This is a genomic window from Streptomyces sp. NPDC088553, assembly GCF_044752965.1.
Classification (GTDB): domain Bacteria; phylum Actinomycetota; class Actinomycetes; order Streptomycetales; family Streptomycetaceae; genus Streptomyces.
In genome coordinates this window covers 514,108-555,752 of record NZ_JBIVMG010000007.1, presented here as the reverse complement: position 1 = coordinate 555,752, position 41,645 = coordinate 514,108, and the positions used below count along the sequence as shown (strand labels likewise).

34 protein-coding genes and 1 riboswitch (1 of these 35 running past the window's edge) are annotated in these 41,645 nt (G+C 72.2%); of the genes, 9 read left to right on the top strand and 25 right to left on the bottom strand.

Translation table 11 applies throughout. The annotated features are described in order from the left end of the window. Positions 1-165 precede the first annotated feature (165 nt). On the bottom strand, positions 166-2,265 hold the full coding sequence (locus ACIP8Z_RS26310; protein ID WP_402087480.1) for a phosphocholine-specific phospholipase C: 2,100 nt from the start codon (positions 2,263-2,265) through the stop codon (positions 166-168). Positions 2,266-2,504: 239 nt separating this feature from the next. On the opposite strand from ACIP8Z_RS26310, the gene ACIP8Z_RS26305 reads away from it, so the two are divergent. Next, a complete protein-coding gene (locus tag ACIP8Z_RS26305) occupies positions 2,505-4,289 on the top strand; it encodes a protein kinase (protein WP_402087478.1) in 1,785 nt (594 codons plus the stop codon). Positions 4,290-4,369: 80 nt separating this feature from the next. Here ACIP8Z_RS26305 and gatB read toward each other — a convergent pair whose 3' ends face one another. The 9 genes from gatB to ACIP8Z_RS26260 form a co-directional block, all read right to left on the bottom strand. After that, positions 4,370-5,881 carry an Asp-tRNA(Asn)/Glu-tRNA(Gln) amidotransferase subunit GatB gene (gene gatB, locus ACIP8Z_RS26300; RefSeq protein WP_402087475.1) on the bottom strand — a complete coding sequence of 504 codons (1,512 nt, stop codon included), beginning with the start codon at positions 5,879-5,881 and terminating at the stop codon, positions 4,370-4,372. A gap of 16 nt (positions 5,882-5,897) precedes the next feature. Beyond that, complete coding sequence (locus ACIP8Z_RS26295; protein WP_209499219.1) at positions 5,898-6,131, bottom strand: hypothetical protein; 234 nt, start codon at positions 6,129-6,131, stop codon at positions 5,898-5,900. 5 nt (positions 6,132-6,136) lie between these two features. Next, positions 6,137-7,633 carry an Asp-tRNA(Asn)/Glu-tRNA(Gln) amidotransferase subunit GatA gene (gene gatA, locus ACIP8Z_RS26290; RefSeq protein ID WP_402087472.1) on the bottom strand — a complete coding sequence of 499 codons (1,497 nt, stop codon included), beginning with the start codon at positions 7,631-7,633 and terminating at the stop codon, positions 6,137-6,139. A 5-nt stretch (positions 7,634-7,638) separates the two neighbouring features. Further along, on the bottom strand, positions 7,639-7,935 hold the full coding sequence (gene gatC / locus ACIP8Z_RS26285; protein ID WP_015036350.1) for an Asp-tRNA(Asn)/Glu-tRNA(Gln) amidotransferase subunit GatC: 297 nt from the start codon (positions 7,933-7,935) through the stop codon (positions 7,639-7,641). Positions 7,936-8,040: 105 nt separating this feature from the next. Further along, entirely contained in the window at positions 8,041-10,155 is a 2,115-nt protein-coding gene (locus ACIP8Z_RS26280) for a putative bifunctional diguanylate cyclase/phosphodiesterase (RefSeq protein WP_402087469.1), read from the bottom strand. 342 nt (positions 10,156-10,497) lie between these two features. Next, complete coding sequence (ligA, locus tag ACIP8Z_RS26275; protein ID WP_402087466.1) at positions 10,498-12,678, bottom strand: NAD-dependent DNA ligase LigA; 2,181 nt, start codon at positions 12,676-12,678, stop codon at positions 10,498-10,500. A 32-nt stretch (positions 12,679-12,710) separates the two neighbouring features. Beyond that, positions 12,711-13,727 carry a methionine synthase gene (locus tag ACIP8Z_RS26270; RefSeq protein ID WP_402087464.1) on the bottom strand — a complete coding sequence of 339 codons (1,017 nt, stop codon included), beginning with the start codon at positions 13,725-13,727 and terminating at the stop codon, positions 12,711-12,713. Next, positions 13,724-14,428, bottom strand: a complete 705-nt coding sequence (locus ACIP8Z_RS26265) for an SDR family oxidoreductase (RefSeq protein WP_402087461.1) — start codon at positions 14,426-14,428, stop codon at positions 13,724-13,726. The genes ACIP8Z_RS26270 and ACIP8Z_RS26265 overlap by 4 nt, the downstream gene beginning before the upstream one ends. Before the next feature lie 7 nt (positions 14,429-14,435). Continuing rightward, positions 14,436-14,975: a TIGR00730 family Rossman fold protein gene (locus ACIP8Z_RS26260; RefSeq protein ID WP_402087458.1), complete on the bottom strand. Its 540-nt coding sequence runs from the start codon at positions 14,973-14,975 to the stop codon at positions 14,436-14,438. 98 nt (positions 14,976-15,073) lie between these two features. Here ACIP8Z_RS26260 and ACIP8Z_RS26255 point away from each other — a divergent pair, with 98 nt between their 5' ends. Then, the gene (locus tag ACIP8Z_RS26255; protein ID WP_402087455.1) at positions 15,074-15,862 is read left to right on the top strand and encodes an alpha/beta fold hydrolase; all 789 of its coding nucleotides are present in this window, start codon (positions 15,074-15,076) and stop codon (positions 15,860-15,862) included. Between the two features lie 56 nt (positions 15,863-15,918). On the opposite strand, the gene mnmA is transcribed toward ACIP8Z_RS26255, so the two are convergent. Continuing rightward, a complete protein-coding gene (gene mnmA, locus ACIP8Z_RS26250; RefSeq protein ID WP_402087453.1) occupies positions 15,919-17,079 on the bottom strand; it encodes a tRNA 2-thiouridine(34) synthase MnmA in 1,161 nt (386 codons plus the stop codon). A 61-nt stretch (positions 17,080-17,140) separates the two neighbouring features. Between mnmA and ACIP8Z_RS26245 the strand changes: the two genes are divergently transcribed. Further along, positions 17,141-17,836, top strand: a complete 696-nt coding sequence (locus ACIP8Z_RS26245) for an N-acetylmuramoyl-L-alanine amidase (protein ID WP_402087450.1) — start codon at positions 17,141-17,143, stop codon at positions 17,834-17,836. 87 nt (positions 17,837-17,923) lie between these two features. On the opposite strand, the gene ACIP8Z_RS26240 is transcribed toward ACIP8Z_RS26245, so the two are convergent. From ACIP8Z_RS26240 to ACIP8Z_RS26190, 11 genes are all read right to left on the bottom strand, one after another. Further along, positions 17,924-19,087: a cysteine desulfurase family protein gene (locus ACIP8Z_RS26240; RefSeq protein WP_402087447.1), complete on the bottom strand. Its 1,164-nt coding sequence runs from the start codon at positions 19,085-19,087 to the stop codon at positions 17,924-17,926. Between the two features lie 418 nt (positions 19,088-19,505). Next, the gene (locus ACIP8Z_RS26235; RefSeq protein ID WP_402087444.1) at positions 19,506-20,396 is read right to left on the bottom strand and encodes a thioesterase family protein; all 891 of its coding nucleotides are present in this window, start codon (positions 20,394-20,396) and stop codon (positions 19,506-19,508) included. A gap of 23 nt (positions 20,397-20,419) precedes the next feature. Then, complete coding sequence (locus tag ACIP8Z_RS26230; RefSeq protein WP_319322706.1) at positions 20,420-21,097, bottom strand: trimeric intracellular cation channel family protein; 678 nt, start codon at positions 21,095-21,097, stop codon at positions 20,420-20,422. 573 nt (positions 21,098-21,670) lie between these two features. Beyond that, positions 21,671-22,810, bottom strand: coding sequence for an ABC transporter ATP-binding protein (locus ACIP8Z_RS26225; protein WP_402087521.1), 1,140 nt, complete (start codon positions 22,808-22,810; stop codon positions 21,671-21,673). 8 nt (positions 22,811-22,818) lie between these two features. Then, positions 22,819-23,922: an ABC transporter ATP-binding protein gene (locus tag ACIP8Z_RS26220; protein WP_389036486.1), complete on the bottom strand. Its 1,104-nt coding sequence runs from the start codon at positions 23,920-23,922 to the stop codon at positions 22,819-22,821. Beyond that, a complete protein-coding gene (locus tag ACIP8Z_RS26215) occupies positions 23,919-24,917 on the bottom strand; it encodes an ABC transporter permease (RefSeq protein WP_402087441.1) in 999 nt (332 codons plus the stop codon). Before ACIP8Z_RS26215 ends, ACIP8Z_RS26220 begins: the two co-directional genes overlap by 4 nt. Before the next feature lie 114 nt (positions 24,918-25,031). Continuing rightward, positions 25,032-26,795 carry an ABC transporter substrate-binding protein gene (locus ACIP8Z_RS26210; protein WP_402087438.1) on the bottom strand — a complete coding sequence of 588 codons (1,764 nt, stop codon included), beginning with the start codon at positions 26,793-26,795 and terminating at the stop codon, positions 25,032-25,034. 109 nt (positions 26,796-26,904) lie between these two features. Next, on the bottom strand, positions 26,905-27,927 hold the full coding sequence (locus ACIP8Z_RS26205) for an ABC transporter permease (RefSeq protein WP_319323182.1): 1,023 nt from the start codon (positions 27,925-27,927) through the stop codon (positions 26,905-26,907). Positions 27,928-28,289: 362 nt separating this feature from the next. Next, the gene (locus ACIP8Z_RS26200; protein ID WP_187623135.1) at positions 28,290-29,081 is read right to left on the bottom strand and encodes an enhanced serine sensitivity protein SseB C-terminal domain-containing protein; all 792 of its coding nucleotides are present in this window, start codon (positions 29,079-29,081) and stop codon (positions 28,290-28,292) included. A 112-nt stretch (positions 29,082-29,193) separates the two neighbouring features. Then, positions 29,194-29,934: an enhanced serine sensitivity protein SseB gene (locus tag ACIP8Z_RS26195; protein WP_319309726.1), complete on the bottom strand. Its 741-nt coding sequence runs from the start codon at positions 29,932-29,934 to the stop codon at positions 29,194-29,196. A gap of 194 nt (positions 29,935-30,128) precedes the next feature. Continuing rightward, on the bottom strand, positions 30,129-30,791 hold the full coding sequence (locus ACIP8Z_RS26190; protein ID WP_402087434.1) for an AAA family ATPase: 663 nt from the start codon (positions 30,789-30,791) through the stop codon (positions 30,129-30,131). A 151-nt stretch (positions 30,792-30,942) separates the two neighbouring features. After that, positions 30,943-31,041: riboswitch (glycine riboswitch) on the top strand. Positions 31,042-31,227: 186 nt separating this feature from the next. Here ACIP8Z_RS26190 and gcvT point away from each other — a divergent pair. From gcvT to ACIP8Z_RS26170, 4 genes are all read left to right on the top strand, one after another. Then, positions 31,228-32,352, top strand: a complete 1,125-nt coding sequence (gene gcvT / locus ACIP8Z_RS26185) for a glycine cleavage system aminomethyltransferase GcvT (RefSeq protein ID WP_402087431.1) — start codon at positions 31,228-31,230, stop codon at positions 32,350-32,352. A 77-nt stretch (positions 32,353-32,429) separates the two neighbouring features. Continuing rightward, a complete protein-coding gene (gene gcvH, locus ACIP8Z_RS26180; protein ID WP_319309729.1) occupies positions 32,430-32,810 on the top strand; it encodes a glycine cleavage system protein GcvH in 381 nt (126 codons plus the stop codon). Between the two features lie 32 nt (positions 32,811-32,842). Then, the gene (gene glyA / locus ACIP8Z_RS26175) at positions 32,843-34,111 is read left to right on the top strand and encodes a serine hydroxymethyltransferase (protein WP_402087428.1); all 1,269 of its coding nucleotides are present in this window, start codon (positions 32,843-32,845) and stop codon (positions 34,109-34,111) included. Between the two features lie 166 nt (positions 34,112-34,277). Continuing rightward, positions 34,278-35,648, top strand: a complete 1,371-nt coding sequence (locus ACIP8Z_RS26170; protein ID WP_402087425.1) for an L-serine ammonia-lyase — start codon at positions 34,278-34,280, stop codon at positions 35,646-35,648. A gap of 271 nt (positions 35,649-35,919) precedes the next feature. On the opposite strand, the gene ACIP8Z_RS26165 is transcribed toward ACIP8Z_RS26170, so the two are convergent. Continuing rightward, the gene (locus ACIP8Z_RS26165) at positions 35,920-37,242 is read right to left on the bottom strand and encodes an FAD-dependent monooxygenase (protein WP_402087423.1); all 1,323 of its coding nucleotides are present in this window, start codon (positions 37,240-37,242) and stop codon (positions 35,920-35,922) included. A gap of 220 nt (positions 37,243-37,462) precedes the next feature. On the opposite strand from ACIP8Z_RS26165, the gene ACIP8Z_RS26160 reads away from it, so the two are divergent. After that, positions 37,463-38,452: an ABC transporter ATP-binding protein gene (locus ACIP8Z_RS26160; RefSeq protein ID WP_055601179.1), complete on the top strand. Its 990-nt coding sequence runs from the start codon at positions 37,463-37,465 to the stop codon at positions 38,450-38,452. Then, positions 38,449-39,282: an ABC transporter permease gene (locus tag ACIP8Z_RS26155; RefSeq protein WP_355969979.1), complete on the top strand. Its 834-nt coding sequence runs from the start codon at positions 38,449-38,451 to the stop codon at positions 39,280-39,282. Before ACIP8Z_RS26160 ends, ACIP8Z_RS26155 begins: the two co-directional genes overlap by 4 nt. Positions 39,283-39,361: 79 nt before the next feature. Here ACIP8Z_RS26155 and ACIP8Z_RS26150 read toward each other — a convergent pair whose 3' ends face one another. Both ACIP8Z_RS26150 and ACIP8Z_RS26145 read right to left on the bottom strand, forming a co-directional pair. Further along, entirely contained in the window at positions 39,362-40,336 is a 975-nt protein-coding gene (locus tag ACIP8Z_RS26150; RefSeq protein WP_402087419.1) for a thiopeptide-type bacteriocin biosynthesis protein, read from the bottom strand. A gap of 12 nt (positions 40,337-40,348) precedes the next feature. Continuing rightward, positions 40,349-41,645, bottom strand: the 3' portion of a protein-coding gene (locus tag ACIP8Z_RS26145) for a hypothetical protein (protein ID WP_402087416.1). The gene runs 272 nt beyond the window's last position; 1,297 of the gene's 1,569 nt are visible here — the last part of the coding sequence; the start codon falls outside the window, past its right edge; the stop codon is at positions 40,349-40,351.

Below are 41,645 nucleotides of genomic sequence, written 5' to 3'. Positions count from 1 at the left end.
AACCCCCCAAAAATAAACGGTTTAACTTGGGGGCCCCCAGGGGCCCCCAAATTTTTTTTTTTTGGCGTTTTTTTTTTTCTTCCACCGTGGGGGCGGGGGGGGGGGGGGGGGGGCGCCCCGCCCCCCCCCCCCGACCCTCCGGGCACAACGGCTCACCGTGGGTGGTCAGCCGGAGACGCTGGCGCGGCCGTTCTCGATGTGGCCCATGAGCCGGCGGCGGAAACCACCGGGCGCGGTCACCTCGATGTCGTACCAGCCGTGCGCGTCGGCGGCCGAGTGCACGACGGTACGGGTCTTCCCGGGCTTCACGGTGACGGTACGCGTCCAGTCCCCGCGGTCGGCAGAGTCTTCGGGGTCCACGTACCCCAGCGGCCGCACCGTGAAGGAGACGGGCGCCGAGCCCGTGTTCCGTACGGTCAGATGCAGGTCACGGTCATGATGGTCGATCCGGGAGGCGAGCTCGGCGCCGCCGGTCGCGGGTCCCTCGAACTCGCGGCGGAAGCCGTTCGGGCCGGTGATCGTGAAGCGGTAATGATCACCCGGAACGGGGACGGTCCACTCCCCCGTCCCCCTGACGTCCTTGTGCTGCGGGACGGCGAACTCACCCGCGTACGGGTAGAGCGCGAAGTGCGCGCTCGCCTTACCCCTGTTGGCGAGCGCGACCCTCACGGTGCCGGCGCGGAGGGTCGCCTCGGCGTCCGGCTGGTACGGCAGCGGGCGGGCGCGCCGGACGCCGGGCTCCTGGACGGGCATCCGCTGCACGGCCGGGGGCTGCGGCCGCCAGCGGCCGCTGAAGGGCGGGATCGGGCCCGGCTGGTCGACGTCGGGCTGCCGGCGGCCCCGCTGGAAGTCGAAGGCGGAGGTGAGGTCGCCGGTGACGGCCCGGCGCCAGGGGGTGATGTTGGGCTCCCCGATGCCCGTGAGCCGCTCCAGGAAACGGATCACCGAGGTGTGGTCGAAGGTCTCGGAGCAGACGTAGCCGCCGACCGACCAGGGGGAGACGACGAGCAGCGGAACGCGGATGCCGAGGCCGGTGGGCTGTCCCTTCCAGCGCTCGTCCGTGTTCTCGGCCGGCGGGACCGGCGGCGGCACGTGGTCGAAGAAGCCGTCGTTCTCGTCGTAGTTGATCAGGACGACGGTGTGGCGCCAGACGTCCGGGTGCGCGCCGAGGGCGTCGAGCACCTTGTAGACGAGGGTGGCGGAGGCGATCGGCGAGGAGGAGCCGGGGTGCTCGGAGTCGATCGCGGACGGCACGAGGTAGGAGACCTCGGGGAGGGTGCCGGCGGCGACGTCGGCGCGGAAGGCGTCGGCGAGGGTGCCGCTCTCGACGCGGCGCAGTCCGCGCTCGAAGAGGGAGCGCTCGGCCTCGGTGAGCGTCGCCACGCCCTCCTCCAGGAGGCCGAGGAGGCGGGCGCGCTCGGTGGTGTCGTCGGTGTCGCGGACGGCGGCGTAGAAGGACTCCATGAAGGTGTGCCCGCCGGTTCCGGCGAGCGCCTTGCGGGCGATCTTCTTGAAGCTGGTGAAGAACTCGATGTTGTTGTCGGTGAAGTTCTCCCACTCGGTGTACGTCTTCCAGCTGCGCCCGGCGGCTTCGAGGCGCTCGGCGTAGGTGGGCCAGCCGTAGCCGGGGTGGGTGCCCTCGGCGTACGCGGCGTTGGTGACGGCGCGGCTGCCGTCGGCCTCGAAGCCGGTCCAGCCGGACCAGAGGTGGTTGCGGTTGGGGCTCGTCGAGGTGTGGATGGACGAGTGGTAGGCGTCGCAGATGGTGAAGGTGTCGGCGAGCTCGTAGTGCAGGGGGATGTCCTGCCGGTCGTAGTACGCCATGGTCGCGGCGGTCTTGGCCGAGACCCAGCCGTCCATCCAGCCGTCGCGCCAGGCCTTGGCGCCGCCGCCCCAGGAGTGGTCGAGGTCCCCGATGTACTGGAGGTCCTTCCGCTGCGTCTCGGCGGCGCCGCGGATCGGGAAGGGGAGCACGGTCCGGCCGAGCGCGGCGGGCTGCTCGAAGACGGGCTTGCCGGAGGGCAGCTCGACGGCGTTGCGGTCGGAGAAGCCGCGGACGCCGCGGAGGGTGCCGAAGTAGTGATCGAAGGAACGGTTCTCCTGCATCAGGATCACCACGTGCCGAACCGCCGACATCCCGCCGGCCGGAGGCTCCGCGGCCATCGCGGCCTGCAACGACGGCGGCAGCAACGAGCCGGCTGCGGCAGCACCGAGGGCGCCTCCGCCCAGTGCGAGGAGCCTTCTGCGGGACATCTCGGATGACAAGACCGACCTCCAGTCGACGGCCAATGGTTCGCCTTCGAGCCATTGGGTGGTACGCCGGGGACGGTAGTGAGACGGAATGACGGAAAGAAGACCCGGCGGGGGCGCGGTGGTGAACGTCCAAGAGCACGTGACGGGAGTCCAAGCGGCCTCCCCCACCGCTCCGGCCCCCTCCGCGTTGACCGCGGACCCATCGGAGCGGCAAGCTGACTTTCCGTCAACCACTGTGCCCTGGGGGAGATTTGAGCAGCACGGCACACCACATAGGGCCCGACTCCGCACCTGACCGGTACCGGCTGCTGCGGTCCATCGGGCGGGGCGGCGAGGCCGTTCTCTACCTCGCCGAGATCGAGCTGGCCGGCGGCACCGAGCCCGTCGTCGTGAAGATCCTCGACGCGAAGACCACCCTCACGCCCGAGGTCTTCGAGCGCGTCAGCCAGAAGTGGAACGAGCAGGCCGAGCTGCTGCGCTTCGTCCACCGGCCCGGTGTCGTCGGCGTACGGGAGCACTTCCAGGGGCCGCCGATCCACCGGCCCGGCGAGTCCGGGACCATCAGCGGCCGGGCCCTGGCCCTCGTCATGAACCACGTCGAGGGCCTCGACCTGCGCGACTGGCGGGCCGAACGGACCCTGGCCACGGCCGCCGAGCGGCGCGAGGTGATGCGGACGCTGGAACAGCTCGCCGACGTCCTCGACTGGCTGCACTCCGGCAAGGCCACGCCGTCCGGGCGGACCGTGGTCCACGGCGACCTGTCCCCGGGCAACGTCATGGTCGACGAGCACGGGCAGGCGACCCTCGTCGACTTCGGCCTGAGCAAGCTGACCGCCGACCACCAGACGGCCGAGGTGTGGTTCACCCCCGGCTACGCGGCTCCCGAGATCTTCGAGGGCAAGCGCACCCCGGGCACGGACCGCTACGCCTTCGGCGCCATCGCGTACTTCCTCCTCAGCGGCCAGTCCCCGCCGACCGCCCCCGAGCAGCTGGTGGCCGTGCTCGGCGCGCTGCCGCAGGTCGCGGGGCTGCCGGCCGAGCAGCGGGACCGGGTGCTGAGCATCGCGTCGGCCGACCCGGGCCGGCGGCCGCTGTCCCTGTCGGCCTGGGTGAAGGACGTACGGCACGGAGTCGTGTCGACGACGACCTCGCGCCCCGCGACGGTGGCGGACGCGGTCCCCGCCGCGCCGCCCCGGAAGCCGTCGACGCCGCCCCTGCCGGTGACACCCCCGCCGCCCGCGGCCGCGCCGGTGGCGGCACCGACACCCGCGCCGCCGCCGGAGCCGCCCGTCGCGACACCCCCGGCGACGGCGCCGTCCTCCGTCACCTCGCGGCCCGGCGCACCGGAGACGTCCGCCACCACGCCTCACCGCGGGCGGAAGCCGCGCAACGCGGTGGTGGCCGCGGTCGTCGCCGTCGTTCTGCTGGCCACCGGTGCGGTCATCGGGGCGCGGTACCTGGGGGACGAGGGCTCGGGCGGAAGGGCCGCCGGCGCCACACAGGGCGGGGGCACCACCACCGCCACCACCCCGTCCGGCACACCTGGTGGCGGCACCGCCTCCGGGCAGGCGCCCACCTCCACGACTCCGTCGGCCGGCACGTCGACCACCGGAAACACACCGGGCCCCGGCCCGAGCTCGGTGTCCCTCACCACGCTCGACAAGGTGGCCAGGGGCGACTACGCCTGGCTCACGGTCGGCAACGGGACCCTGAAGGCCACCTACTACGAGACGGCGCTCGTGCCCGAGGGAGGCGACGCGGAGTGCTCGGGGGCCGCCGAGTACAACCTGGGCACCCACTGGAAGACGCTCACCCTGCTCGCCGGCATCGACGACGCCTCCGCCAACACCTCCGCCCGACTCACCGTCAAGGTCGACGGCAACGCCGTCCACACCGGCGTGGTCAACCTGGGGAAGCCGGAGAAACTGACACTCGACCTGGACCACGGACTGCGCCTGCGCATCGAGTACGAGGACCCCAGCGACGCCTGCGACATGGGACGGCTGATCCTCGCCGAACCGAAACTCAGCAAGTAGCGACACCCGGTACGCATGCGGAACGGCCCCGCACCGGAGTTCCGGTGCGGGGCCGCTCACGTGTCCTTACGAGAAGGGGATCAGCCCTCGCTGACGCCCAGCTTCTCCAGGATCAGGTCCTTCACGCGCGCCGCGTCCGCCTGGCCGCGGGTGGCCTTCATGACCGCGCCGACCAGGGCGCCGACCGCCGCGACCTTGCCGCCGCGGATCTTGTCGGCGATGGCCGCGTTGGCCGCGATGGCCTCCTCGACCGCCGTGCTGAGCGCACCCTCGTCGGAGACGACCTTCAGACCGCGCTTCTCGACGACCTCGTCCGGGGTGCCCTCGCCGGCGAGAACGCCCTCGATGACCTGACGGGCCAGCTTGTCGTTCAGATCGCCGGCGGCGACCAGGGCCGAGACCCGGGCCACGTCCGCCGGGGTGATCGCCAGCTCGTCGAGGGACACGCCCTGCTCGTTGGCGCTGCGGGCGAGCTCGCCCATCCACCACTTGCGGGCCGAGGCCGCGTCCGCACCGGCCTCGATCGTCGCGACGATCGGGTCGACCGCGCCGGCGTTGAGGATGGACTGCATGTCGTGCTCCGACACACCCCACTCCTCGCGCAGCCGGTTGCGGCGCACCCGGGGCAGCTCGGGCAGCGTGCCCCGCAGCTCCTCCACCCAGGCACGGGCCGGGGCGACGGGGACGAGGTCGGGCTCCGGGAAGTACCGGTAGTCCTCGGCGTTGTCCTTGATGCGGCCGGAGGTGGTGGAGCCGTCGTCCTCGTGGAAGTGACGGGTCTCCTGCACGATCGTGCCGCCGGAGGACAGCACCGCGGCGTGGCGCTGGATCTCGAAGCGGGCAGCGCGCTCCACCGAACGGAGCGAGTTGACGTTCTTCGTCTCCGAGCGGGTGCCGAAGGTCTTGGTGCCGTGGCGGCGCAGCGACAGGTTCACGTCGCAGCGCATCTGGCCCTTGTCCATGCGCGCCTCGGACACGTCGAGCGCGCGGATCAGCTCGCGCAGCTCGGCGACGTACGCCTTGGCGACCTCGGGGGCCCGCTCGCCCGCGCCCTCGATCGGCTTGGTGACGATCTCGATGAGCGGGATGCCGGCCCGGTTGTAGTCGAGCAGCGAGTGGGACGCGCCGTGGATACGGCCGGTGGCGCCGCCGACGTGCAGCGACTTGCCGGTGTCCTCCTCCATGTGGGCGCGCTCGATCTCCACGCGGAAGACCTCGCCGTCCTCCAGCTGGACGTCCAGGTAGCCGTTGAAGGCGATCGGCTCGTCGTACTGGGAGGTCTGGAAGTTCTTCGGCATGTCCGGATAGAAGTAGTTCTTCCGGGCGAAGCGGCACCACTCGGCGATCTCGCAGTGCAGCGCGAGGCCGATCTTGATGGCGGACTCGACGCCGATCGCGTTGACGACGGGCAGCGAGCCCGGCAGACCGAGGCAGGTCGGGCAGGTCTGCGAGTTCGGCTCGGCGCCCAGCTCGGTCGAGCAGCCGCAGAACATCTTCGTCTTGGTGCCGAGCTCGACATGGACCTCCAGGCCCATGACGGGGTCGTACTCGGCGAGCGCCGCTTCGTACGACAGCAGTTCAGTGACAGTCACGGTGAGACTTTCCCTCTCAGCCCAGCAGGACGTCGTCGTCGCCCAGGCGCTTGAGCTCCCGGTAGAGGATCGCCAGGCCGGTAACGATGGCGGCGGCGGACACGGCGGAGTCGATCAGCCGCAGCATGTCGTTGTCGCTGCGGGCCAGCTTGGCCTGCTTCGCGACACTGATCGCACCGAACGCGGTGGTCGCGAGCGAGACGTAGACGCCGGTCTTGGACTTCTTGAAGTTCTTGGCCTTCTTTGCCATGGCACTCACAGCGACGGAGCCTCCTCAAGCAGCGGGTGCCCCCACTTTTCCACGAAGGCGGCCTCGACGGCGGCTCCGACCTTGTACAGCCGGTCGTCCTTCATGGCGGGAGCGATGATCTGCAGGCCGACCGGCAGACCGTCCTCGGGCGCCAGGCCGCAGGGCAGCGACATGGCGGCGTTGCCGGCCAGGTTGGTCGGGATGGTGCACAGGTCCGCGAGGTACATCGCCATCGGGTCGTCGGCGCGCTCGCCGATCGGGAAGGCGGTGGTGGGGGTCGTCGGGGAGACGATCACGTCCACCTCCTCGAAGGCCTTCTCGAACTCGCGGGTGATCAGGGTCCGGACTTTCTGGGCCGAGCCGTAGTACGCGTCGTAGTAGCCGGAGCTCAGCGCGTACGTACCGAGGATGATGCGGCGCTTGACCTCGTCGCCGAAGCCGGCCTCACGGGTGAGGGCGGTGACGTCCTCGGCGGACCGCGTGCCGTCGTCGCCGACCCGGAGGCCGTAGCGCATGGCGTCGAAGCGGGCCAGGTTGGAGGAGCACTCCGACGGCGCGATCAGGTAGTACGCCGAGAGGGCGAGGTCGAAGGTCGGGCAGTCCAGCTCGACGATCTCGGCGCCCAGCGACTTGAGCAGCTCGACGGACTCGTCGAAGCGCTGCACGACACCGGCCTGGTAGCCCTCGCCGCGGAACTGCTTGACGACACCGACGCGCATGCCGGCGACCGAGCCGTTGCGCGCGGCCTCGACGACCGGCGGGACCGGGGCGTCGATGGAGGTCGAGTCGAGCGGGTCGTGCCCGGCGATCGCCTCGTGCAGGAGGGCCGCGTCCAGGACCGTACGGGCGCAGGGGCCGCCCTGGTCGAGGGAGGACGAGAAGGCCACCATGCCGTAGCGGGAGACGCCGCCGTAGGTCGGCTTGACGCCGACCGTGCCGGTGACGGCGGCGGGCTGGCGGATCGAGCCGCCGGTGTCCGTGCCGATGGCGAGGGGCGCCTCGTACGCGGCGAGGGCGGCGGACGAGCCACCACCGGAGCCGCCGGGGATCCGGGTCAGGTCCCAGGGGTTACCGGTCGGACCGTACGCGCTGTTCTCGGTGGAGGACCCCATGGCGAACTCGTCCATGTTGGTCTTGCCGAGGATGACGACGTCGGCGGCCTTCAGGTTCTTGACCAGGGTCGCGTCGTACGGCGGGATCCAGCCCTCGAGCATCTTCGAGCCCACGGTCGTCGGCATGCCGGCGGTGGTGAAGATGTCCTTGAGCGCGAGCGGCACACCGGCGAGCGGGCCGAGCCTCTCGCCGCGGGCGCGCTTCTCGTCGACGGCACGGGCCTGGGCGAGCGCGCCCTCACGGTCGACGTGCAGGAAGGCGTGGACCTTCTCGTCGACGGCCTCGATGCGGGCGAGGTGCGCCTCGGTGACCTCGACGGCGGTCAGCTCGCCGGCGGCGATCTTCCCGGCGATCTCGGCCGCGGTGAGCTTGATGATGTTGTCCGTCATGACTGTTAGTCCTCCCCCAGGATCTGCGGCACCTTGAAACGCTGCTGCTCCTGGGCCGGGGCGCCGGAGAGCGCCTGCTCGGGGGTGAGCGACGGACGGACCTCGTCCGCGCGCATGACATTGGTCAGCGGCAGCGGGTGGGAGGTCGGCGGTACGTCTTGGTCGGCGACCTCGGAGACGCGGGCGACCGCGCCGATGATGTCGTCGAGCTGGCCGGCGAAGTGATCGAGTTCTTCGCCCTTCAGCTCCAGACGCGCCAGCCGTGCGAGGTGGGCGACCTCCTCGCGCGTGATGCCAGGCATGCGGATCCTCACGGGGTGAGCTTGATGTGTGGGCCCATCCTATGGGGCCGGTGCCGCTGCCCGTGAAACGGTTTGCCCGGGGTCGCCTCCCGGGGTGGACACGGCCTACTGAACGACCTGGCCGGAGGGGTGGTCCACGTCGAGTTCGGCGGCGATGTCGGCGGGTCGGCGCCAGCCGTGCTCGCCGCGGGCGAGCAGCCAGGCGGTGGCCTCGCCGGGCGGCATCGCGGCGGCCACGAGCCAGCCCTGGACGGCGTCGCAGCCCAGGTCGCGCAGGCGCTCCCAGGTCTCGTCGTCCTCGACGCCCTCGGCGACGACGAGCAGGCCGAGGGAGTGGGCGAGGTCGACGGTGCAGCGGACGATCTCGGCGTCCTCGGTGTCGACGGCGAGCCGGGCGACGAAGGAACGGTCGATCTTCAGTTCGCTGACGGGGAGCCGGCGCAGATGGACGAGGGAGGAGTAGCCGGTGCCGAAGTCGTCGAGGGACATCTTGACGCCGTGGCCGGTGAGGCCGTTGAGGGTGTCGGCGGCGCGCTGGGGGTCCTCCAGGAGGACGTGCTCCGTTATCTCCAGCTGGAGCGCGCCGGCCGGGACGCCGTGGCGGGCGAGCCGGGCGGCGACGGCGCCGGCGAAGCCGGGGGTGTGCACGTCGCGGGGCGAGACGTTGACGGCGACCGGGACGTTGAGGCCCTGGGCGCGCCACCGGGCGACCTGTGCGAGGGCGGTCTCCAGGACGTACTCGGTGAGGTGCGGCATCAGGCCGGAGGACTCGGCGATGGCGATGAACTCGTCCGGCGGGACCTTGCCGCGCTCGGGGTGGACCCAGCGGACGAGGGCTTCGAGTCCGGCGACCTGGCCGTCGAAGCGGACCTTGGGCTGGTAGTGGAGTTCGACCTCTCCGGCGTCGAGCGCGCGGCGCAGGTCGCCGAGGAGGCCGAGCCGGTCGGGGGTGTTGGAGTCGCGCTTGGACTCGTAGACCTCGACGCCGGTGCGGTCCCGCTTGGCCTGGTACATGGCGACGTCGGCGCGGCGCAGCAGGCCCTCGGCATCGAGGGCGTGGTCGGGGAAGACGGCGACGCCGGCGCTGGCCTCCAGGACGAGGGTGAGTCCGTCGAGGTCGAGCGGGGAGGAGAGTTCGGCGACGAGGTGGCGGGCGACGCGCTGGGCGCTGGTGGTGGAGTCGGCGGTGGGCAGCAGGACGGCGAACTCGTCGCCGCCGAGCCGGGCGGCCTCGGCGCCGCGGGGCAGGGCGAGGCGGAGCCGGTCGGCGATCTGGAGGAGCAGCCGGTCTCCCGCGAGGTGTCCGAGGGTGTCGTTGACCGACCGGAAGCGGTCGAGGTCGATCAGGACGAGGGCGGCGCGGGCCCCTTCGCCCTCGGCCTCCTCCAGGGCGGTCCAGGCCCGTTCGAGGAGCCACTGGCGGTTGGGGAGCCCGGTCAGCGGGTCCCGCAGCTGTTCCTCGGCGCGGGCGCGGGCGATCCACAGGGTGGAGTCGAGGGCGATGAGGGGGACGGCGAACAGCGGCAGCAGGACGGGCCGGGTGGCGGCGACGACGCAGATCAGCGGGGCGATGCCGAGCAGGGCGACGGCGACGAGGCCCTGTCTGAGGAGCGCGGTGCGGGCGACGGTCGGCAGCCCGCGGGTCGGCGGGGCGAGCGTGTACCACAGGAGGAGCCGGGTCACCATGAGGTAGGTGGCGGCGGCGAGGACGACTTCCGGGAGGTCCCCGATCGTCCAGTCGAGGGGCTGCCAGGGCCGTTCGACGGTGGGGACGTCGCCGAAGAGGGCGAGGACGAGGGCGGCGGTGCCGACCCCGAGGACGTCGGCGGCGCCGTGCAGCAGGCCCTGTCGCCAGCGGTGCCGGCGGGCGGCTCCGACCAGGATGACGACGGTCATCGAGACGAGTCCGGCCGGCACCCAGCCGTAGAGCAGGAGGACGGCGAGGGTGAGGGCGGCGCCCGAACCGGTGCCGCCCCACCAGCGGTCGCGGCCGAGGGCGACCAGATGGCCGACGATGAGGCCGGTGAGGACCGCGAGGGACCAGCCGGTGACCCCGCCGGGGAAGAGGCCGCTGCCGGCGCTCAGACCCTGCTGGAGGCCGACGACGAGTACGACGGCGGCGATGCCCACCACGGCTGCGGGCAGCCGGGAGGTGAAACCCAGGGACACCACACGGCCGTGCGGCCGTGGGACCGGGGCGGCGCTCTCGGTCGGTTCCATTCCCGTCCCTCTCACAGGCGGCGGTGCCGTCGGTGTGCGATGGGCCGCGGTCAGGCGGCCGTCCGTCGTCCGGCCGTCCGTCGTGCGTCGGACGACCGAGGACTCTTGCCGGTCGTACGTCGTGCCACGGGGCCGTTGTCCTGACGCCACGACCGGCAGAGCCCTCGCGCGGTCGTGCAGGACTGGGCGCACGGTCACCACACTAGGCCGCCGAGGGCGTCGACGGGCAGCGCTCTCCCTCTCTTGCCCGAATGCGACCAGGCCACCCGTAACGATCTGGTATGCGCCGAACGGGTGACCGTCGCACGGTCCTCGGGAGGGGTGCGGGCGGGCCGCGGGTGACTACTCCGCGACGGGGACCGCGGCCTCCCGAGCGGCGTCGGGCCCTTGTTCGAGCAGGATCGTGAAGCCGTCCTCGTCCAGAACCGGAACCTTCAGCTGCATCGCCTTGTCGTACTTCGAACCAGGGTTTTCACCGACGACGACGAAGGCGGTCTTCTTCGAAACGGAACCGGTCACCTTCGCTCCGAGGCTCTGGAGGGACTCTTTTGCGCCATCCCTGGTGAACTTCTCCAGAGTCCCGGTCACCACGACCGTGAGGCCCTCCAGCGGACGCGGGCCGACATCCTCCCCGGCGCCCTCGTCCTCCAGGGTGACCCCGGCCGCCCGCCACTTGCGCACGATCTCGCGGTGCCACTCCTCGGAGAACCACTGCTTCACCGCGGTCGCGATGATCCCGCCGACCCCGTCGACGGCCGCCAGCTCCTCCTCGCTCGCCTGCTCGATCCGCTCCAGCGAGCGGAACTCGCGGGCCAGCGCCTCGGCCGCGACCGGCCCCACGTGCCGGATGGAGAGCCCGTTGATGAAGCGGGCCAGCGGGCGCGTCTTCGCGGCCGCGATGTTCTCCAGCATCGCCAGGGCGTTCTTCTTCGGCTCGCCCTTCTGGTTGGCGAAGACCGTGACGATCTTCTCGTCGCCGGTCTTCGGGTCCCGCCGGGGCAGTCCGCTGTCCGGGTCGAGGACGTACGCCTTGATCGGCAGCAGCTGCTCGATGGTGAGGTCGAAGAGGTCGCCCTCGTCCACCAGCGGGGGCTCGGCCGGCTCCAGGGGGCGGGTGAGCGCCGCCGCGGCCACCGCGCCGAAGTTCTCGATGTCCAGGCACTGGCGCCCGGCGAGGAAGAAGAGGCGCTCGCGCAGCTGGGCCGGGCAGGTCCGGGCGTTCGGGCAGCGGAGGTCGATGTCACCTTCCTTCATGGGCTTCAGCGGCGTGTCGCACTCCGGACACGTCGCCGGCATCACGAACTCCCGCTCGGTGCCGTCCCGCAGGTCGGCGACCGGCCCGAGGATCTCCGGGATCACGTCGCCGGCCTTGCGCAGCACGACCGTGTCGCCGATCAGCACGCCCTTGGCCTTCACGACCTCCTGGTTGTGGAGGGTCGCGAACTCGACCTCGGAGCCGGCCACGGTCACCGGCTCCACCTGCGCGTACGGGGTGACGCGGCCGGTCCTGCCGACGCCGACCTTGATGTCGATCAGCTTGGTGTTGACCTCCTCCGGCGCGTACTTCCAGGCGATGGCCCAGCGCGGGGCGCGCGCGGTGGAGCCGAGGCGGCCCTGCAGCGGGATCTCGTCGAGCTTGACGACGACGCCGTCGATCTCGTGCTCCACGGAGTGACGGTTCTCCCCGAAGTACGCGATGAACTCCCGCACCTCGCCGAGCGAGCCGACCACCTTGTTGTGCCGGGCGGTGGGCAGGCCCCACTCGTGGAGGAGCTCGTACGTCTCCGAGAGCCGGGAGATCTCGAAGCCCTCGCGGGCGCCGATGCCGTGGACGACCATGTGCAGCGGTCGGGAGGCGGTGACCTTGGGGTCCTTCTGGCGGAGCGAACCCGCCGCCGCGTTCCTCGGGTTGGCGAAGGGCTTGTCGCCGGCCTCCACCAGGCGGGCGTTGAGCCCCTCGAAGGCCTCCATCGGGAAGTAGACCTCGCCGCGGATCTCCACGAGGTCCGGGATCCGGTCCCCGCGCAGCCGCTCCGGGATGTCGGCGATCGTCCGCACGTTGGGCGTGATGTCCTCGCCGGCGCGGCCGTCGCCGCGGGTGGCGGCCCGGGTGAGCCGCCCGTGCTCGTACGTGAGGTTGACCGCGAGGCCGTCGACCTTGAGCTCGCACAGATAGTGGAAGTCGGGGGTGCCGACGTCCCGCGCGACCCGCTCGGCCCAGGTGGCCAGTTCCTCGTCGTCGAAGGCGTTGTCGAGGGAGAGCATCCGCTCGCGGTGCTCTACGGAGGTGAACTCGGTCTCGTACTGCCCGGCGACCTTCTGCGTCGGCGAGTCCGGCGTCCGCAGCTCCGGGTACTCCTCCTCCAGCGCCTCCAGGGCGCGCAGAAGCGTGTCGAAGTCGCCGTCGCTGATGACCGGCTGGTCCTTCACGTAGTACCGGAAGCGGTGCTCCTCGACCTGCTCGGCCAGCTCGGCGTGCTTCTCCCGTGCCTCGGCGGGCAGGGCCCCCTGTTCGACTGCCACCTTCGTCCGTCCTCCCGTGCCTCGAAACCCGGTCACTCTGGGTTGTCCGCGAGCGATCTCGCCGCCCGGGCGCAGTGGGCGAGCGCCGCGCGGGAGTAGGCGGGCGAAGCGCCCGCGAGCCCGCACGTGGGAGTGATGACCACGGACTCGGCGAGAGTCCCCGGATTCAGCCCCAGCCTGCGCCACAGCGTCCTGACACCCATGACGCTACCGCCCGGGTCGGACAATGGGCCGTCGGTGGACGCCACCACACCGGCGAAGAGCTTGGTGCCGGCCTCCACGGCCTCGCCGATCGTGTCCTCGTCACGCTCGGTGAGCAGCGAGAAGTCGAACGAGACGCCCGAGGCGCCGGCCCGCCGCAGGAGCGCGAACGGGACGTCGGGGGCGCAGGAGTGGACGACCACCGGCCCGTCGTGGACGGCGATCACCTGGCGCAGGGCGCTCTCCACGACCTGACGGTCGACGGCCCGGTAGGTGCGGTAGCCGCTGGCGGTGCGGACGTGACCGCGCAGGACGACGGTGAGCGAGGGCTCGTCGAGCTGGAGGACGACCCGGGCGCCCGGGATCCGCTTGCGCAGGTCCGCGAGGTGCTCGTGGAGGCCCTCGGCGAGCGAGCCGACGAGGTCGCGGCAGGCGCCGGCGTCGCCGAGGGCGGCCTCGCCGCCGCGCAGCTCCAGGGCCGCGGCGAGCGTCCAGGGGCCGACGGCCTGCACCTTGAGCGGGCCCTCGTACCCCTGGGTGAACTCCTCCAGGGCGTCCAGGTCCTCGCCCATCCAGGACCGGGCGCGCTTGGTGTCGCGGCCGGGCCGGTCGCTGATCCGCCAGCCGCTCGGCTCCACGTGCGCGTAGAGGTCGACGAGCATCCCGATGGTCCGGCCGATCATGTCGGCGCCGGGACCGCGGGCGGGCAGCTCCGCGAGGAACGGGAAGTCCTCGAAGGACCCGGTGACGGTCCTCGCGGTCTCCCGGGCGTCGCCGCCCGGCATGGAGCCGACGCCGGTGGCGGGTCCCCAGAGCACACGGTCGTCCTCGGCCTGCGTCTCGCTCATGTCTGGCGTCCCGGACGAACGGTGAGGTCGTTGATCTCCGCGTCGCGCGGCAGGTCGATGGCGGTGAGGATCGCCGTCGCGACCGACTCGGGGTCGATCCACCTCGACGGGTCGTACTCCTTGCCCTCCTGGGAGTGGACCTTGGCCTGCATGGGGCTCGCGGTGCGGCCCGGGTAGACCGAGGTCACCCGCACGCCGTTGCCGTGCTCCTCGTGGCGCAGGGAGTCGGCGAGGGCCTTGAGGCCGTGCTTGGAGGCGGCGTACGCGCCCCACTCGGCGTGCGCGGCGAGCCCGGCGCCCGAGTTCACGAAGACGACGTGGCCCTGGGAGACGCGCAGCTGGGGCAGCAGGTGCCGGGTCAGCTCGGCCGGGGAGACGAGGTTGACGTTGAGTTGGTGGTGCCAGGTCTTGGGGGTGAGGTCCCCGATCGGCCCGAGGTCGACGACGCCCGCGATGTGCAGCAGGCTGTCCACCCGCTCCGGCATGGTCTGGTGCGAGAACGCCCAGGAGAGCCGGTCCGGGTCGGCGAGGTCCCCGACGAGCGTCCGGGCGCCGGGGAACCGCGCGGCGAGCTCCTTGGCCCGCCCCGCGTCGCGCGCGTGGAGCACGAGGTCGTCCCCGCGCGCGTGGAGGCGGCGCGCGACGGCCGCGCCGATGCCGGAACCGGCTCCGGTGATCACATGTGTAGCCATGCTCACCATGCTCGCATCAGCGGGCGGCGATGTTCTCCTCCAGGTGGGTGAGGGCCGTCTGGGCGTCGTCGGCGAAGAGGACGAGGTCGGCCAGGGGGAGCGGCAGGAAGCCCTCCTCCTCCATCCGGCGGAGCTGGGCCTTCAGTCCGTCGTAGAAGCCCGCCGTGTTGAGCAGGACGACCGGCTTGCTGTGCTTGCCGTGCTTCTTCAGCTCCAGGATCTCGGTGGCCTCGTCGAGGGTGCCGGCGCCGCCGACCAGGACGACGACGGCGTCGGACTTGGCGAGGAGGAGCGCCTTGCGCTCGGCCAGGTCCTTGGCGACGACCATCTCGTCGGCGTCCGGGCGGGCCTTGTGGGCGAGGAACTCGACGGAGACGCCCACGAGCCGGCCGCCGGCCTCCTGGACGCCGTCGGCGACCACCTTCATCAGACCGGTGTCGGAGCCGCCCCAGACGAGGGTGTGGCCGGCCTTGCCGAGGAGCCGCGCGAAGTCGCGGGCGGGGGCCGTGTAGCGCTCGTCGAGGTCGGCCGCGGAGAGGAAGACACAGATGTTCATGGCTCCCACCGTAGGGCCTGACCAGCGGTTTCCATCTTTTTCCGAGAAATCCCGCCGGGCGGCGATGAGTTCCGGTGACGGGTCCGGTCTCACCTGCCATGGACGAGGTGAGCACCACGCTGAGCAGGGTCCGGGGACGGGTCACGTCACGGGACGGGACGCCGATCGCGTACGAGCGGTACGGCGAGGGGCCGCCGCTCGTCCTGGTGAGCGGCGCGCTGGGGACGGCCGCGGACGAGCGAGTGCTGGGCGGCTTACTGGCCCGGCGCTTCTCGGTCGTGGCGTACGACCGCAGGGGCCGCGGCGGGAGCGGCGACACCGGGCCGTACGCGGTGGAGCGGGAGATCGAGGACCTGGCCGCGGTGGTCGGGGAGGCGGGGCCGGGTGCGGCGCTGCACGGGACGGGCTCGGGGGGCGCGCTGGTCCTCGCCGCGGTGGCCGCGGGGCTGCCGGCCGGGGCGGTGTCGGTGTTCGAGCCGCCGTACTCGGCGGCGGCCGCCGAGCGGCGGCGGCAGGTGGCCGCGCTGCTCGACGGGGGGCGGCGGGCGGAGGCGCTCGACCTGTTCCTGGCGGAGTCGACGGTGCCCGCGGGGCTGCGGCCCGGGATCGCGGAGCTGGCGCACACGCTCGCGTACGACTTCGCCGTCCTCGGCGACGGGACGGTGCCGGAGCGGCTCCTGGCCCGGGTCCGCGCGCGCGTGCTGGTGGTCGACGGGGGCGTGAGCCCGGTCGGCGTCCGGCAGGCGGCCCGCGCCCTGACGGAGGCTCTCCCCCGGGGCCGGCACCGTACGTTGACGGGCCAGACGTACGACGTGGCCCCGCACGTCCTCGCCCCGGTCCTGGAGGAGTTCCTCGCCGACGAGCGGGAGCCCGCGGAGGCGGCCTAGGACGGGTCCGGCCCGGCCGGCCCCGAGAGCGTGGGGCCCGGACGCGGGGGTCGGGCCTACGCCGTCGCCGGTGCCTGCGCCGCCGCCGTCGTCGTGCGGCGGACCGTCGTCGCGATCGTGGCCGAGCCGACCACGCGCGTGCCGTCGTACAGCACGATGGCCTGGCCCGGGGCGACGCCGCGGACCGGTTCGTCGAAGGCGACCGCGAGCTCGCCGTCCGTCAGGGACGCCGTGACCTCGGTCTCGCCGCCGTGGGCGCGGAGCTGGGCCGTGTAGCGGCCCTCGCCCTCCGGGGCGGTGCCGCACCAGCGGGGCTTGATCGCGGTCAGGGCGGTGACGTCGAGCGCCTCGACGGGGCCCACCGTCACCGTGTTGTTCACCGGCGAGATGTCCAGGACGTAGCGCGGCTTGCCGTCGGCGGCCGGGTGGCCGATCCGCAGGCCCTTGCGCTGGCCGATGGTGAAGCCGTACGCGCCCTCGTGGGTGCCGACCTTCGTACCGGCCTCGTCGACGATGTCGCCCTCCGCCTTGCCCAGGCGGGAGGCGAGGAAGCCCTGGGTGTCGCCGTCGGCGATGAAGCAGATGTCGTGGCTGTCGGGCTTCTTCGCGACCGCGAGCCCGCGCCGCTCGGCCTCCGCCCGGATCTCGTCCTTGGTGGTGAGCGTGTCGCCCAGCGGGAACATCGCGTGCGCGAGCTGCTTCTCGTCGAGCACGCCGAGCACGTACGACTGGTCCTTCGCCATGTCGGAGGCGCGGTGCAGCTCGCGGGTGCCGTCCTCGTTCAGGACGACCGTCGCGTAGTGACCGGTGCAGACCGCGTCGAAGCCGAGGGCGAGCGCCTTGTCGAGCAGCGCGGCGAACTTGATCTTCTCGTTGCAGCGCAGGCACGGGTTGGGCGTGCGGCCGGCCTCGTACTCCGCGACGAAGTCGTCCACGACGTCCTCGCGGAAGCGCTCGGCGAGGTCCCACACGTAGAACGGGATGCCGATGACGTCGGCCGCGCGGCGGGCGTCACGGGAGTCCTCGATCGTGCAGCAGCCGCGCGCTCCCGTACGGAAGGACTGCGGGTTCGCGGAGAGGGCGAGGTGCACGCCGGTGACGTCGTGACCGGCCTCGGCGGCGCGGGCGGCGGCGACGGCGGAGTCCACTCCGCCGGACATGGCGGCAAGTACCCGGAGGGGACGGGTCTGGGGGCGCGGGGGCGGAGTCTGAGTCATAGCCCTACCAGGGTACGGGGCGCCGGGAACCACAGTCGCGGGAGTAAGCGTTCTCGGTGGCATGGGGAGCAAGGCGAGTGGTGCGGGCAGGACCGGCGGTTCGGGGAAGGCCGGCGGTTCCGGCAGACGGGTGGGGCGGCGCGCGGTGCTGCTCGGCGGCGGGGTCGCGGTCCTGGGGACGGCGGCGCTGGCCAGGGAGGAGCTGGCGCGTGCCTGGTGGCGGCTGCCGGGGATGGAGAAGAAGCGGGTCGAGGGCGAGCTCGACCACCGGGCCGCCGAGTGGACCTCGGCGTCGCGGGCGAACTGGCGGCGGGCCGACCGGCCGGACGACTACCGGATCGACCGGGTCGTGATCCATGTCGTCCAGGGCAGCTACGCGACCGCCCTGAAGGTCTTCAAGGACCCCGGGCACGGGGCGGCCGCGCACTACGTGGTCCGCAAGGACGGTCATGTGGCGCAGATGATCAGGGAGCTCGACGTCGCGTTCCACGCCGGGAGCCGTGACATGAACGAGCGGAGCATCGGCATCGAGCACGAGGGCTTCGTCGACCGGCCGCAGGACTTCACGGCGGCGATGTACGCGGGGTCGGCGCGGCTGACGGCCGACATATGCGCCCGGTACGGGATACCCGTGGACCGGGAGCACATCATCGGTCACGTCGAGGTCGAGGGCACCGACCACACCGATCCCGGTCCGCACTGGGACTGGGCCCGCTATCTGAAGCTGGTGCGGGAGGCGTCGAAGACGCGCGCCTGAGCGCGTTCGACGCGGGTCGCGTGCGGGCCCCGGGCTCGGGTCGCGTGCGGGCCTGGGGTCGCCTGCGGGGCCCGGGCTCGGCGGGGGTCAGCTGAGGCCCGCGGTCCGGGCCCGTTCCACCGCCGGGCCGATCGCGTCCGCGACCGCCGCGACGTCCTCCTTCGTGGAGGTGTGGCCGAGCGAGAAGCGCAGGGTGCCCCGGGCCAGGTCCGGATCCGTGCCGGTGGCCAGGAGGACGTGGCTCGGCTGCGCGATGCCGGCGGTGCAGGCGGAGCCGGTCGAGCAGGCGATCCCGGCCGCGTCGAGCAGCAGGAGCAGGGAGTCGCCCTCGCAGCCGGGGAAGGTGAAGTGGGCGTTGGCGGGGAGCCGCTCGACGGGGTCGCCGCCGAGGATCACGTCGGGGACGAGCGCCGTGACCTCGGCCACCAGCTCGTCGCGCAGCGCGCCGATCTCCCGGGCGAACTCCTCGCGCCGCCCGGTGGCGAGCCGGGCGGCGACCGCGAAGGCGGCGACGGCCGGCACGTCGAGGGTGCCGGAACGGACGTGCCGCTCCTGGCCGCCGCCGTGCAGGACGGGTACGGGGGTGTGCTCGCGGCCCAGGAGCAGGGCGCCGATGCCGTAGGGGCCGCCGATCTTGTGGCCGGAGACGGTCATCGCGGCGAGTCCCGAGGCGGCGAAGTCGACCTCGATCTGGCCGACGGCCTGGACGGCGTCCGCGTGCAGGGGTACGCCGAACTCGGCGGCGACGTCTGCCAGTTCGCGTACCGGCATGACGGTGCCGATCTCGTTGTTGGCCCACATGACGGTGGCGAGGGCGACGGAGTCGGGGTCGCGGGCGATGGCCTCGCGCAGGGCCTCGGGGTGCACGCGGCCGTACCGGTCGACCGGCAGGTACTCGACGTCGGCGCCCTCGTGGGTACCGAGCCAGTCGACGGCGTCGAGCACGGCGTGGTGCTCCACCGGGCTGGCGAGGACGCGGGTGCGGCGGGGGTCGGCGTCGCGGCGGGCCCAGTAGAGGCCCTTCACGGCGAGGTTGTCGGCCTCGGTTCCGCCGGAGGTGAAGACGACCTCGCTCGGCCGCGCGCCGAGCGCGGCGGCGAGCGTCTCGCGCCCTTCCTCGACGGTCCGCCGGGCCCGCCGTCCGGCGGCGTGCAGGGAGGAGGCGTTGCCCGTGACGGCGAGCTGGGCGGTCATCGCCTCGATCGCCTCGGGCAGCATGGGCGTGGTCGCGGCGTGGTCGAGGTAAGCCATGGTGGGTCGATTCTACGAGCCCGCGCCCCCGGACCTGGCGGGTGGCCGGTTTACGCCGCCGGGCGCGGCGGCCGCCGGGGTCCGGGGCCGGGCCCGCGCCGGGCGGGCGGGGGCTCGGGGCCGGGGCCGGCGGCGCGCTCGCGGACGTCGTCCGCCCGGCCGGACGTCCGGCGCCCTGGGCCGTCTCGGCCCGGGGTTCGAACCCTCGGACCCGTCTTCGAGCGGCGCGCACGCGGGTCCCGGACGTGCCCGATGGGTCACGTCCGGGACCGTCGCGGAGCCGATCGGTCCCCTCCGGGACCGCAACCGGCCCGCCGCGCTCCGGGCCGTACGCGCTCCGGGGTGTGCGGCCCCGGGGCGTACGGACCTGCCGGCGCCTGTCGTCGCGTTCCGGCTCGGGGTCGGAGCCGGAAGCGCCTCAGGCGCGCGGTGCGCGGGCCAGCTGGCGGGACTGCGCCACCAGTCGGTCGGCGCTGTCCCAGACCTCCGCGTCCTCCTCGAGGAAGCCGCCGGCGAGGTTGCGGGTGGTGATGGAGACCCGCAGCGGGCCCGGGGCCGGGCGGCAGCGGATGTGGGTGGTGAGCTCGACGGTCGGGGTCCAGCCCTTCAGGCCCAGCTCGAAGGAGGTCGGCGGCAGGGCGTCGACCGTCAGGAGCAGCGACAGCGCGTCCGGCTCGCGGCCGTCCGCGAGACCGAACCACGCGCGCATCTCGCCCTTGCCGGACGGCGCGCCGATCGCCCAGCCGACGCAGGCCGGGTCGAGGCGGAGGTCGAGCCGGTCGGCGATCGCCGAGGAGCCGGGGATGGCCGGGGTCGGGCCGTCGGAGGCGGCGAAGCAGTTCTCGACGGCGGCCATCGCCGGGGGCGTCGCGGTGGTGCGGACGTCGTCGGGGAGCGTGTCGAGGTCGCCGTACGAGGCGAGGACCCGGATGCGCTCGACCTCGGTGCCGTCCTCCGCGTACTGGAAGAGGGAGGCCTGGCCGGTGGAGAGCGTACGGCCGGTGCGGACGGTCTCCGTCCTGATCACCGCGGGGCCGGGCACGGACGGCGTGAGGTAGTGCGCCGAGATCGTGAACGGGTCGGGGTGCGGGAGGTGGTCGCCGAGGGCGCGGCCGAGCAGAGCGAGGAGGTAGCCGCCGTTGACCGCGTGGATGATCGTCCAGCCCGCGGAGAGGTCCGCGTCGTAGACGCCGGGCTCCCGGAGGGTGACGGCGGTGTCGCGGTCGAACTCGTAGGCGCGCTCGTCGTCGCGCTCGCCCTCGCGTCCGCGCTCGCTCGCCGCGACGGGGGTCTCGATGCTCGTGCTCATGTTTCCGACGGTACCCCAGGAAGCTACTGAGCGGTAGCTTTTTCCGGCTGCTCGCGTGCGGAGGAGCGGCGGTTCCAGGCGCGGGGGGCGCGCCAGTGGTAGCGCATCGCGAGCAGGCGGAGCAGGAAGGCGGTGAGGACGGCGGCGCCGCTGGTCCAGGCGTTGAGCATGTCGAAACGGATGCAGAGCACGACCATCGCGGCCCCGACGATCGCGGGGACGGCGTACAGGTCCCGGTCCCAGCGCAGCAGCGACGGCACCTCGTTGGCGAGCACGTCGCGCAGGACGCCGCCGCCGACGGCCGTCGCGAGACCCAGCACGGCGGAGGAGGTGAGGCCGAGGCCGTAGTCGTACGCCTTCGTCGTGCCGGTCACGCAGAAGAGCCCCAGGCCGGCGGCGTCGAAGACGTTGACGGCGGTCTGGGTGCGCTCGACCTCCGGGTGGAGGAAGAAGACGAGGCCCGCGGCGACCAGGGGCATGAGGAAGTAGCCGAGATCGGCGAAGGCGGCGGGCGGTACGGCGCCGATGATCAGGTCGCGGAAGAGACCGCCGCCGAGGGCGGTGACCTCGGCGAGCACGGCGATGCCGAAGACGTCGAAGTTCTTGCGGACGGCGAGGAGGGCGCCGGAGATGGCGAAGACGAAGATGCCGACGAGGTCGAGGGCGTGTTGGACGGAGGGGGTGAACAGGTCGTGGAGCACCGCCCAATTGTGCCGGTAGTTCCCGAGGGGGCCACGGGGGCTCCCCGTCCCGGGGGCCGGGCCCCCGGGCCCCCGGTTCTCGCGTGGGTGGCGCGGCGCCCGGGGCTCGGCCCCGGGGCCCGGCTCCCGCGCGGGTGGCGCGGCGCGCGGCGGGGGGACTCCCCCGCCCCACCCCTTCCCGAAACCCTGACAGGACCGGTGGCCCCCCGGGCGCCACGGCCCGGCGGGGCGGGCACGCCCGGCGGCCGGGCGGGGAGCCCGCCGGGACCGGCCCCCGGCACCCGAGCCGGGGGCCCGAGGCCCGAAGCCGGCCGGCGCCCGAGGCTGGAGCCGGCGCCCGAGGCCGGAGCCCCGGACAGGCGGCAGGGACCGAGGCCCGGGGCCGGAGCCGCCGCCGGGCCCAAGGCCAGGGCCAGGGCCAGGCCCAAGACCAAGGCCAGGGCCGGGGCCAGGCCGGGCCCGGCCGGAGGCTGGGGCCGGGGGCTGGGGCCGGGGGCCGAGGCCCGGGGCTCCATGGGGACCCGGGCGTGCGGAGGCCCCCGGTACCTTTCGGTGCCGGGGGCCTCCCCTGGGTCACGCCTTCGGTGCGTCGTCCTCGGCGGCTGCCGGGGCCGCCGGCGACTCCGGTGTCTTCGGCTCGGACGGCTTCTCCGGCTCCGGCGGCTCCGGCTGTGCCTCCGGCTTCGGGGTGGTGATCTCCACCGACTCCCTCGCCCCCGGGATCGTCAGGGACTCCGCGTTCTCCGGGTGGTGGCAGGCCACTCGTTGGCCCGGGCGGAGTTCGACCAGCGGGGGTTCCGCCGTGCGGCAGATGTCCGTGGCCTTCCAGCAGCGGGTGTTGAAGCGGCAGCCCGGCGGCGGGGCGATCGGGGACGGGACGTCGCCCGTCAGGAGGATGCGGTCGCTCTTCGCGCCCCGGCGGCGGGGGTCCGGGATCGGGACCGCCGACATGAGGGCGCGGGTGTACGGGTGCATCGGGTTCTCGTAGAGGGACTTGCGGTCCGCGAGTTCCACGATCTTGCCCAGGTACATCACCGCGATGCGGTCCGAGACGTGCCGGATGACCGACAGGTCGTGCGCGATGATCACGTACGTGAGGCCGAGCTCCTGCTGGAGGTCGTCCAGGAGGTTGACCACCTGGGCCTGGATGGAGACGTCCAGGGCCGAGACCGGCTCGTCCGCGACCACGAGCTTCGGCTTCAGGGCCAGCGCGCGGGCGATGCCGATGCGCTGGCGCTGACCGCCGGAGAACTCGTGCGGGTAGCGGTTGTAGTGCTCCGGGTTGAGGCCGACCAGGCCGAGCAGGCGCTGGACCTCCTTCTTCACGCCGCCCTCGGGCTCCACGCCCTGGAGCTTGAAGGGGGCCGAGACGATCGTGCCGACCGTGTGGCGCGGGTTCAGCGAGCCGTACGGGTCCTGGAAGATCATCTGGATGTCCCGGCGGAACGGGCGCATGCCCGAGACGCCGAGGTGCGAGATGTCCTTGCCCTGGAACTCGACCGTGCCGCCGGTCGGTTCGAGGAGCCGCGTGATGAGACGGCCCATCGTGGACTTGCCACAGCCGGACTCGCCGACCACGCCGAGCGTCTCACCGGGCAGGACCTCGAAGTCGATCCCGTCGACCGCCTTGACCGCGCCGGTCTGGCGCTGGAGAAGCCCCTTCTTGATGGGGAAGTGCTTCTTCAGGCCGGTGACCTTGAGGAGGGGTTCCATGGTCTCGCTCACAGTTTCGGCGCAATCTCTTCGGTCCAGATACGGGTCCGCTCCTCCTGCGGCATGTGACAGGCCGAGAAGTGGCGGTCCCCGGCCGACGCCAGCTCCGGTCGCTGGGTGCGCGTGATGCCGCCCTTGGGGACGTCCGCGTACGGGCAGCGGGGGTTGAAGGCGCAGCCGCTCGGGATGTTGATGAGGCTGGGCGGGTTGCCCTTCACCGGGATGAGCCGCTCGGTCTGCTCGCGGTCGATCCTCGGCATCGAGCCGAGCAGGCCCCAGGTGTAGGGGTGCTGCGGCTCGTAGAAGACGGACTCGGCCGGTCCGCGCTCGACGCAGCGCCCGCCGTACATCACGAGGATGTCGTCGGCGAGCTCGGCGACGACGCCGAGGTCGTGGGTGATGATGACGACCGCGGAGCCGAACTCCTTCTGGAGGTCCCGCATCAGGTCGAGGATCTGGGCCTGCACGGTCACGTCGAGCGCGGTGGTCGGCTCGTCGGCGATGAGCAGCGCGGGGTTGTTGACGAGCGCCATGGCGATCATCGCGCGCTGGCGCATGCCGCCGGAGAACTCGTGCGGGTAGTTGTCGAACCGCTTGGCCGGCTCGGGGATGCCGACCCGGTCGAGGAGTTCGACGGCCCGCTTGCGCGCCGTCTTCTTGTCGACGTCGTGGTGGACGCGGTACGCCTCCACGATCTGGTTGCCGACCGTGTAGTACGGGTGCATCGCGGACAGCGGGTCCTGGAAGATCATCGCCATGTCGCGGCCGCGCATCCTGCGGACCTCGTCCGGGTCGGCCGAGAGCAGCTCCCGGCCGTTGAGCCAGATCTCGCCCGAGATCTTCGCCTTCTGCCGGCCGTACTGGCCGACCGTGTGCAGGCCCATGATGCCGAGCGAGGTGACCGACTTGCCGGAGCCGGACTCGCCCACGATGCCGAGGGTCTTGCCCTTCTCCAGCTGGAAGCTGAGACCGTCGACCGACTTGACCAGACCGTCGTCGGTCGGGAAGTGGATCTTCAGGTCGCGCACGTCGAGGAACGCGTCGGAGGGGGCGGACCCGGTGGCGACGGGTTCTCCCACCGCCGCGCCGGTCTTCGTCAGCTTGTCCGTCATGCGAGCCTCACTCGGGGGTCGATCACGGCGTACAGCAGGTCCACGACGAGGTTGGCGATGACGACGCAGGCCGCGGTGATGAGCGTGACGGCCAGGATCAGCGGCAGGTCGCGCTCGCTGACGCCCTTGATGGCGAGTCCGCCGAGGCCGTGGAGGCTGAACGCGGTCTCGGTCAGGATCGCGCCGCCCACGAGGGCGCCGAGGTCCATGCCGAAGATGGTCAGGATGGGGGTCATGGTGGAGCGCATGGCGTGCTTGCCGAGCACGACCGACTCCGGGAGGCCCTTGGCCCGTGCGGTGCGGATGTAGTCCTCGCCGAGGACCTCCAGCATGGTGGCGCGGGTGAGCCGCGCGTACATCGCCGCGTACAGGAAGGCGAGGGTCACCCAGGGCAGCAGCAGGCCGCCGAACCAGCCACCGACGGACTCGGTGATCGGCACGTACGAGGCGTTGAGCCAGCCCAGTTGGGTACGGAAGATCAGCATCGCCAGCATGGCGGTGAAGAAGATGGGCAGCGAGACACCGGCGAGCGCGGTGATCATGGCCGCGCGGTCGATGATCGTGCCCCGCTTGAGCGCGGAGACGACACCCGTGGAGACACCCAGGATCAGCCAGAGCACGGCGGCGCCGATGACCATGGAGAGGGTGACGGGGAAGGCGTCGACCAGCATCGACCAGACGTCCTGCTCGGTGCGGAACGAGTAGCCGAAGCAGGGCGCCGCGCAGTGGATGGTGTCGCCGCCACCGGTGTAGTCGCGACCGACGAAGATGCCGGAGACGAAGTGCCAGAACTGCACCAGGAGCGGCTCGTCCAGGCCCAGTTTCTGCCGGACGGCCTCGATGGATGCCGGATCCGCCTGCTTGCCGACGAACATCGCGGCAGGGTCGCTGCCGGTCAGCTTGGGTATGAGGAAGAAGATGCTGAGCGTCACGAGCGTGACGACGAGCAGCATCACGACGACCGCGAAGAGTCGCCGGACTATGTATGCAAGCATGCGGTCGGCCGGTCGGCGGCCGGGGGACCCGATCGGGTCCCCCGGCCGCCGCCCTCGGCCATCACCTGCCCTTCGGACCTGGCGGCGGGTGGTGCGCCGGTGGAACGGGTCGGATTACTTGACGACGCCGAGCGACGCGTAGTCGTAGCGGCCGTTGTAGGCGTCCGCGGTGTAGACGTTGGTCAGCCGGGAGCTGCGCCAGATGATGTTCTTCTCGTGGGTGAAGGGCAGGTAGACCGCGGCCTCCGACACCTTCGTGTTGATCTGCTTGTAGAGCTCGCCGGCCTTGACCGGGTCGGTCTCCTTCAGCGCCTGGTCGAACAGGCCGTTGACGGCCTTGTCGTTCAGCTCCGAGAAGTTGTTGTTGCCGCTCTGGAGGATGAAGCGACCGTCGACCAGCGGCTGCAGGAAGCCCTGTCCGCTCGGGAAGTCGGCGCCCCAGCCCATGATGATGATGCCGTAGCCCTTCTCCTTCACGACCTTCGGCGAACCGATGATGCCGGACGTCTGGGCGCCGTCGAACTGGTCGATCTCGGCCTCGATGCCGACGGCCTTCAGCGACTGCTGGAGGGACTCGGCGGTCGCGATCTCGATCTTCTTGTTGTTGCGGACCGCGATCGTGGTCTTGAAGCCGTTCGGCTTGCCGCACTTCTTGAGCGCGTCCTTGGCCTTGGCCAGGTCCGGGGCGCCGGCGAGCTTGCCGTACGGGTCGGCCTTCGGGTCGGCACCCTTGATCGCCGGCGGCAGCATGTTGGTGGCGATGTCGCCACCGGCCTGCGGGCCGCCACGGGCGGTCTGGAGGGACTTGGAGTCGGCCGCGTAGATGATGGCCTTGCGGCAGTCGATGTTGGGGATCACCGTCTGCGGGAAGACCGCGTAGCGGATGAAGCCCGTCTGCGGGTTGTCGACGTTGCCCTTGTGCTGCTGGAGCACCTTCTGGCGGGCGGAGGCGCCGACGCCCGTGGCGTTGATGTCGAGGTCGTACTCGCCCTCGACGAGGCGGTTGTCCATGTCGTCGGCGTTCGTGGTGAACGTGACGCTGACGCTGTCCGGGAGGGCCTTGCGGACGGTGTCCGACTTGGCGTCCCACTTGTCGTTGCGGACGAGCTTGATGGACTTGTTGGGCGTGTACGACTGCCACTTGTACGGGCCGGAGGAGAAGGGCTTCAGGCCGTACTTGGCCTTGGTGTCCTTGTCCTGGCGAACCGGGGAGGCGGCGGGCATGGCCAGCATCTGCAGGAAGTCGCCGTTGGCGACCGGCAGCTTGAAGATGATGGTCTTGTCGTCCGGGGTCTCGATGGCCTTCAGGCCGAGCTTGTCCGCGGAGGTGTCCTTGTAGGGACCCTTGTACTCGCCCTTGGGGTCGAGGACCTGCTGGAGGTAGATCGGGCCGCCGGAGATGACGTCCTGGGCCCAGATGCGCTCGATGCCGTACTTGATGTCCTTGGAGGTGATCGGCTTGCCGTCCTCCCAGGTCACCCCGTCCTTCAGCGTGAAGGTGTAGGTGAGGCCGTCGGCCGAGACCTTGCCGGCGTCGGTGGCGAGGTCCGGGACGAGCTCGGTGGAGGCGGCGCCCGGCTCGGCCTTGAAGGTGACCAGCTGACGCGTGTAGTAGCGCGCGAAGTCCCACACGAAGCCGTAGTAGCCGCGCTGCGGGTCCCACGAGTCGGCCTCCTGCGAGCCGATGAACTTCAGCTCGCCGCCCTTCTTGTCGGAGGCGTTGGCGACCTTGTTCACGCCGGCGTTGAAGCCGGGCGCACCGCCCTTGCCCTTGTCGCCGCTACCGCCGGTGTCGCCGCCGCAGGCGGTGGTGACGACCATCGTGGCCGCCGCGAGCAGCGCGCCCGCGGCGATTCTGCGCTGAGAGCTCTTCAGCATGGTTCCAGCAACCTCCGGGATAGTGGCGGCCGTACGGCGGTCCGCCGATTGGGGTTTGGCCTCCTGTCGCCAGCGGCAGGGGCGGGTCGTGCGGGTCGTCGGCGAACGATCAGCGGGAGCCCTTCGGGTCGAGCGCGTCACGCACGCCGTCGCCGAAGAGGTTGAACGCCAGAACGGTGATGAAGATCGCGAAGCCGGGGATCACCATGAACAGCGGGTCCGACTCGTAGGTGGTGATGGCCGTCGACAGCATCTGTCCCCAGGAGGCCGTGGGCGGCTTCACGCCCGCGCCGAGGAAGCTGAGCGCCGCTTCGGTGAGGATGTTGGTGGGGATCATGAGGGTCGCGTAGACCGTGATCGGGGCGATCAGGTTCGGCAGCAGCTCGCGGCGCAGGATGTAGAGCCGGCCCGCGCCGAGGCTCTGGGCGGCCTCGACGTACTCGCGGTTGCGCAGCGAGAGGGTCTGGCCGCGGACGATACGGCCCACGTACGGCCAGCCGAAGAAGCCGATGACGAGCACCAGGGCGGCGATGCGGACGCCGGAGCCGTCGAGGCCGAGGAGCTGGTTCGGCAGGACGGAGACCAGGGCGATCGTGAAGAGCAGCTGCGGGAAGGCGAGCATCACGTCCATGACCCGGCTGAGGGCCGCGTCGATCCAGCCGCCGAAGTAGCCGGCGACGATGCCGAGGATCGTGCCGAGGACGACGGCGAAGACCGCCGCGAGGAAGGCGACGAGCAGCGAGATCCGGGCGCCGTAGACGATGCGGCTGAAGACGTCGCGGCCGTTGACGGGCTCGACCCCGAAAAGGAAGTCGGAGCTGACGCCGCCCCAGGAACCGATCGGGGTGCCGAACAGCGGGTCGATCTGGTCCTCGTGGAACTCGTCCGGCGGGTGGCCCAGGAGGCCCACGATGACCGGCGCGAAGATCGCGACGAGGACGAGGAAGACGACGATGAAGGCGCCCGCGAGGGCCAGTTTGTCGCGCTTGAGGCGGGTCCAGGCGATCTGCCAGGGCGAGCGGCCCTCGATCGCCTTGGCGGGGGTGCCGCCGGGAGTGCCGGGGGCGTCGGGCGCGCCATCGACGGTGGCGGTCGCCTCGCCCGCACTCTTCTCGTGCAGTGGTGCCGTCATCGTGGTGAGGACCCCTCTCGGCCGCCGGTAGCCGGCCCTTGCCCGCCGCGGGTAGCGGCTCGGTGGAACAACCTGCTGGGCACCTGCTCGAAAGGAGCCGAACGCCCGGTGTTCCGGGGAGTCTTCAATGCGCTTGTGATCACCCGCCAGCCCTGACAGGGAATGTTTGCTCAAACGTGATGCGGTGCTGCGACTTCCGTTATCCGGACGTCGCGATCACGTGAGCGGACCATCTCGGGTCCTCTTCCCCCCAATCGGACATGTCCTCTCAACTAGGCGTTCGAGCTCCTCAATTGGGGCGAACGAAAGCCTCCGGAGCAAGCTCCGGAGGCTGGTGGGGCGCGAGGCGAGAAGGGTGCGTCTCAGTATCCGGACGGCGCCGGTGGCGGATATCCGTACCCCGGAACGGGGGCGGATCCGCGTCCGGCGTGCGCCTCGCGGTCGTAGAACGGGCGGCCGTTCGCCCGCAGCCAGAGCGCCACCGGGTCGTACGCGTCGGAGAGGGCGACCGTCGAGACGGGCAGCCCCTCGGGTACGGCTCCGATGGACTGGCGCATCATCGCCCGGACCGTGTCGACGGCCGCCGGCGAGGTGTCGTAGAGGTCGAGACCGATCGCGAGGTACGGGGAGCCGAGCGCGGGCTGCACCCAGCCGCGGCGCAGCGCCCGGACGGCCGGGGTGCGGTGCGCGTTCTGTGTGAGCAGGGCGTAGAACTGCGGGATCTCCAGGGTGGGCTCGGTGACCCGGAGCGGCCCGGCGGGCATCCGGTCGAGGCCGGTGGCGATCCGGCGCAGGTCGGCCCAGGGGATGCCGACACCGCCGCCCGGGGCGTGCGGATTCAGCCAGACGCCCCAGCGGTCGGGGTAGAGGGCGCGGGCGATCTCCCGGCCGGTGACGAGCTCGTGGGCGCGGTGCCAGCCGGAGGCGGCGAGTTCCTGGGCGGAGGTGACGCAGGGCGCGTAGCCGAAGCCGTCGACCTCCATGTTCCCGTACTGGGCGTCGGACGAGCCGGGCGAGCCGTGCCAGAGCAGCATCCAGAGCTCGCCGTCGGCGAGGGCGTGCAGCAGCTGCTCGTACGCGTCGTAGCGTCCGGGTGCCACCTGGCGCAGCATGTGCTCGACCTGTCCGGTCGCAGCGGTGCCTGACGCGCTCACCCTGGGTCCCGCCCCTCTTCCGTCACCACGTCTGTTCCGACGTCCGTCCCTGGCGTCCGTCCTGACGACGTCCGTCCTGCTGTCGAGAAGTTCAGCTTAAACAGGCCGTCCGTCACACGGCGGCGCGCTGGTAGAAGGGGCGCACCCGCTCCAGCATCCAGTCGCCGACCGGGTCCTGTGCCATGTCGAGCAGGATGAGGTTGACCGGCCAGGCGCACTCGACGCGGCCGAGGGCGCGGCCGAGGGCGTCCAGCGGCGCGTTGCGGTCGACGCCGTCCCAGGCGACGAGCTGGACGCCGACGAAGAGGGCGGGTTCGGTGCCCTCGACGCTGGCGAGCGCCCGGCGGGCGGTGGTGACGACGCCGGTGGCCTCGAACTCGGCGGACGCGGCGGCGAGGAAGTCGACCGGGTCGTCCTGCCAGTCGGGCTCGAAGAGCCGGACGCGGCCGCCGGTGGCGGGCCCGTCCAGCGGGGTGCGGCCGACGCGGCAGAGCTCGGCGACGGCCGGCGGGGGCAGCGGGACACCGACGACGCCGCCCGGGTTCACGGCGATGCCGAGCTGCGGGGGCAGACCGCGGGCGAAGTCACGGGCCGGGGCGACGGTGAACGACATGTGGCTGCCGACACAGGCGAGGAACTGCTCCTCGGAGCTGAAGACGGGGACGTACGCCGCGCCGTCGATCTCCATGGTGGCGAGGTCCAGGTTCGGGCTGTCGGGTCCGCCGCCGTTGGGCAGGGGCACCCAGACCGGGCTGCGGCCGAGGACCTCGACCAGGCGGGCGCCCGCCGTGGGGTTGCCGAGGGAGGCGGCAAGGACCTCTTCGAGCTCGTTGCCCGGCCACGTCACGTCCACGGTCCCGTTTCCCCTTCTCGCACGGCCTGCCGTACCGGCCGCCCCGGCAGCACCCTAACGCCGCCCCGGCGCCGCCGTGGCCAAAAGAAGGGGTACGGGCACAGCGGGACAGCGGCGTACGTCACAGCGGCCGCCCCGCGTACCTCTACAGCGGCCCGCCTCGGGCCGCCCCGCATACGTCGCAGCCGCCCGCCTCAGGCCGCGTCGCGGAAGCCGATCTTCCGCAGGGTGTCCGCCGCATCCCGGTCGAGCAGCGTCGCGGAGGCGCAGCCGTGCGGCAGCCGGCCGGACTCCGCCGCCGCGACGAGTCGGGCGACGGCCCGCCGGTGCCGGGCGAAGGCGTACGACGAGACGCCCCGGCCACGGTCCCGCTGGCCCGCACGGGCGGTGCCCGGGTCGACGTCGAGCAGGACCAGGTGGAGCGCCCGGCCGCGACGGCGGGCCTCCCGGGCGAGCCAGCCCCGCACCCAGGACTGGGTGCCGCAGTCGTGCACGATCACCCCCGCGCCGGACCGCAGGGCCCTGCGCAGCCCCGCGTAGTGCGCGATCCGGACCAGCGGGCGGTAGACGGCGTACGGCAGCAGGCGGGGCATCCGGGCCTCCCAGCGCTCCCGGGTGTCCTGCGAGTCGATGCCGGCGCCCTCGGCGGCGCGGCGCATGAGGGTGGACTTGCCGCTGCCGGGCAGCCCGGAGACGACCACCAGGTCGCCGGCGGCGAAGGTGAGGGCGCGGGGGCCGCGGCCGCCGCGCTCGCGCAGGTCGCGCAGGAGCCGCCCGCGGCCGCGGGTCCGGGCACGGGCTCGCTGGGACGGTATGCCGGTACTCGGCGCGTACGCGCCGGTGTGCTGGAACCTCATCGCTTCTCCCCCTGCCGGGCCTGGGAAGACCCTTGCCCACAAAGTGTAAAGAAGCGGTAATGGGACACAAGCGATGTGCCGCGCCGACCTCGCGTGCAATGATGTGCGCGCCAGGCGCGCACAGTCGCCACACAATCGCATACCGGCCGCTCGAATCCGCGCGGGAGAGTTCCGGACGCCGTACGTGTCCGGACGCCGAAGGAGCAAGACCCTCCCTTGAATCTCTCAGGCCCCGTACCGCGTGGATGAGGCAGATCTGAAAAGCGGGACACCCTGCCGTGTCCCCACCCAAGGTGCAAGCCGAACTCTCGGTGCCGGTCTCCCGGCGACGAGATGCTCTCGGTGAACCTCTCAGGTTCCATGACAGATGGGGAGGACGTCCTCGCCCGTCATGTGTTTCGTCACCGAACCGCCCTTGGGACCCGGGAGCCACCCCATGAGCACTGCCCCCCGTCTGACCGCCCTCGATGCCCTGCATCGTTCGCTGGGCGCGACCATGACCGACTTCGCGGGCTGGGACATGCCGCTCCGCTACGCCAGCGAGCGGGACGAGCACATCGCCGTCCGCACCAAGGCGGGCCTCTTCGACCTCTCCCACATGGGTGAGATCACCGTCACCGGCCCGCAGGCGGTCGAGCTCCTCGACCACGCCCTCGTGGGCAACATCTCCACTGTGGGCGTCGGCCGCGCCCGCTACACGATGATCTGTCAGGAGGACGGCGGCATCCTCGACGACCTGATCGTCTACCGGCTCGGCCAGACGGAGTACATGGTCGTCGCCAACGCCTCCAACGCGCAGATCGTCCTGGACGCGCTGACCGAGCGCGCGGCCGGCTTCGACGCCGAGGTGCGGGACGACCGTGACGCGTACGCCCTGATCGCGGTCCAGGGCCCGGAGTCCCCCGGCATCCTGAAGTCGCTCACCGACGCCGACCTGGACGGTCTGAAGTACTACGCCGGCCTGCCCGGCACGGTCGCCGGTGTGCCCGCGCTGATCGCCCGTACCGGCTACACCGGCGAGGACGGCTTCGAGCTGTTCCTGAAGCCCGAGCACGCCGAGGGCGTCTGGAAGGCGCTGACCGAGGCCGGCGCGCCGGTCGGTCTGATCCCCTGCGGCCTGTCCTGCCGCGACACGCTCCGCCTGGAGGCGGGCATGCCGCTGTACGGCCACGAGCTGACCACCGCGCTGACCCCCTTCGACGCGGGCCTCGGCCGGGTCGTGAAGTTCGAGAAGACGACCAACGAGGGCCGCTTCGTCGGCCGCGAGGCGCTGGAGAAGGCCGCCGAGCGCGCCGAGACCGCCCCGCCGCGCAAGCTCGTCGGTCTGGTCGCCGAGGGCCGCCGGGTCCCGCGCGCCGGTTTCTCCGTCGTCAGGGACGGCGTGGTGATCGGCGAGGTCACCTCCGGAGCCCCGTCCCCGACCCTCGGAAAGCCGATCGCCATCGCGTACGTGGACGCGGCGCACGCCGAGCCCGGCACCCAGGGTGTAGGTGTGGACATCCGCGGTACCCACGAGCCGTACGAGGTCGTCGCGCTGCCGTTCTACAAGCGCCAGAAGTGACGCATCCGTCTCACTTCGCGTCTCATCCCGCAAGACCCACGTTCATCAGCACTCCCCCGATCCAGGAGAATCAGGCCATGAGCAACCCCCAGCAGCTGCGCTACACCAAGGAGCACGAGTGGCTGTCGGACGCCGAGGAAGGCGTCGCGACCGTCGGCATCACGGAGTTCGCCGCGAACGCGCTCGGTGACGTCGTCTACGCCCAGCTCCCCGAGGTCGGCTCCACGGTCACCGCGGGCGAGACCTGCGGCGAGCTGGAGTCGACGAAGTCCGTGAGCGACCTGTACTCCCCCGTCACGGGTGAGGTCGTCGCCGCCAACCAGGACGTGGTGGACGACCCGTCGCTGGTGAACACGGCTCCGTTCGAGGGTGGCTGGCTGTTCAAGGTGCGCGTCGCGGGGGAGCCGGACGAGCTGCTCTCCGCCGACGAGTACACCGCGTTCTCCGCCGGGAACTGAGACCGGGCCCGAAACCCCTTAGGGATCGATTCATGTCGCTTCTGAACACTCCCCTCCACGAGCTGGACCCCGACGTCGCCGCCGCCGTCGACGCCGAGCTCCGCCGTCAGCAGTCCACCCTCGAGATGATCGCCTCGGAGAACTTCGCTCCGGTCGCCGTCATGGAGGCGCAGGGCTCCGTCCTCACCAACAAGTACGCCGAGGGCTACCCGGGCCGCCGCTACTACGGCGGCTGCGAGCACGTCGACGTCGCCGAGCAGATCGCGATCGACCGGATCAAGGACCTGTTCGGCGCCGAGTACGCCAACGTCCAGCCGCACTCCGGCGCCTCCGCGAACCAGGCCGCCCTCTTCGCGATCGCCCAGCCCGGCGACACGATCCTGGGTCTTGACCTGGCGCACGGCGGTCACCTGACCCACGGCATGCGCCTGAACTTCTCGGGCAAGCAGTTCGACGTGGTCGCGTACCACGTGGACGAGGCCGGTCTGGTCGACATGGCCGAGGTCGAGCGCCTCGCCAAGGAGCACCGCCCCAAGGTGATCATCGCGGGCTGGTCCGCCTACCCGCGTCAGCTGGACTTCGCGGAGTTCCGCCGGATCGCCGACGAGGTCGAGGCCTACCTGTGGGTCGACATGGCCCACTTCGCGGGCCTGGTCGCGGCCGGTCTGCACCCGAACCCGGTCGAGTACGCGGACGTGGTGACCTCCACCACGCACAAGACGCTCGGCGGCCCCCGCGGCGGCATCATCCTGGCGAAGAAGGAGTTCGCGAAGAAGCTGAACTCCTCGGTCTTCCCCGGTTTCCAGGGCGGCCCGCTGGAGCACGTGATCGCGGCCAAGGCCGTCTCCTTCAAGGTCGCGGCCTCGGAGGAGTTCAAGGAGCGCCAGCAGCGCACCCTGGACGGCGCCCGCATCATCGCCGAGCGCCTGGTCCAGGACGACGTCACCGCCCACGGTGTCTCCGTCCTGTCCGGCGGCACGGACGTCCACCTGCTCCTCGTCGACCTGCGCGACAGCGAGCTGGACGGCCAGCAGGCCGAGGACCGTCTCCACGAGGTCGGCATCACGGTCAACCGGAACGCCGTTCCGAACGACCCGCGCCCGCCGATGGTCACCTCGGGTCTGCGCATCGGTACGCCGGCGCTCGCGACCCGCGGTTTCCAGGCCGAGGACTTCACCGAGGTCGGCGACATCATCGCGGAGACCCTGAAGCCCGGCTTCGACGCCGACAAGGCCGCGTCGCTGAAGGCCCGGGTGACGGCGCTCGCCGACAAGCACCCGCTGTACCCCGGCCTGAAGTAATTTCGTACGCTTTTGTTCGTGTGGACCTTCGGGGCACCGCGCACACTGGACAGTGAGCGCGGTGCCCCACCCCATGTCCTCGCGCTGTACCGCTTGCCCTTCTTCTTCCGCGCTTTTCTGCTCCACCCCGGCAGACAACGGCGTCTAGCCCCACAAGGAGTCCTCCGTGGCCATCTCGGTCTTCGACCTGTTCTCGATCGGCATCGGCCCGTCGAGCTCCCACACGGTGGGACCGATGCGCGCGGCCCGGATGTTCGCCCGCCGCCTGAAGAACGAGGGCCTGCTCGCCCCCACCGCGCGCGTCCGGGCCGAGCTGTACGGCTCGCTCGGCGCGACCGGCCACGGCCACGGCACCCCGAAGGCGGTCCTGCTGGGCCTGGAGGGCAGCTCGCCGCGCACGGTGAACGTGGAGACGGCGGACGACGAGGTCGAGCGGATCAAGTCGAGCGGCCGGATCAACCTGCTCGGCGCGCACGAGATCCCCTTCGACTTCGACGCCGACCTGATCCTGCACCGGCGCAAGGCACTGCCGTACCACGCCAACGGGATGACGATCTTCGCGTACGACGCGGAGGGCGGCCTGGTCCTGGAGAAGACGTACTACTCGGTCGGCGGCGGCTTCGTCGTCGACGAGGACGCGGTCCAGGGCGAGAACCCGATCGTCCCCGACGACACCGTCCTGAAGTACCCCTTCCGCACCGGTGACGAGCTGCTCCGCCTCGCGAAGGAGACCGGTCTGTCGATCTCCGCGCTGATGCTGGAGAACGAGAAGGCCTGGCGCACCGAGGACGAGATCCGCGCGGGCCTCCTGGAGATCTGGCGGGTCATGCAGTCCTGCGTCTCGCGCGGCATGTCCCGCGAGGGCATCCTGCCCGGCGGCCTGAAGGTCCGCCGGCGCGCCGCGAACCTGGCCCGCAAGCTGCGCTCCGAGGGCGACCCGAAGATGCACGCCATGGAGTGGATCACCCTCTACGCGATGGCCGTGAACGAGGAGAACGCGGCGGGCGGCCGGGTGGTCACCGCCCCGACGAACGGCGCGGCGGGCATCATCCCCGCCGTCCTGCACTACTACATGAACTTCGTGCCCGGCGCCGACGACGACGGCATCGTCCGCTTCATGCTGGCGGCCGGCGCGGTCGGCATGCTCTTCAAGGAGAACGCCTCGATCTCCGGCGCCGAGGTCGGCTGCCAGGGCGAGGTCGGCTCGGCCTGCTCGATGGCGGCGGGCGCCCTCGCCGAGGTCCTCGGCGGCACCCCGGAGCAGGTGGAGAACGCGGCCGAGATCGGCATGGAGCACAACCTGGGCCTGACCTGCGACCCGGTCGGCGGCCTGGTCCAGATCCCGTGCATCGAGCGCAACGGCATGGCGGCGGTCAAGGCCGTCACGGCGGCGAAGATGTCGATGCGCGGCGACGGCAGCCACCTGGTCTCCCTCGACAAGGTCATCAAGACCATGAAGGAGACCGGCGCGGACATGAGCGTGAAGTACAAGGAGACCGCGCGGGGCGGTCTCGCGGTGAACATCATCGAGTGCTGAATCGATTGTTCATGTGACGGTCCCCGGGCCGGGCGGCCGCCGCCGCCCGGGCCGGGGGCCGGATCAGGAGCGCACCCAGAGCCCGTGCACGTTCGGGTGCGTCGGGCCGGAGGGCTCGCAGAGGGATGCCCCGGCGGAGTGCGTGACGATGCGATGCGGAGCGTTGCGGCGCGGAACGTGCCGGCTGCACAGCCGGGACGAACGTACCGTCGCGGACAGGGTCGCACAATAGGTCTAGGCCAATGGGTGGGGCCGGTGGCCCCGGCCCTCGTCACGCCGGGGCCGGCACCACGCTCCTGCCCGTCTCGTGGGCGTACAGCATCGCCCGGTCGCGGAGTGCCGCGTGGACGGCCATGCGGGCGTCGCGGCGGCGCTGGGCCGGGCCGTCGGGCAGGTGCAGGATGCCCGCGTTGCCGCGCGAACCGCGCTGGATCTCCGCCGTGCGGGGGATCCGGAGCGCCTGGTAGCGGTCGAGCCGGGCCGCGGTCGTCGAGGGCGCCGGGTCGGCCACACAGGCCGCCAGGTCCATCGCGTCCTCGATCGCCTGGTTCGCGCCCTGCGCCATGAACGGCAGCATCGGGTGGGCCGCGTCGCCGAGCAGGGTCAGCCGGCGCGAGGACCACACGTCCAGCGGCGGCCGGTCGTGCAGCGCCCACTGGAGGGTCGTCTCCACGGCGCCCACGACATCCGCGACCAGACCGGTCCAGCCGCCGAACACCCCGCGCAGCGCCTCCGGGTCTCCCGGGACCGACCAGGACTCGCCCGGGGACTGCGCCATCGGCACCGTCGCCGCGAAGCTCAGGTACTCCCCCGCCGCGACCGGGTAGCACACGAAGTGCCCGCCCGGGCCGAGCCAGAGGCGCACCAGAGGCGCGCGGGCCGCGTCCGGGAGCCGGTCCATGGGCACCAGGCCCCGGTAGATGCCGAGCCCCGCGAACTCGGGCTCGTCGCGCCGGAACGCCTCGCGGACCGTGGAGTGGATGCCGTCGGCGCCCACGACCAGCTCCGCCCCGCGGACGGTCCCGTCCTCGAAGGCCAGCCGGACGCCGTCGCCCGACGCGTCCGTCTCCCGCGCCTCGCTGAGGCGTTCGCCCAGCTTGAGGCTGCCCTCGTCGACGAGGGTGAGGAGCGCGTCGTGGAGGTGCGCCCGGTGCACCGTGTAGTACGGGGCCCCGAACATCCGCTCGCACTCCGCGCCGAGGGGCGTCCGGGCGATCGGCCGCCCGCTCCACCCCCGTACCTCCATGGCCTCGATCGCCACCGCCCGCTCGCGCAGGGCGGGGCCGAGGCCGAGCCGCAGCAGCGGCCTGACCGCGTTGGGCGAGAGCTGGACTCCCGCCCCCACCTCCGCGAGCCGCCGCGTCTGTTCGTACACCGTGTACGGAATGCCCATGGAGGAGAGCGCGCCGGCCAGCGTCAGTCCGCCGATGCCGGCACCGACCACCGAGACGTGCGGCCGCTCCTCCGCTCCCCACTCGTCCAGATCCCCGAACCGCACCTTTGAGACCGCCTTCCGCGTCGCTGCTGTGTCGGCACCGTCGGCGTCGCCGGCCGCGGTCTCCCGCAGCCCGGCCGTCCGCCGCACCCCGAGCATGGGTCGCCCACCGGCCCCCGGCAACGCGGGTCACGCCCCCCTCTGACAACTGTCGCGGCTTCCATGACGTCCGTCACCGCCGCCCCCGCGGGCCCGGTCCGGCCCACCGGCCCGCACCTAACGTCGAGGCTGCGCCCCGGAGTCCGTCTGCGGGCGACGACCCCACGACGTCCCACCACCACGCCGGGAGGCACACAGTGACACGAGCCGAGGGACCGCGGTGACCGCCGCGGTGGCCGTGGAAGGCCTGCAGAAGCGGTACGGCGACCACGAGGCCGTGCGCGGCGTCGACTTCAGCGTCGCCGAGGGCGAGATCTTCGCCCTGCTCGGGCCGAACGGCGCGGGCAAGACCACCACGTTGGAGATCCTTGAGGGCTTCCGGGAGCGCGACGGCGGGCGGGTCGAGGTCCTCGGCCGCGACCCCGGCGTCAAGGCCGACGGCCACTGGCTCCGCGGCCAGGTCGGCCTCGTCCTCCAGGACATCGCCGTCGAGCCCTACCTGTCGGTCCGGGAGACCGTGGCCCGCAACGCCGGCTACTACCCCGACCCGCGCAACGTCGACGAACTGCTCGACCTCGTCGGCCTGAACGAGAAGAAGGGCGCCAAGGTCAAGGACCTGTCCGGCGGCCAGAAGCGCCGGCTCGACCTGGCGCTCGGCGTCGTCGGCCGGCCCAGGCTGCTGTTCCTCGACGAGCCGACCACCGGCTTCGACCCGAACGCGCGCCGCGGCGCCTGGGACGTCGTGCGCAATCTGCGCGACGACGGCACCACCATCGTCCTCACCACCCACTACATGGACGAGGCGCAGGCGCTGGCCGACTCGGTCGTGGTCATCGCCGAGGGCCGGATCGTCGCCTCGGGCACCCCGGACACCCTCGGCGGCCGTGACAGCGCCCAGACCCGGATCCGCTTCGCGCTGCCGACGGGCGCCGCGCTCGCCGACGTACCCCTGCCGGTGAGCGACGTGGAGGACGGCCTGGTGACGGCCGAGACGACCGAGCCGACGGCCGCGCTGCACCGGCTGACCGGCTGGGCGCTGGACCGGGGCACGCCGCTCGACCGGCTGACCGTGGAGCAGCCCACGCTCGAGGACGTCTACCTGAGCCTGACCAGCGAGTACGTACAGCAGGAAGCCTCCTCGCCGTCGTCCGCGCGGGAGCGCAAGGCGCCCGCCGGACGAGGCCGCCGACCCGGACGGAGCCGCTCATGACCACCTTGATCCCCCCGACCGCCGAGACCACCGCCCCGGCGGTCCCGGCGCCCCGCGCGGACGCCCCGCGCGAGCGGAACCCGCTGGCCCTGCTCGGCCATCAGATCCGGTACGAACAGCTGTCGTTCTGGCGCAACCCGCAGTCGATGGTCTTCACCTTCGTGCTGCCGATCGTCATCATCGGCATCTTCGGCGCCGTGTTCAGCGGCAGCGAGGGCCAGGACTTCTTCTTCGGCCTGACCGGCATGCAGTACTACACGCCGGTCATCGCGGCCGTGTCCGTACTCGGTGCCTGCTACGGCCAGTTGGCGATCGTGCTCGCGATGCGCCGGCAGACCGGGGTCCTCAAGCGGCTGCACGCGACGCCGCTGCCCGCCTGGGTCTACTTCGCCGGTCTGCTCGTGCACTGTGTCGTCGTCAGCATCGTCGACGTCGCGCTCGTCTTCGGCATCGGCGCGCTCTACGGCGTCGACCTGCCCACCCACTGGGGCGCGGTCCTGCTGACGCTCGTCCTGGGCGCGGCGAGCTTCTGCGCGCTCGGGGTCGGCGTGGCCTCGCTGATCAAGAACTCGGAGGCGGCCCCGGCCGTCGTGCAGTTCATCCAGTTCCCGCTGGTCTTCATCTCGGGCAGCTACTTCCCGATCCACGCGGAGCTCCTCAACACCATCGCGGGTCTGCTGCCCGTGAAGCCGTTCAACGACGCCATGCTGGCGCTCTTCACCCAGGACGCCGGCTTCCAGTGGCGTGACCTGGCGGTCCTCGCCGCCTGGGGTGTCATCGGCGCCCTGATCGCCGTCCGCAGCTTCCGCTGGGACCCGCGCCCCGAGTAGGAGCCGGGTGCGCACCACGAAAAGGCCCGACCGGGAGACCGGCCGGGCCTTTCGTGATCCCCGTGGGGGGGGTCTGTGGTCAGACGTTCCTCTGGTCGGGGGCGTTCTCCGGCACCGGGGCGTTCTCCGGTACAGGGAAGGCGTGGGCCAGGACCGCGTACGTGCGCAGCTCCTCCAGGAGGCTCAGGCCGAGCCGGTTGTGGAGCATGTGCGCGTGCGAGAAGAGGACCATGCCCGGGTGGGCCGGCGCCTGCTCCCGGATCTCGTCCGCGTGGGCGGCGATCCGGGCGTGCCAGCCGGCGAAGGGGCCGTGGGAGCCCGGATCGAGGGTCACCGCACCCTCGACCCGGGTGATCGTGTCGAGGAGTGCGGCGGGGTGGCCCGCCTCGGCGGCCCAGGCGCGCCAGGCGCCGAGACCGTGGGCGTAGTAGTACGCGCGTTCCGCCGGGTCCCCGAGGGCGGCGGCGACCGCGACGGTGCCGCGGAGGGCGAGCATGGCCCGCTGCCGCTCGCTGCCCACCTTGGGCAGGGCGGCGAGAACGAGGGTGCTGGACAGGGTGAAGAGGGACTCGGCGGCGGGCATGAGGGCCCGGCCGCCGTAGCGGTCGAACTCCGGCTCGTAGACGGCCGGGTGGACGCCGGGGGGCAGCAGGGCCTTCACGGCGGTGTTCTCGCCGGTCTCGCCCGCGGCGGCCAGCCGCTCGGCCCCGCTGCGGTAGGCGGCGGGGTCGAGCGGCTCCTCTCCCGGGGCGGGCGCGCCGGCGACGGCCAGGCGTGCGGTGAGGGCGGCCTCCACGCGCGCGCGTGCGGCGGCGTCGAGGTCGCCCACGCGGAGCCGCAGGTGCGGTCCCGACTGCCAGTAGCGGATGAAGAACCACGGGGTGCCGGGGGCGAGTTCGCGGATCGTGGGGCCGATGACATCGGTGACGACCCGGTCGTGTGCCGACCGGGCCGTCGTGCCGAGGTGGAGGTGCCAGGCGGTCCACGCGGTCGCCCGCGCCGCGGGGGGCGCGGGCGGGGCCGTGGCCGCCGTCGGGGTCGTGGTCGGAGTCACGGGGACGCTCCTTCAGAGTCTGAGGTCGAGCAGCGCGCCGCCGGTGTCCTGCGGTACTCCCACGACCACGGACAGGACGATCATCTCGTCGGGGTCCAGGCCGAGGACGCGCTGGGTGGGGATCTCCTTGAAGGCCCGCACGGGGCGGGCGAAGAGGCCGGACGCGGCGGCGGACAGGCAGAGCCCGTGCGCGGCCCAGCCGGCGGCGTGCTGGACGGCGCCCCAGCCGGCGGTCCCGAGGCGCTCGAAGAGCTCCCGGGTCCGTACGGACAGGAACACGGTGAGCGGCGCGTGGCGGATGCCGCAGCCGTTGACGGGCGAGACGCCGTAGCCGTACCGCTCCTCAAGGCGCTCGGGGGCGGTCGCGTCGGCGCGCAGGAGGCGTGTGGCGCCGTCCCGGAGCCGGTGGACGCCGTCGGCCTGTCCTTCGACGCCCTGGACGACGGCGGTGACGGTCAACGCCTCGAAGGCGGTGGCGAGTTCGGGTCCTGGTGGCGGTACGGAGAGCCAGCGGGCCGCGCTGTCGAGCACCTCGGCGGGCACGTTCCGGCGTCGGCCGCTCATGCCGTGCAGGGCGCGCGGCATGCGTCCGGAGTGGCGCCGCCACAGCAGTTCCGCCCAGTCCGGCACGGTCGCGGAGGGGCCGAGGCCCGCCGGTACGGCGGTGGTGAGCGGGGCGGGGGCGGAGTCGTAGGTCTGCTCCCGGTTGACGCGGATCAGTTCGGCGAGGGCGGGGTCGGTGCGGGTGAGGTGGGCCGGTGGCGCGGGAACGGAGTCCGCCCCCCGGGCCGGCGCTCCCCCGCGGTCGTCCAGCTCCACGACGAACGGCAGGGACCACGCCCAGGCGTCGTCCAGACCCAGGGCGGGCAGCAGCCGGTGGGCGTCGGGGTCCGGGAGCCGGAGCCGCGCGGGCACCTCGAAGAGTTCGAGACCGAGGCTCAACGCCCGGAGCACGAAGCCGAGTTCGATAGCGATGAGCGAGCCGCGGAACCACTGGTAGGCCGGCGGCACGGTCGTGTACCGGCCGGTGAGCACGACGTTCCGGGCGGGGGACGCCGGGGCGCCGGTGAGGGCGTGCCGGTCCGGTTCGAGCAGGCGCCACGGCATGCCCGCGCCCCCGTCCACGAAGGCGTGGACGGGGAAGAGGCAGCGCGGCGAGGCGTACGGCCGGTGGTCGTTGTAGGGGTTCTCGGGCTCTCTGCGCTGCGGTCCGAAGGCGGTGACGAGGGCGCGGCCGAGCCGGTCCTCCACCGGTTCGGCCGCGCCCGGGCCCCGCGCGCCGCCGGGTGGCGGCGCGGGGTAGGGCAGC

What these genes read in the sequence shown, in the direction of transcription:
- ACIP8Z_RS26295 (WP_209499219.1), bottom strand. Translation starts at nt 6,131, where the DNA reads ATGGCAAAGAAGGCCAAGAACTTCAAGAAGTCCAAGACCGGCGTCTAC.
- gatA (WP_402087472.1), bottom strand. Translation starts at nt 7,633, where the DNA reads ATGACGGACAACATCATCAAGCTCACCGCGGCCGAGATCGCCGGGAAG.
- gatC (WP_015036350.1), bottom strand. Translation starts at nt 7,935, where the DNA reads ATGCCTGGCATCACGCGCGAGGAGGTCGCCCACCTCGCACGGCTGGCG.
- ACIP8Z_RS26280 (WP_402087469.1), bottom strand. Translation starts at nt 10,155, where the DNA reads ATGGAACCGACCGAGAGCGCCGCCCCGGTCCCACGGCCGCACGGCCGT.
- ACIP8Z_RS26270 (WP_402087464.1), bottom strand. Translation starts at nt 13,727, where the DNA reads ATGAGCGAGACGCAGGCCGAGGACGACCGTGTGCTCTGGGGACCCGCC.
- ACIP8Z_RS26265 (WP_402087461.1), bottom strand. Translation starts at nt 14,428, where the DNA reads ATGGTGAGCATGGCTACACATGTGATCACCGGAGCCGGTTCCGGCATC.
- ACIP8Z_RS26260 (WP_402087458.1), bottom strand. Translation starts at nt 14,975, where the DNA reads ATGAACATCTGTGTCTTCCTCTCCGCGGCCGACCTCGACGAGCGCTAC.
- ACIP8Z_RS26255 (WP_402087455.1), top strand. Translation starts at nt 15,074, where the DNA reads ATGGACGAGGTGAGCACCACGCTGAGCAGGGTCCGGGGACGGGTCACG.
- mnmA (WP_402087453.1), bottom strand. Translation starts at nt 17,079, where the DNA reads ATGACTCAGACTCCGCCCCCGCGCCCCCAGACCCGTCCCCTCCGGGTA.
- ACIP8Z_RS26245 (WP_402087450.1), top strand. Translation starts at nt 17,141, where the DNA reads ATGGGGAGCAAGGCGAGTGGTGCGGGCAGGACCGGCGGTTCGGGGAAG.
- ACIP8Z_RS26240 (WP_402087447.1), bottom strand. Translation starts at nt 19,087, where the DNA reads ATGGCTTACCTCGACCACGCCGCGACCACGCCCATGCTGCCCGAGGCG.
- ACIP8Z_RS26235 (WP_402087444.1), bottom strand. Translation starts at nt 20,396, where the DNA reads ATGAGCACGAGCATCGAGACCCCCGTCGCGGCGAGCGAGCGCGGACGC.
- ACIP8Z_RS26225 (WP_402087521.1), bottom strand. Translation starts at nt 22,810, where the DNA reads ATGGAACCCCTCCTCAAGGTCACCGGCCTGAAGAAGCACTTCCCCATC.
- ACIP8Z_RS26220 (WP_389036486.1), bottom strand. Translation starts at nt 23,922, where the DNA reads ATGACGGACAAGCTGACGAAGACCGGCGCGGCGGTGGGAGAACCCGTC.
- ACIP8Z_RS26215 (WP_402087441.1), bottom strand. Translation starts at nt 24,917, where the DNA reads ATGCTTGCATACATAGTCCGGCGACTCTTCGCGGTCGTCGTGATGCTG.
- ACIP8Z_RS26210 (WP_402087438.1), bottom strand. Translation starts at nt 26,795, where the DNA reads ATGCTGAAGAGCTCTCAGCGCAGAATCGCCGCGGGCGCGCTGCTCGCG.
- ACIP8Z_RS26205 (WP_319323182.1), bottom strand. Translation starts at nt 27,927, where the DNA reads ATGACGGCACCACTGCACGAGAAGAGTGCGGGCGAGGCGACCGCCACC.
- ACIP8Z_RS26190 (WP_402087434.1), bottom strand. Translation starts at nt 30,791, where the DNA reads ATGAGGTTCCAGCACACCGGCGCGTACGCGCCGAGTACCGGCATACCG.
- gcvT (WP_402087431.1), top strand. Translation starts at nt 31,228, where the DNA reads ATGAGCACTGCCCCCCGTCTGACCGCCCTCGATGCCCTGCATCGTTCG.
- gcvH (WP_319309729.1), top strand. Translation starts at nt 32,430, where the DNA reads ATGAGCAACCCCCAGCAGCTGCGCTACACCAAGGAGCACGAGTGGCTG.
- glyA (WP_402087428.1), top strand. Translation starts at nt 32,843, where the DNA reads ATGTCGCTTCTGAACACTCCCCTCCACGAGCTGGACCCCGACGTCGCC.
- ACIP8Z_RS26165 (WP_402087423.1), bottom strand. Translation starts at nt 37,242, where the DNA reads ATGCTCGGGGTGCGGCGGACGGCCGGGCTGCGGGAGACCGCGGCCGGC.
- ACIP8Z_RS26155 (WP_355969979.1), top strand. Translation starts at nt 38,449, where the DNA reads ATGACCACCTTGATCCCCCCGACCGCCGAGACCACCGCCCCGGCGGTC.